Raw genomic sequence first — 57,671 nt, 5'->3', positions numbered from 1 at the left:
AAAATTTATGCATAAAAATATTTTTAAAATTTTTTAAGATGGTAGAAAAAATGAATTTTTCCGAGATAAAGTGCTGCTTGAAACAAAAAAATCCCTTAGACCAGGACGATTGATCCAGCCTAAAGGAATGGATAATTGGGTATTAGATACCGAAATTTTTCATAAAAATTGTGAAGAGTGCCAGTAAGATGAAGCTGATACTATTAAGTAACATATGGACCGAGATAGACATTTCCAAACGTCTGGTACGATAAGCAGTCCAAGTGAGGACGACTGACATCCAACCATAAATCAAGAAGGAAGGGAGATTAGAAGGCATATGTGCAAGGAGGAAGATTAGCCAACCAATGACATAGCCAAACTTTTCGTAGCCTTGGAAGAGTTTGGTAGGAATAATCCCGCGACAAATGATTTCTTCACAAATAGGTGCGATTAAAACGATGAGGAAGAAACTGCTAATCAGAGAGCTTTCAGAAACAAGGTTGTTAATTACTTGTTGATTAGCAGTTGTTGTTTGCTTCACGAGTTGTAACCAGATTCCACCCACAAGATTTCCAACATAAATAACTAGATAGCTTAAGACAATGCGAGGAAGATCGTTAATGGTGAGAAGTTTAGATTTTAAATCCAGCAACTTGTTCTTATGGGCTCCGTATAAAAAGATAGCAAGTACAAGAATCGAAATAAGGGACACAAGAATTGTTGACCAGATTGGATTAAACTGAATTTTAGTTAGTATAGCTAGAGTTAGCATAGGAGTCTGAGATAGAAAGATAGCTACTAACAAAATCCCAAACCAAGCGAGTCGCTTACGAAAATCTTTAAAAAAGTTCATTGATGTATCTCCTAAAATTTTTTTTTAATTATAACATAATTATTGCAAGGATTCTATTTGTTACCATAAGAGGAAGGTACAAACGACAAATAGAATATCCCGAATCAAATGACTGTAGAATGACACCTCTTCTCTTAAGTTTTTTGGAAATAAAAAACTGAGAAATAAAGCGCCAAGGCCAATATAAAAAGCGATGGATAAAATGGTGATTGGATTACGTAGGAAGATTAAAATGGAAATGATAATGATGGAAAATCTCACTTCCTTGCTACTGGAATTTTTTTGCAACCTTCTCCATTTTTTTAAGGGGAGAAAGGTAATAAGATCAACTCCAAAGAGAAAAAAGAAGGAGGGGAGGATGAGTTCTACAGCTTCCTTTTGAAGTAAGTTGACAGTAACGATAGTATCTGATAGAACCAGTCCAACCCCGCAGAGGTTGACCACAATCATCATACTATAAAATAAAAAGATAAAGCGACTCCTATCAATCAGTCTATCTCTTTTCAGGTTATGACTAGATAAATAATGCATAAAGGCACAAGACCCAGATAAGCCCAATAAAGTCAGTAGAAAATAAAAACAGGATTGTTTGAGGGCCAGAGAGGTTCCAGACCAAAAGATACAACTACAAAATGCCAGTTGGATTAAGGCAAAGAACAAGAGTAGTCGAATTGATTTTATGACTTTTTCCATAAAGTATCCCCTATATTTTTTTCTTATTATAGCTAAAAGATAGGAGAGAAAAATCCTTAAATTCCCAATTGTCGATTTTTAGAGCTGTCTTGTCTTTTGAAACTAAAAAATCCCCCTTCAAGGGTTCCTTGAAGAGGAGAGATAGGGTGTAAAGTTGATTGTTCTAACGTTTAGACCAAGTTCGCTTCATAAAGAGCAGTATGATTGGATAGATTTCAAGACGTCCTGCAATCATTGCAAAGGATAGTAGAAGTTTTGAAAATGGACTAAAAATTGAGAAACTTGCAGTTGTTCCTAAAATAGGACCGATATTGTTAAAACAACTGAAAACAGCACTCGTGACAACCATTAAATTATTGGTATCTAAACTGACGATGAAAATCAAACTGAGTAGAATCATGATATAAACCACAAAATACTTCAGGATCTTGTGCTGGGTATCCTTATCAATAACCGTTTGATTAACCTGAAGGGTTAACACACGGTGAGGTGATATGGTAGACAAGACTTGATTTTTAGCAATTTTAGACAGGATGACTCCACGGATGATCTTGAGACCACCAGCGGTAGAACCAGCAGAACCACCGATTGCCATCAGCATTAGCAAGATGTATTGAGAGAACAAAGGCCAGTTCGTGATATCTCCATATCCAAAACCGGTAGTGGTAATGATGTTAGATACTTGGAAGAAGGCCATCTCAAAGCTTTGAGAAACTCCGCTATAGAGGTGGAGCGTGTTGAGTGTGATTAGACCAGTAGATATAGCCACAATCAAGAGATATGCTCGGAGTTCTTCATCAAAAAAGAATTCCTTGATACGACGGAGCATGAGGTAGTAGTAGAGATTGAAATTGACACCAAACATCAAAACCCCGACACTTGTCAGATAGGTAATGAGAGAACTGTGATAGTGGGCAATTCCGTCATTATAAACAGTAAAGCCACCAGTACCAGCAGTACCCATAGCGATAACAAAACTATCGTAGAGTGGCATCCCAGCAAGGTAATAAATAACCACAAAGAGGGCGAACATAGCGAGATATAGGATGTAAAGGATTTGGGCTGTATTTTTTAGTTTAGACACAACCTTGCCAAATACTGGTCCTGGGACCTCAGCCTTCATAACTTCTAAGTGACTATTTTTAGCATTGTCCATTATAGCTAGGGCAAAAACCAGCACCCCCATACCTCCGATGAGGTGGGTAAAACTCCTCCAAAATAGAAGAGAACGACTTAAGACAGAAACATCATTTAAAATGGTTGCTCCCGTTGTTGTGAAGCCAGAACTAATCTCAAAGAAGGCGTCTATCATATTGGGAATTTGCCCTGAAAAGACAAAGGGAAGGGCACCAAAGAATGACCAGAGGATCCAACAGAGGGCTACAATTAAGACCCCTTCTTTTGCATAGATTCGCTGTTTTTTAGGCTTGCTGATGATGCCGAGAAGACCTAGCACAACAAGGATTCCGATGGTAGAGAAAAGTGCTGTAAAAACTTGACTCGATTCTCGATAATAAAGAGCAATGCTAACTGGAACTAAGAGTAGACCAGCCTCGATCAAGAGTAGCTTTGCAAGAAGAAATCGTACCATACTTCTATTCATAGCTTACCTCTCTAACAGATCATAAATCTTGGTGATATTTGATAGTAGTGTGATGACAACTAACTTATCACCGACTTGAAGGCTATCTTCACCTGTTGGGAAGATTGTTTTTCCGTTGCGGATAATAGCAGCAATTAAAATATCTTTTTTGAGTTTCAATTGAGACAAGGGTTTGCCAGTCATTTTATTGGCTTCCTTGATGAGAAATTGAAGAGTCTCAATATGTCCATTTGCAAGGTGGTGCATCGCTTGAAGATCTGAATATTGGGCATTGGCACGACCGTGGATAAAGTGCATGATAGTATCTACAGCGATGGTTTTTGGTGTGATAATACTAGAAAACTCAGGTGCATGGATAATCTCTAAAAGGCTAGTTCGATTGACCTTGGTGATGTTTTTCTGAACACCAACACTATCTAAGAACATAGATGTAATAATGTTTTCTTCGTCAACGCCAGTTAGAGTTGCGACAGCATCGTAGTGTTGGGCGCTTTCTTCTAGGAGGATATCTTTTGCGGTTCCATCACCTTGCACAATATAGAGTTTTGGATATTTTTGACTGAAAAATGCTGCACGATCTGGATTAAGCTCAATGACCTTGGTATCAATACGGCTATCTTTCAAAATACCAACAAGGTAGTAAGCGATTTTTCCAGCTCCAATAATGAGTAAACTTTTAACGACACGAGATTTGACATAGTTATGAAAAAGCATCATGTCTACACGGTTACCTGTAACAAAGATCCGATCCTTATCTTGGAGGACCATATCCCCACTTGGAATCATGAGCTTATGATCGCGCTCAATGGCACAAACGATAACATTACCAAACTTTTTACGGAAATCAGCAATAGACATCTGACAAATATTACTATCAATTCGAACCTTGAATTCCATCAAACTAACCAAACCACCTGCAAAACGCTCAACAGAAAGAGCATTTGGGAAATCGATGATATTAGCGATAGCACGAGCTGCAAGGAGTTCTGGATTGACAATAAGAGAAAATCCGAGAATATTTTTTTCTTTAAAGTAAGGGTTGGAATACTCAGGATTGCGGACACGGACGATGGTTTCTTTAGCCCCCATCTTTTTAGCTAAGACAGCAGAGACCATATTGACCTCATCATACTGAGTCATAGCGATGAAAATATCGCAGTCTTGAACATTGGCAGCTTCTAGCATGGCAAAGTCAGCCCCATTACCAGCAATTCCAATAATATCAAAACGGCTTGTCATATAATTAAGAACCGTTTCGTTCTGTTCAATTAAGACAACATCATGATTGTCAGCGACAAGTGAACGACAAAGGGCAGAACCAACTTTCCCCCCTCCGACAAGAATAATCTTCATATTAAATAACCTACTTTTTCAATATGTATCTATCATACTCTTTTTTAGAATAAAATGCACTCGGCAACCGACTCTTTTCATTATTAGGGTAGAAAATTGTCCCACTGATAATCTTACTTGTTAAAAATTTAAGATATAAATCAGCTATTTTCGTGTAATTCTAATGAATACATAAGCATTTTAAGCTAATGTAAATATGTTTGTAAAAAAATTGAAAAAATCAAGTCATTTCTATTGACATTCAAGCTGAAAGTGATATACTAAAACAGTAGTTTCGCTGATTTACTTCAAACCTGTTGTGAGGTAAGTTAACGATGCCTTAACCACGCTGTTTGCTGAGCTTGACTCCGAGCAGTGTGGCTATTTTTTTGCACTAGTGAGAGGAAACAAGGCATGGCAAATCATATTGTATTATTTGAACCCCAGATTCCACAAAATACGGGTAATATTGCTCGTACTTGCGCAGCAACGAATGCGCCCCTTCATATTATCAAACCGATGGGTTTTCCTATTGATGATCGTAAGATGAAGCGGGCAGGTCTAGATTATTGGGACAAGCTTGAGATTCATTTTTATGATAGCTTGGCTGATTTTATGGAAAAAATGGATGGTCATCTCTACCTGATTTCCAAGTTTGCAGAAAAAGTCTATTCAGATGCAGATTTCACGACAGAAGGAGATCATTATTTTCTCTTTGGGCGTGAAGATAAGGGCTTGCCTGAGGAATTTATGCGTGAGCATCCAGAAAAGTCTCTCAGAATTCCGATGAATGATGAACATGTTCGTAGCCTGAATGTATCTAATACAGTATGTATGATTGTCTATGAGGCTCTCCGACAACAAAACTTTGTGGGCCTCGAACTGGTTCACACTTATGAAACAGATAAATTGAAATAAACACTTAGATAAAATGCTTGCGCTTGCAAGCTTTTTTTGTTATCATAAAGGGGTCTTCAGGGCTGGGTGAGATTCCCGACCGGCGGTGACTTTTACTCGGAAATGTTCTTTTCCTTTTATACTTTGTTGCCAAGCTTTGCCTAACCAAAAGTTATGCCTACAGCTTGTCGCCTAGTCTAAAAGAAAAATCTCCATTTCCTTACTCTAAAAGAAGTCCGCGAGCGCAAGCTGATGTGGTGAGATTCCACAACCGACAGTATAGTCTGGATGGGAGAAGACGAAAGAATGGCTTTGTCTATTCTAATTGATTTTTTATAGGTAAATTGCAACCGCTTGCTTAAACAGAGTGAGGGGAAACTTTTGGAATTTAAAAATAAAAATAGAGGGTAGATAGAGGAATCCTTTCCAACTTCTTCTGATTTTATAGAAAATTGGAGGAACCTGTTATGACAAACACACGTCGACTTTCGACCATTGCAATTCTATCAGCGCTTTCATTTGTGTTGATGTACTTTGACTTTCCGCTTTTGCCAGCGGCATCCTTTTTGAGGATTGAGTTCAGTATTTTACCGGTCCTTGTGGGTTTGGTAGTCTTGGATTTACCAGCAGCTTTTGGAGTGCTTTTCCTTCGGTCCTTGTTGAAAATTCTTTTGAACAATCAAGGGGTTAGTACCTATATTGGTTTACCGATGAATATTGTTGCCTTGGGAGTCTTTGTGCTTGCTTTTGGTTTGATTTGGAAAAAAGAGCGAACAACCATGCGTTTCGTCCTAGCTTCACTAGCTGGTACGCTTGGTTTGACTCTAGCTATGCTAGTTCTGAACTACGTCTATGCTGTTCCTTTGTACGCTAAGTTTGCTAATTTTGATATTGAGAAAATCTTAGGATTGAGCAACTACCTGATGACTATGGTCTTGCCTTTTAATCTGATTGAAGGTATTATCTTTGCCATCTCTTTCTGGTTGTTGTTTGTCCTTTTGAAACCAACTTTAAAATACTATGAAAGATAAACAAACATATTTGATGAAGGGCTCTTTTGCCCTTTTGCTTTTTGTAATTTTAGGTTATATTGTCAAGTTTTACCCTAATATGCTGATTGGCTTTGATCAACCAATCCAGACTGCTATTCGAGGTGACTTACCTGCTTCCTTGACCGTTCTTTTCAGAACAATCACACATTTAATTGATATCCCAGTCATTATCACTTGGGTTCTCATTGTAGCTTTTATTTTTTACCGTAAGCAATGGAAACTGGAAAGTTATCTCATGCTGGGGAATTTGACTTTAGCTGGAATCTTAATCGTAACCTTTAAAAATATCTACCAACGACCTAGACCAGAAATAGTACATCTAGTAGAGGAAAAAGGTTTTTCTTTTCCTAGTGGACATTCTCTGGCAGTAACGATTATGGTTGGAACTTTGATTGTGATTTTGAGCCAACGGATTAAGAATACAACTTGGAGAAAAGTAGTGCAAATCTTGCTAAGTCTATATCTCGTTAGTGTATTGGTATCCAGGGTCTATCTGGGAGTTCACTACCCATCAGATGTGATTGCTAGCCTTTGTGTAGGCCTAGGAGTTTTGTTTATGGAGTTTCCTTTCTACGATAAACTGCGTTTTCAATGGCGCTTCAAAGGAAAGCAGAAGTAGGAATTGCCCCTTCTTGAGGAGATAAAATGGAAGTCAACATAAAAGATCTTCATCCGACTCAACTATACTTATCAGAAAAGAAGTTACAAGATATCCAGATGCTTTATCAGTCGAAAGAAAAGCCCAATATCAATCCAATTAGCGTTCTTGCATTTGGAAATTGCTTCTTGATTACAGATGGCCATCACAGGGCTTATCAGGCTTTGTTGCTAGGTCAGGATACAATTTCTGCTGAGTTTGATAGAGATGGAGGTGACGAACTATATCATCTCTATGCGCAAGCTTGTGAGAAAAGAAAGATATACTCTGTTCTTGATTTAAAAAATCATATCTTACCTCAAGATGATTATGAAGCAAAATGGTATAACTGGTGTGATGGTTTTAATCAAGCAGCGGAGCTAGTATTAGGAGTAGAAAATGATGACAAAAATCATTCAGATAGATGATTCCTTACGTTTAGTTCCCTATTTTTTAGCAGATCATCAGGATGCAGCTTTGGCCTGGTATCAAGATGTGGATTTGGTAGAACTTGTAGACGGCATTAGAATACCCTATAGTTCGGAAAAATTAAATGCTATGTATTCCTATTTAGAAAGACACGGGGATTTGTTCTGGATTGAGTTTCGAGAAAATGGAGAGTGGCTTCCAATTGGGGATGTAACCTTATCTCAGGAGAATCTTCCTATTGTGATTGGCAATCCGACTTATCAACATCAGGGACTTGGACGTAAGGTATTGAAGACTTTGATTGATCTAGCTCGGCAAAAGGAGTGGAAACAATTGAACGTTCAAGAAATTTACACTTTCAATCGGATTTCTAGAAGATGTTTTGAGTCTATTGGATTTGTGGAAAGTGGTGCTACTGAAAAGGGCTTGAGTTTTGTACTGACTTTGAGCGAATGAATTCTTTCCATCATGGTAGAAGATTTTGAAGATTAATTGCACCAAAAAAAGGTGTAACATAAAGAAATATCAAAAATAAAAATTTCTCTTGCAATTTTTTTAAAATAGTGTATAATAGATGGGTATGTGTAAAACATACTTGTGGGAGGTAAAAATCTTAAATTACCGCCAAAACCACAAAGGAGGATTTAAAAATGGCTAAAAAAGTCGAAAAACTTGTAAAATTGCAAATCCCTGCTGGTAAAGCTACACCAGCTCCACCGGTTGGACCTGCTCTTGGTCAAGCTGGTATCAACATCATGGGATTCACAAAAGAGTTCAACGCTCGTACTGCTGACCAAGCTGGTATGATCATTCCAGTTGTTATCTCAGTATACGAAGACAAATCATTTACTTTCGTTACAAAAACACCACCAGCTGCTGTTCTTTTGAAAAAAGCTGCAGGTGTTGAAAAAGGATCAGGTACACCTAACAAAACTAAGGTTGCTACAGTTACTCGTGCACAAGTACAAGAAATTGCAGAAACTAAAATGCCAGATTTGAACGCTGCAAACATTGAGTCTGCAATGCGTATGATCGAAGGTACTGCTCGTTCTATGGGATTCACTGTTGTTGACTAATCAATAACATCCCTATATAACCCGCAAGACTTCATCATTTCGAGAAGTGACGTGGGAGATGAAAATCGATTGAACCACTTACAAGGAGAATAGAAAATGGCTAAAAAAAGCAAACAACTTCGTGCTGCTCTTGAGAAGATCGACAGCACAAAAGCATACAGCGTAGAAGAAGCTGTAGCTCTTGCAAAAGTAACTAACTTTGCAAAATTTGATGCAACTGTAGAAGTTGCTTACAACTTGAACATTGACGTTAAAAAAGCTGACCAACAAATCCGTGGAGCAATGGTATTGCCAAACGGTACTGGTAAAACAGCTCGCGTTCTTGTATTTGCACGTGGTGCAAAAGCTGAAGAAGCAAAAGCTGCTGGTGCAGACTTTGTTGGTGAAGATGACCTTGTTGCTAAAATCAACGACGGTTGGTTGGACTTCGATGTAGTTATCGCTACACCTGACATGATGGCTCTTGTTGGACGTCTTGGACGTGTCCTTGGACCTCGTAACTTGATGCCAAACCCTAAAACTGGTACTGTAACAATGGATGTTGCTAAAGCAGTTGAAGAGTCTAAAGGTGGTAAAATCACTTACCGTGCAGACCGTGCAGGTATCGTACAAGCGATCATCGGTAAAGTTTCATTTGAAGCTGACAAGTTGGTTGAAAACTTCAAAGCATTCAACGAAACAATCCAAAAAGCTAAACCAGCTACTGCTAAAGGAACTTATGTAACAAGCTTGACAATCACAACTACTCAAGGTGTTGGTATCAAGGTTGACGTTAACTCACTTTAATTAGTAATAATTTAACATGAAAGGTTGAAGACAGATCTGTCTCAACCTTTTTTCTGTTAAAAAATATAAATACGTATAAACTTTCTAATTCATTTAATATTGTAAAATATCTAGATAGAAAATTCAGAAAATTTGCTCTTTTCTCTTGAAAATTTTTGAAAAAATGGTATCATAGTAACAAGCTATTTTTAAGAGAAGAGAAAGGGGAACGATGGAGAAAATCATTTTAGACTCACCTAAGTCGGGATCGGATCTTGTTTTGGAAACACTTCGCGACTTAGGAATCGACACGATTTTTGGTTATCCTGGTGGAGCAGTACTTCCTTTATATGATGCTATTTATAATTTTAAGGGAATCCGCCATATTCTAGGTCGCCATGAGCAGGGCTGTCTTCACGAAGCTGAAGGTTATGCTAAGTCAACAGGAAAACTGGGTGTTGCAGTCGTCACAAGCGGACCAGGAGCTACAAATGCCATTACAGGGATCGCAGATGCTATGAGCGATAGTGTTCCCCTTTTGGTCTTCACAGGACAAGTTGCAAGAGCGGGAATCGGTAAGGATGCTTTTCAAGAAGCTGATATCGTTGGTATCACCATGCCAATCACTAAGTACAATTATCAGGTTCGAGAAACTGCGGATATTCCGCGAATTATTACAGAAGCTGTGCATATTGCGACTACAGGTCGTCCAGGGCCAGTCGTCATTGACCTACCAAAAGATGTTTCTGCGCTTGAGACAGACTTCATTTACTCTCCAGAGATAGATTTACCAAGTTATCAGCCAACACTTGAGCCAAATGATATGCAAATCAAGAAGATCTTGAAGCAACTCTCTAAGGCTAAGAAGCCAGTTTTGTTAGCTGGTGGTGGAATTAGCTATGCTGAGGCTGCAGCAGAGTTAAATGAATTTGCAGAGCGTTATCAAATACCAGTTGTGACAAGTCTTTTGGGACAGGGAACAATTGCAACTAGCCATCCACTTTTTTTGGGAATGGGCGGAATGCATGGTTCCTTTGCAGCAAATATTGCCATGACTGAGGCTGATTTTATGATTTCTATTGGTTGTCGCTTTGATGACCGTTTGACTGGAAATCCTAAAACCTTTGCTAAGAATGCAAAAGTAGCGCATATTGATATCGATCCTGCAGAGATTGGTAAGATTATCGCAGTTGATATTCCAGTTGTCGGTGATGCGAAAAAGGCTTTGCAGCAGTTACTAGCTGAGCCAAACGTTCGTAACAATACTGAAAAGTGGATTGAGAAAGTTACCAAAGATAAGAATCGTGTTCGTTCTTATGATAAGAAAGAACGTGTGGTTCAACCTCAAGCAGTTATTGAACGCGTCGGTGAGTTGACCAATGGCGATGCCATTGTCGTAACAGACGTTGGACAACACCAAATGTGGACGGCTCAATATTATCCTTACCAAAACGAGCGTCAATTGGTAACATCAGGTGGTCTAGGAACCATGGGATTCGGAGTCCCAGCAGCTATTGGTGCTAAGATTGCTAATCCAGATAAAGAAGTTGTTCTCTTTGTCGGAGATGGCGGTTTCCAGATGACCAATCAGGAATTGGCAATCTTAAATATTTACAAGATTCCAATCAAGGTCATCATGCTTAATAACCATTCACTCGGGATGGTTCGCCAGTGGCAAGAAGCCTTCTATGATGGTCGAACTTCAGAGTCGGTCTTTGATAGCCTTCCAGATTTCCAATTGATGGCTCAAGCCTATGGAATTAAGAATTATAAGTTTGATAATCCTGAAACTCTTGAGAAGGATTTGGAAGTCATCATGGAAGATGAACCAATGTTTATTGAAGTAGACATTTCTCGGAAAGAACATGTTTTACCGATGGTACCAGCTGGTAAGAGTAATCATGAGATGTTGGGGGTGAAGTTTAATGCGTAGAATGTTAACAGCCAAACTTCAAAACCGTTCAGGTGTTCTCAATCGCTTCACAGGAGTCTTATCGAGACGCCAAGTCAATATCGAAAGCATTTCTGTTGGCGCAACTGAAAATCCAAATGTGTCACGGATTACCATTATCATCGATGTTGCCTCAAATGACGAGGTGGAGCAAATCATCAAACAACTTAATCGTCAGATTGATGTAATTCGTATTCGTGATATTACGGATCAGCCCCACTTAGAACGAGAAGTAATTCTTATAAAGGTTTCAGCGCCTGCTGAAAAACGTGCAGAAATTTTGGCTATTATCCAACCTTTCCGTGCAACAGTAGTCGATGTAGCTCCAAGTTCCATTACCATTCAGATGACTGGGAATGCAGAAAAGAGTGAAGCTTTGATTCGAGTCATTCGACCTTACGGTATAAAGAATATCGCTCGTACGGGTGCAACTGGATTTACCCGCGACTAATACTCTTCGTAAATCTCTTCAAACTACGTTAGCGTTGCTTTGCCGTAGGTATATGTTACTGACTTCGTCAGTCTTATTTACAACCTCAAAGCAGTGCTTTGAGCAACCTACAGCTAGCTTCCTAGTTTGCTCTTTGATTTTCATTGAGTAAAAGAATCCAACTTAAATTTGTTAAACTAGCCTAACAGGCAATAAAAATAGAAAAGAGAGAAAAAACTATGGCAGTTCAAATGGAATACGAAAAAGATGTAAAAGTAGCAGCACTTGACGGTAAAAAAATCGCCGTTATTGGTTATGGTTCACAAGGACATGCGCACGCTCAAAACTTGCGTGATTCAGGTCGCGATGTGATCATCGGTGTACGTCCAGGTAAATCTTTTGATAAAGCAAAAGAAGATGGTTTTGACACTTACACAGTAGCAGAAGCAACTAAATTGGCTGATGTTATCATGATCTTGGCACCAGATGAAATCCAACAAGAATTGTACGAAGCAGAAATTGCTCCAAACTTGGAAGCTGGAAATGCAGTTGGATTTGCTCATGGTTTCAACATTCACTTCGAATTCATCAAAGTTCCTGCAGATGTTGATGTCTTTATGTGTGCTCCTAAAGGACCAGGACACTTGGTACGTCGTACTTACGAAGAAGGATTTGGTGTTCCAGCTCTTTATGCAGTATACCAAGATGCAACAGGAAATGCTAAAAACATCGCTATGGACTGGTGTAAAGGTGTTGGCGCAGCGCGTGTAGGTCTTCTTGAAACAACATACAAAGAAGAAACTGAAGAAGATTTGTTTGGTGAACAAGCAGTTCTTTGTGGTGGTTTGACTGCTCTTATCGAAGCTGGTTTTGAAGTCTTGACTGAAGCTGGTTATGCTCCAGAATTGGCTTACTTTGAAGTTCTTCACGAAATGAAATTGATCGTTGACTTGATCTATGAAGGTGGATTCAAGAAAATGCGTCAATCAATTTCAAACACTGCTGAATATGGTGACTACGTTTCAGGACCACGTGTAATCACTGAACAAGTTAAAGAAAACATGAAAGCAGTTCTTGCGGACATCCAAAATGGTAAATTCGCCAACGACTTTGTAAATGACTACAAAGCTGGACGTCCAAAATTGACTGCCTACCGTGAACAAGCAGCTAACCTTGAAATTGAAAAAGTTGGTGCAGAATTGCGTAAAGCAATGCCATTTGTCGGTAAAAACGACGATGATGCATTCAAAATCTACAACTAATTTTTAAGAATATAAACAGAAGGCGAGTTGGGGGGAACCTAACTCGCTTTTTATCTTGAAAACTCATCTAGGAGGAGATTATGCTAAGTGCAAAAGATGTGGTGAAAGCCCACAAGGTTTTGAGTGGTGTAGTAGCCAATACTCCACTTGACTACGATCATTATTTATCCGAAAAATACGGAGCGAAAATTTATCTTAAGAAGGAAAATGCTCAACGTGTCCGTTCTTTTAAAATTCGTGGAGCTTATTATGCTATCTCGCAATTGACAAAAGAGGAACGTGAACGTGGTGTAGTGTGTGCTTCAGCGGGAAATCACGCTCAAGGAGTTGCCTACACATGTAATGAGATGAAGATTCCTGCAACAATCTTTATGCCAATTACGACACCTCAACAAAAAATTGGTCAGGTTCGTTTTTTTGGTGGTGATTTTGTAACCATTAAATTAGTAGGGGATACTTTTGATGCTTCAGCCAAGGCTGCTCAAGACTTTACCGTAGCTGAAAATCGTACTTTTATTGATCCCTTTGATGATCCCTATGTTCAAGCTGGTCAGGGGACAGTAGCCTATGAAATTTTAGAAGAAGCTCGTAAAGAATCTATTGAATTTGATACTGTCTTGGTACCCGTAGGAGGCGGAGGTCTCATTTCAGGTGTTTCTACTTATATTAAAGAAACAAATCCTCAGATTGAGGTCATTGGAGTAGAGGCTGAAGGTGCTCGTTCTATGAAGGCAGCCTTTGAAGCTGGGGGACCGGTTAAACTTAAAGAAATTGATAAGTTTGCGGATGGGATTGCCGTGCAAAAGGTAGGGCAGTTGACCTATGAAGCAACACGCAAACATGTAGAAACTCTTATCGGAGTGGATGAAGGTTTGATTTCTGAGACCTTAATTGATCTCTACTCTAAACAAGGTATCGTAGCAGAACCTGCGGGTGCTGCTAGTGTTGCAGCTCTAGAAGTATTATCCGATTATATTAAGGGCAAGACCATTTGTTGTATCATCTCTGGAGGGAATAATGACATCAACCGTATGCCAGAGATGGAAGAACGTGCCTTGATTTATGATGGTATCAAGCATTACTTTGTAGTGAATTTCCCACAACGTCCGGGAGCACTTCGAGAGTTTGTAAATGATATCTTAGGACCTCATGATGATATTACTCGTTTTGAATATATCAAACGAGCTAGCAAGGGTACTGGTCCAGTACTAATAGGGATTGCACTTGCTGATAAACATGATTATGCGGGATTGATTCACCGGATGGAAAAATTCGACCCATCTTATATTAACTTAAATGGGAATGAAACCCTATATAATATGCTTGTTTAATATGCTATGAAATTTTTATCATATTATTTGCCTAACCTATTTACTAGTGCTATAATGTAAGTGAAGAAAGGGGGAGATTCCCATGGTTTTAAAAGTTATACTTGTTCTAATTATTCTAATGCTTATTGTAGGAGCTATATTAATGAGTTCAATCTATGTTGTTCGACAACAATCAGTAGCTATCATTGAACGATTTGGTAAGTATCAAAAATTGAGCAATAGTGGTATTCACCTAAGAGCACCATTTGGGATTGATAAAATTGCAGCTCGTGTACAACTGCGTCTCTTGCAAAGTGAAATCGTTGTGGAAACCAAGACTCAAGATAACGTATTTGTGACGATGAATGTTGCGACACAGTACCGAGTAAATGAACAAAATGTTACAGATGCTTACTATAAACTAATGAGACCTGAGGCTCAAATCAAATCTTATATTGAAGACGCATTGCGCTCATCAGTTCCTAAGTTAACTTTGGATGAATTGTTTGAGAAAAAGGATGAAATTGCATTAGAAGTTCAAAAACAAGTAGCGGAAGAAATGTCAACGTATGGGTACATTATCGTCAAAACGCTCATTACCAAAGTAGAGCCGGATGCGGAAGTCAAGCAATCGATGAATGAAATCAATGCTGCTCAACGTAAGAGAGTAGCAGCACAAGAATTGGCCGAAGCAGATAAAATTAAGATCGTAACAGCGGCCGAAGCAGAGGCAGAAAAGGATCGCTTACATGGTGTGGGGATCGCAGAGCAACGAAAAGCAATTGTTGATGGACTTGCTGATTCTATTAAAGAGTTAAAAGGAGCCAATGTTGAATTAACTGAAGAGCAAATCATGTCAATCTTGTTAACTAACCAGTATTTAGATACATTGAATAATTTTGCAGAAAAACAAGGTAATAATACAATTTTCTTACCAGCAAATCCTAACGGAGTTGAAGATATACGAACCCATATATTATCGGCTTTGAAAGCTAAGTAAATGTAATCTTAACGTCTTATTTGATTGGATATATGTTTTTTTATTGACAAATGCCATAAAAACGTATACAATTAAATATCGTAAAGAATAAAATAGGAGAAAAACATGGCTAAGACTAACTTTGAAAAAGTAGAATCAGTTGTTAGCTGGGTTCGTGATAAGAAGATCACTGGTTATCGTATTTCTAAAGAAACGAATGCACGTGAAATGTCTATCATTGCTCTAGCTCAAGGACGTGCAAAAGTTAAAAATATTTCCTTTGAAACAGCCCTTGGATTAATTGATTTCTATGAAAAAAATCATGAAAAATTTGAAGATTAATCTTTGGATACAAGCAGACTCTAATTAGGGTCTGCTTTTATTTATGGAACGGCGAAATAGCCATGCTATGACCTACTAAACAAATCTATCTGTTAGAATGAACTAGGTTGACAGTAGAGGAGTGATCTCACTCACTCATGAAAATCAAATATAAGATTAGGAATAGAGTTACAAGCATTACTTGCTCAGGAAATAGAAGAAGGGATAAAAGTGATTTTAAAGTATATAAAAAGAGGTCGGGATAAAAAACTCCGACCTTGATTTTTATATTCTTATGTTCATGAGCCTTTGACTCAATGTTGATTTGGGATTGAATAGGAAAACAACTCTTGGTTGAAGAGGTTTATTCAACCGCTTTTGTCTTAACCTAAATAGCGTTGTAAAAATTCTCTTGTACGTTCCTCTTTAGGATTTGTAAATAAATCTTCAGGTTTGCCTTCTTCTGCAATAACACCTTTGTCCATAAAGATGACACGGTGTGATACGTCACGAGCAAATTCCATTTCGTGGGTTACAACGATCATTGTCAAGCCTTCTTGAGCTAGTTCTTGCATGATTTTTAGAACTTCACCGACCATTTCAGGATCAAGGGCTGAAGTTGGTTCATCAAAGAGAATGGCATCAGGGTTCATAGAAAGTGCGCGAGCAATGGCGACACGTTGCTTTTGACCACCTGAAAGTTGCTTAGGTTTAGCTTGCAAGTAGCGCTCTCCCATTCCAACTTTTTCAAGGTTTTCTTTAGCAATTTTCTCTGCTTCTGATCGTTCACGTTTGAGGACAGTTGTCTGTGCAACAATCGTATTTTCAAGAACGTTGAGATTTTCAAAGAGGTTAAAGGATTGGAAAACCATGCCTAGTTTTTCACGATAGTGAGTGAGGTTATACCCTTTTTCAAGGACGTTTTCACCGTGATAAAGGATCTCACCTTCAGTTGGTGTTTCGAGAAGGTTGATAGAACGTAGGAAAGTTGATTTACCACTACCGGAACTACCGATGATAGAAATCACTTCTCCTTTATGAATAGTGAGAGAGATGTCTTTTAGGACCTCGTTTTGCCCGTAGGATTTTTTGAGGTGTTTGATTTCAAGGATTGGTTGACTCATTATTTCAAATCCTCCGTTTGCATTTGGTTAGCACCTGTCGTGTAGGTATCCATATCCATACGTTTTTCGATGAAGCGTAGGATACGCGTTACTGTGAAGGTGAGGACAAAGTAGATAACTGCGATGATGGTAAAGGTTTGGAAGTACTGGTAGGTTTGTGTTGCTACTGTGTTTCCTGAGAAGTAAAGTTCTACAACAGAGATAACGTTCAATACAGAAGTATCCTTGATGTTGATGACGAACTCATTACCAGTTGCTGGTAGAATATTTCGAACAACTTGAGGCAAAACAATCTTACGCATGGTCTGGTTATGAGTCATACCAAGTGCAGTTGCCGCTTCAAATTGTCCCTTATCAACAGCCAGAATACCACCACGGACGATTTCAGTCATGTAGGCACCAGTGTTGATCGAAACGATAAAGATAGCAGCTAGCGTACGGTCTAGGTTGATCCCGAAAGCTTGAGCAGTTCCATAGTAGATAACCATAGATTGTACAATCATAGGTGTTCCACGGAAAATTTCAATATAGATATTGAGAATCCAACCGATTAGTTTTTGGATACCAAAGATAAATTGGTTTTCAGATAGAGGTGCTGTACGGAAGACACCGATAGCAAGACCGATAGCGAGACCAACGATGGTACCGATAATTGAAATGAGAAGGGTAATACCAGCACCACGCAAGAGTTGTTGCCAGTTTTCAGTCAGAATTTTAGCGACTTGGCCAAAGAAATTACTGTTGCTTTCTTCAGTCGTTGTAGATTCTGCTGGTTGCTCTTTAATCATACGATCCATGAGCGCAACTTGTTCATCTTTAGAAATGGTTTCGATACTGGCATTGATTTGGCTGATACGGTCATCATCTTTACGAAGTCCAATAGCGATAGAGGTATCTTCTTCACCAGTTTTAAAACCAGGTTCAGGCTGAATCATTTTGAACTTAGCGTTTGCTGATTCGGCGGTGAGAGCTTCTGGTCGTTCAGAAACATAGGCATCAATGACACCAGCTTCAAGAGCTTGACGCATTTGGGCAAAATCTCCCATGGCAGTTTCCTTCTGAGCGCCTGAGATTTGTGAAATTAAGTCATAAAGGTAAACACCTTGTTGAGAAGTGATTTTTGCTCCGCTAAAGTCCTCTAGTGATTTGGCGTTTGCATAGGCAGAATCCTTTTTAACCAAAAGTACTGGTTCGCTAGTATAGTAGCTGCTTGAAAATGCAATTTCTTGTTTGCGTTCAGCAGTTGGGCTCATACCTGCAATGATCATATCAATCTTACCAGAAGTAAGGGCTGGAACAAGTCCTTCCCACTTGGTTTTAACAACCAAGGGCTCTTTGCCTAGGTCCTTAGCAATCTTTTTAGCTATTTGGACGTCGTAACCATTAGCATATTGGTTGGTTCCATCGATTTTTACAGCGCCGTTACTGTCGTCATCTTGAGTCCAGTTAAAGGGTGCGTAGGCTGCCTCCATACCGATGCGTAAATATTCATCGGCTTGGACCTGGCTAACTAGTCCTAAAGTAAGGGCTAGGCTAGCAAGGATAGTTAAGCATAATTTTTTCATGATTTCTCCTATTTCTAGTCTAAAATTGCTTCTCTCTATTGTATCGAAAAAGCGGAACTTTTTCAATCTTAGTAAACCCTTACTTGTGAAAAATGATATAATAGTGAAAAAACTTGAAAGGGAGTATACGATGAAAAAAAGATGGCTATTTACTTTGGTGTTTGCCTGTTTGCTATTGATACCACGCCTGGTCTTTGCTGTAGACTTTGATATCCTATCTTATAAGGGAGATTTGAATATTCATGCAGATAATACAGCAGTTTTCCAACAAACAATCACCTATCGTTTTAAAGACGATTTTAATGGTCAATCGGTCGGACTAGGAAAAGCAGGGAAAATGCCAGAAGGCTTTGAGATTGATGATGATCCAACTGTGCTAGTATCAAAGAATGGGGAAATTATAGAAGATGCCCTTTCCTACACAAAGGAAAATGGGAAAGGCTATCAAGTAATAATTTTAAATCCAGGAAAAGCTGGAGATACTGTACGTGTAACTATTACCTGGCAATTGAAAAATCTTCTTTTCTTATATCAGGATATTGCTGAGCTGAATTGGCAACCACTGACAGATAGTTCAGGAGACATCAAAGACTTAGAATTTCGAGTAACTTCAGATAGTCCGGCAGAGAAAGTCTTTTTTCATACTGGGAAGCTCCTCAATGAGGGTAGTATCGAAAAAGTAAATGATATTTATCGGGTGAAGATGAAAAATCTTCCTAGAAAACGTCAAGTTGAGCTACATGCCTATTGGCCCAGGGAGGCTTTCTCGGTAGCTCCAAGCCAAGGACTGGAAGAAGAGCGTTTAAGAGATTTTAAAAAAATTGAAATAGAAATAAAAGCTAGCAAAGTGCAAGCCAGCCTCATGATAAAGTGGATTTTTCCAATAATCTTTATCGTGTTATTGATGATGACCATCATGTATTATCGAGCATTTCGTAAACATACGGCCCTCAAAAAGGTACATCCCAAGGATCATCGACTCTACGAACCTCCAATGGACCTACCTCCAATGGTTTTGGCGGAGGCTATTTACTCTACCTCCTTGGAGGAAATCAGTCCCTTGAATAAGAAGAAGTTTGGCAAATTCTCTTTTGAACGATTGATTCAGGCGACTTTGCTAGACTTAGTTGATCGGGGGCATTTATCCATTTTTCAGGGTGAGGAGGAACCCTGTTTGAAAATCAATAGTGAAAAAGGCTTGTCGAATTTTGAAAAAGAATGCTTGCGGATGACTCTCTCAACTAATAAAGAACTAGCTCTTTCAGACCTTTTTCCAGAGTATCAAGTTTCTTCAGGACTATTCCATGGAGCTAAGGAAGCTGATGAGCAGCATATTCGAGAATTCGGCTTGCATCTCAAGCGTTCCTTCGAGAGACGGCTTGAACGTATGCAAAGTTGTGTTCGAGACAAGGTAAAAATTCTACGTCTTCCAAGCTATCATCGTCCTTTGACTGATAAAGAAAGTAGTCTTGTGAATGGGATGAAAGTCTGTTCAGCTATAACAGGTTTAATAGGCCTTCTTATCTTCTATTATAGCCTGCGAACACGTGGTTATTTTTCATTTCCTTTACTTTCCCTAGGTTTAATAGGCTTACTTGCCAGTGCCTTAGTTTATTTTGTGACTCGAGGTCCATCTCGTGATGGAGTCTTAAACGAAGAAGGGGCAGAAGCCTATTACCTTTGGACAAGTTTTGAAAATATGCTTCGTGATATTGCTCATCTTGATAAGGCTGAACTAGAGAGCATTGTACTTTGGAATCGTCTTTTGGTTTATGCAACTCTGTATGGATACGCAAAGAAAGTGAATAAGATCATGAAGCTCCACAATATTCAACTTGAAAACGAAACTATGAATCTTTATGTATCTTGTGGATGGGATAAACAGTTTCATACATCTGCTGCTCACATTAATCAATACACTTCGGTCGCAAATACAGCAAGTACCTTTTCTGTATCATCTGGAAGCGGTAGCTCTGGTGGAGGTTTCTCAGGCGGTGGCGGTGGTGGAAGTATCGGCGCTTTCTAAAGAAAACTCAACACAGTCTTTAAAAGTATGATATAATGGAGGATAGAAAAAGGAGTTATCTATGTATCTTATTGAAATTTTAAAATCTATCTTTTTTGGGATTGTTGAAGGAATTACGGAATGGTTGCCGATTTCAAGTACAGGTCACTTGATTTTAGCAGAAGAGTTTATCCAGTATAAAGATCAAAATGAAGCCTTTATGTCTATGTTTAACGTAGTTATTCAACTGGGCGCTATCTTAGCCGTTATGGTTATCTACTTTAACAAACTTAATCCCTTCAAACCAGGTAAGGATAAAGTTCAAGTTCGTAGAACTTGGCAATTATGGTCCAAAGTATTTGTTGCGACTCTCCCTCTTCTTCTAGTCTTTAAGTTTGATGATTGGTTTGATACTCACTTCCCCAATATGGTTTCAGTAGCCATTATGTTGATTGTTTATGGGGTTGCCTTTATCTATCTTGAAAAACGTAACAAAGCGCAAGCGATTGAGCCAACAGTCACAGAGCTAGACAAGTTGCCTTATAAAACGGCCCTCTATATCGGACTTTTCCAAGTCTTGGCTCTTTTACCTGGGACTAGCCGTTCAGGTGCAACTATCGTCGGTGGTTTGTTAAACGGAACCAGTCGTTCGGTGGTAACTGAGTTTACCTTCTATCTAGGAATTCCAGTTATGTTTGGAGCTAGTGCCTTGAAGATTTTTAAATTTATCAAGGCAGGAGAAGTTTTGAGTTTTGGTCAATTCTTCTTGCTCTTAGTAGCCATGGTAGTAGCTTTTGCAGTCAGCATGGTTGCCATTCGTTTCTTGACCAGCTATGTTAAAAAACACGACTTTACGATGTTTGGTAAATACCGCATTGTCCTTGGTAGTGTCTTGCTACTTTATACCTTTGTACGATTATTTGTATAAGAAAAAAACCTTGAGGGAAGATTCCTTCAAGGTTTTTAAAATCCTGTCATAGTGACTCCCAATAAGCGAACACCCTTGTCTTTATCGCTAAGTGTTTCGTAGAGTTGGATAATGCTTTGTGCGATTTCTTCAGAGTCTTGTGTTTGTTGGCTCAGTGTTTTTCGTTTTGTCAAAGTAGAAAAGTCAGCATAGCGGATTTTCAAAATGACGATTTTACCACTTTTTTCATGTTTTTGAAGACTAAGGGCCACTTTTTCCGAAAGGAGAGTTAGCTCTTTTTTTATATCTTCATCTAGACTTAGAATCTTACTGTAAGTTTTTTCTTTACCAATAGACTTACGGATACGATTTGATTTAACGGGAGAGTTATCTATACCTCGAGCTTTGCGATAAAGGTCAAAACCGAGTCTTCCGAAACGATCAATGAGAGTGATTTCAGAAATCTCTAAAAGGTCAGTACCCGTATATACACCCATTTGATGGAGTTTTTCAACTGTTTTCTTGCCAACACCGTGAAATTTAGCGATATCCATTTGTTGGAGAAAATCTACGGCTTCATCAGGAAGAATGACCGTCAAACCACGAGGTTTTTGATAGTCACTAGCCATTTTAGCTAAAAACTTATTATAAGATACACCGGCAGAAGCGGTCAGATGGAGTTCTTGCCAAATATCCTGCTGAATTAAGCGAGCAATCTTGACAGCAGACTTGATACCGAGCTTATTTTCAGTCACATCTAGATAGGCTTCGTCGATACTCATAGGTTCAATCCTATCCGTATAACGTTTAAAAATAGCTCGAATCTGTTGACCAACAGCAGTATATTTTTCGTAGTTTCCGGAAATGAAAACGGCTTGTGGACAACGTTCATAGGCCTCTTTGGAACTCATAGCTGAGTGGATGCCAAAGGTTCTCGCTTCATAACTACAAGTCGAAACAACTCCGCGACCTCCTGTTTTTCTTGGGTCACTACCGATAACAACGGGTTTCCCTTTTAGTTTGGGATTGTCTCGAATTTCTACCGCAGCAAAAAAGGCATCCATGTCAATATGGATGATTTTACGAGATAAATCATTCATTAGTGGAAAAATCAACATGGAGAAACCTCTCAGTGCTAGTTTGTTTAATTTTATTATACTCTTTTTCTGAAAAAATGAAAATCAAATAATCTCTTTCAAAAATATAATACAGTTTGCGGTATATTTTTAACTGTATTAGAAAAGAAAGTGTTAAAAAAGTGAGTTTTTAGTTGTTGAAATCGTTTACTGTGTGTTATACTGAATACATGAATGTAACAGATGACTGTTACTAGAAAGAAAAAAGAGGACATTAACATGGTTGTTAAGACAGTTGTTGAAGCACAAGATATTTTTGACAAAGCCTGGGAAGGCTTTAAAGGTGTTGACTGGAAAGAAAAAGCAAGTGTATCACGCTTTGTACAAGCTAACTACACACCTTACGATGGAGACGAAAGCTTCCTTGCAGGACCAACAGAACGTTCACTCCACATCAAAAAAATCGTAGAAGAAACTAAAGCACACTACGAAGAAACTCGTTTCCCAATGGACACTCGTCCAACTTCTATTGCTGATATTCCTGCTGGATTTATCGACAAAGAAAACGAAGTGATCTTTGGTATCCAAAACGATGAACTCTTCAAATTGAACTTCATGCCAAAAGGTGGTATCCGTATGGCTGAAACTACTTTGAAAGAAAATGGATATGAACCAGATCCAGCTGTTCACGAAATTTTCACTAAATACGTAACAACTGTTAACGATGGTATCTTCCGTGCTTACACTTCAAACATTCGTCGTGCTCGTCACGCTCACACTGTAACTGGTCTTCCAGATGCATACTCACGTGGACGTATCATCGGTGTTTATGCACGTCTTGCTCTTTACGGTGCAGACTACTTGATGCAAGAAAAAGTTAACGACTGGAACGCAATCGAAGAAATCGATGAAGAAACAATCCGTCTTCGTGAAGAAATCAACCTTCAATATCAAGCATTGCAACAAGTTGTACGCTTAGGTGACCTTTACGGAGTTGATGTTCGTAAACCAGCGATGAACGTTAAAGAAGCTATCCAATGGGTAAACATTGCCTTTATGGCTGTCTGCCGTGTTATCAACGGTGCGGCTACATCTCTTGGACGTGTGCCAATCGTATTGGATATCTTTGCAGAACGTGACCTTGCTCGTGGTACATTTACTGAATCAGAAATCCAAGAATTTGTTGATGATTTCGTTATGAAACTTCGTACAGTTAAATTTGCTCGTACAAAAGCTTATGACCAATTGTACTCAGGTGACCCAACCTTCATCACAACTTCAATGGCTGGTATGGGTAACGATGGTCGTCACCGTGTTACTAAGATGGACTACCGTTTCTTGAACACTCTTGACAACATCGGTAACTCTCCAGAACCAAACTTGACAGTTCTTTGGACTGACAAATTGCCATACAACTTCCGTCGCTACTGTATGCACATGAGCCACAAACACTCTTCTATCCAATACGAAGGTGTTACAACAATGGCTAAAGATGGATATGGTGAAATGAGCTGTATCTCATGTTGTGTATCTCCACTTGACCCAGAAAACGAAGAACAACGTCACAACATCCAGTACTTCGGTGCTCGCGTTAACGTTCTTAAAGCTCTTCTTACTGGTTTGAACGGTGGTTACGATGATGTTCATAAAGACTACAAAGTATTTGATATCGAACCAATCCGTGACGAAGTTCTTGAATTCGAATCAGTTAAAGCTAACTTTGAAAAATCTCTTGACTGGTTGACTGACACTTACGTAGATGCTTTGAACATCATCCACTACATGACTGATAAGTACAACTACGAAGCTGTTCAAATGGCCTTCTTGCCAACTAAACAACGTGCTAACATGGGATTCGGTATCTGTGGATTCGCTAACACTGTTGACACATTGTCAGCTATCAAATACGCTACAGTTAAACCAATCCGTGATGAAAATGGCTACATCTACGATTACGAAACAATCGGTGAATACCCACGTTGGGGTGAAGATGACCCACGTTCAAACGAATTGGCAGAATGGTTGATCGAAGCTTACACAACTCGTCTACGTAGCCACAAACTTTACAAGAATGCAGAAGCTACAGTTTCACTTTTGACAATCACATCTAACGTTGCTTACTCTAAACAAACTGGTAACTCACCAGTCCACAAAGGTGTATACCTCAACGAAGATGGTTCAGTGAACTTGTCTAAACTTGAATTCTTCTCACCAGGTGCTAACCCATCTAACAAAGCTAAAGGTGGATGGTTGCAAAACTTGAACTCACTTGCTAGCCTTGACTTTGGTTATGCAGCTGATGGTATCTCATTGACAACTCAAGTATCACCACGTGCTCTTGGTAAAACTCGTGACGAACAAGTTGATAACTTGGTAACAATTCTTGATGGTTACTTCGAAAATGGTGGACAACACGTTAACTTGAACGTTATGGACTTGAACGATGTTTACGAAAAGATCATGTCAGGTGAAGACGTAATCGTACGTATCTCAGGATACTGTGTAAATACTAAGTACCTCACTCCAGAACAAAAAACTGAATTGACACAACGTGTCTTCCACGAAGTTCTTTCAATGGATGATGCATTGAGCTAAGATTCATAAATAGTAAATAAAAACCAGTCATTTTGACTGGTTTTTTGCTATAAAAAAATATTTAAAAAAAGTTGGTCAAATTTGGTCAAATCTCTTGACTATTACTGACCAAAGTGATAAACTAAGAACATAAGGATAAGGAAATCCTTAGAAAACCTTGATTTTAAGGTAGTTGTGTATTCTATCTTAAGATCAAAGTATGGGTAAAACCTAGAAAAGAGGTGCAACCTATGTTTAACATTAGCATTTTTAGAAGTCCAATGACAAAATTTGTATCGGATAAAGAAAAACCTGAAATTATACGTAGAGTAGCAAATAGCTAGTCTAAATTTTTTAAAACAAAGGTCAGGGAAAGTCAAAGTGATTTGACTAACTAATTTTGAAAACAAACGAGGTATGAAATATGAATAACAACTTTAATAACTTTAACAACATGGATGATTTATTTAACCAATTGATGGGTGGTATGCGTGGATACAGTTCAGAAAACCGTCGTTACTTGATTAACGGCCGTGAAGTAACGCCTGAAGAATTCGCTATTTACCGTCAAACAGGTCAACTGCCAAGTGAAGGAAGTGACCAAGCTCAGTATGTTCAAGGTAAAGTCATGAAACAAGATGGTATTCTTGCAAAACTTGGACGCAACTTAACAGCTGAAGCTCGTGAAGGTAAGTTAGATCCGGTTATTGGACGTAATAAGGAAATTCAAGAAACATCTGAAATTCTTTCTCGTCGTACTAAGAACAACCCAGTCCTTGTAGGTGATGCTGGTGTCGGTAAAACAGCAGTAGTTGAAGGTTTGGCTCAAGCTATCGTGAATGGTGATGTTCCAGCAGCAATCAAGAATAAAGAAATTATCTCTATTGATATTTCAGGTCTTGAAGCTGGTACTCAATATCGTGGTAGCTTTGAAGAAAATATTCAAAACTTGGTAAAAGAAGTTAAAGAAGCTGGAAATATTATCCTCTTCTTCGACGAAATCCATCAAATCCTGGGTGCAGGTAGCACAGGTGATGGTCAAGGATCTAAAGGTCTTGCTGATATCTTGAAACCAGCTCTTTCACGTGGTGAATTGACAGTGATTGGTGCAACAACTCAAGACGAATACCGCAACACTATTTTGAAAAATGCTGCCCTTGCTCGTCGTTTCAATGAAGTGAAGGTCAATGCTCCATCTGCTGAAGATACCTTCAAGATTCTCCAAGGGATTCGTGATCTATATCAACAGCATCATAATGTTATCTTGCCAGATGAAGTTTTGAAAGCTGCCGTTGATTACTCAGTACAATATATTCCTCAACGTAGCTTGCCTGATAAGGCTATTGACCTTGTGGATGTAACAGCTGCTCACTTGGCAGCACAACACCCAGTGACAGATGTACATGCTGTAGAGCATGAAATTGAAGAAGAAAAAGCTAAACAAGAAGCTGCAGCTGCTAAAGAGGATTATGAAGCGGCATTAAATGCAAAAATTCGTATTGAAGAACTTGAAAAGAAAATTGCCAACCATACAGAAGATCACAAGGTTACAGCGACTGTTAATGACGTAGCTGAGTCTGTAGAACGTATGACAGGTATTCCTGTTTCACAAATGGGTGCTACTGATATCGAACGTTTGAAAGATATGGGTCACCGTTTGCAAACTAAGGTAATCGGCCAAGATAAGGCTGTTGAAGCAGTAGCACGTGCTATCCGTCGTAACCGTGCAGGATTTGACGAAGGGAACCGTCCAATCGGTAGCTTCCTCTTTGTAGGTCCTACTGGTGTTGGGAAGACTGAGTTGGCTAAACAATTGGCTCTTGATATGTTCGGTACTAAAGATGCCATTATCCGTTTGGACATGTCAGAATACAGCGACCGCACAGCCGTTTCTAAATTGATTGGTACAACAGCCGGTTATGTTGGTTACGATGATAACAACAACACTTTGACTGAACGTGTTCGTCGGAATCCATACTCAATCGTCCTTCTTGATGAAATTGAAAAGGCTGATCCTCAAGTCATCACCCTTCTCCTCCAAGTCTTGGATGATGGTCGTTTGACAGATGGTCAAGGTAACACTGTAAACTTCAAGAATACGGTGATTATCGCAACTTCAAACGCAGGCTTTGGTTATGAAGCTAACTTGACAGAAGATGCTGATAAACCAGAACTCATGGATCGTTTGAAACCATACTTCCGTCCAGAATTCTTGAACCGTTTCAACGCTGTGATTGAATTCTCACACTTGAGCAAGGAAGACCTTTCTAAGATTGTTGACTTGATGTTGGTTGATGTCAATAAGACACTTGCTAAGAAAGAGATCGACTTGGCAGTGAGTGACGCAGCCAAAGAATATATGACCGAAGAAGGTTATGATGAAGTCATGGGTGTTCGTCCACTCCGTCGTGTAGTTGAACAACAAATTCGTGACAAAGTCACAGACTTCCACTTGGATAATCTTGATGCTAAACACCTTGAAGCCGATATGGAAGATGGTGTCTTGGTCATTCGTGAGAAAGCCTAAATTAAAATTTTGAGTGTAAAAAAAGGACCAGTTGAAAAAACTGGTTCTTTTGTGTTAAATGACATGGCGTTCAAAGGCATCATCAGAGATTCCTTGTTGGAGAATCAATTTAGCCCATTCCTTAGCTGAAAATAGGCTGTGGTCCTTGTAGTTCCCGCAAGATTCAATGGTAGTTCCTGGGACATCTTCCCAAGTTGTTGTTTCTGCGATTTCCTTTAGCGAATCCTTGATGACAGCAGCGATTTCTGCGCTAGTATGACGTCCCCACATAATCATATGGAAACCTGTACGACAACCAAATGGTGAACAATCAATCATACCGTCAATGCGAGTACGAATGAGTTTAGCCAAGAGGTGTTCAATCGTATGAAGTCCAGCAGTAGGGATAGAGTCCTCATTTGGTTGAACCAAGCGGATATCAAAATTAGAAATGATATCTCCCTTAGGACCTGTTTCTTCTCCGATTAAACGGACATAAGGGGCTTTTACAATCGTATGGTCAAGTTCAAAACTTTCAACAATAACTTCTTTTGACATGGTATTTCCTTTCAATTTTCTCTTTTCATTATATCATAAAGATTTGCTTGAAAACTGCTAATCAAGAGATTTTTCAAATATGAATGCCATAAAAGAGTCTGACTGTAAAAAATAATTTTAAAATGGCAATTGTTTTCAATTCAATTGGAAAAATTCTGAAAATTGTATTGACACTTGGCTGAAAAGGGACTATAATGTATAAAAAGTCAAAAAGGAGTTTATTATGAAATTTTCAAAAGTAATGGCCCTAGCAGGAGTGACTCTGTTAGCATCAGGTGTTTTGGTAGCTTGTTCAGGCTCAGGCTCTAGTGCAAAAGGTGAGAAAACTTTTTCTTATGTTTATGAAACAGATCCAGACAGCCTCAACTATCTGACAACTGGTAAGGCTTCGGTTGCTAATATCACAAGTAATGTCGTTGATGGTTTGATGGAGAATGACCGCTACGGTAACTTCGTGCCATCTTTGGCAGAAGATTGGTCAGTTTCTAAAGACGGGTTGACTTACACTTACACAATCCGTAAAGATGCTAAATGGTACACTTCTGAAGGCGAAGAGTATGCACCAGTTAAAGCGCAAGACTTTGTAACAGGTCTTAAGTATGCGGCTGACAATAAGTCAGAAGCCCTTTATCTTGTTCAAGAATCTATTAAAGGTTTGGATGCTTATGTAAAAGGTGAAGTTAAAGATTTCTCAGAAGTTGGAATTAAGGCTGTAGATGATCAAACAGTTCAATACACTTTGAACAAACCAGAAAGCTTCTGGAACTCTAAGACAACCATGGGAATTCTTGCACCAGTCAATGAAGAATTCCTTACTTCTAAAGGAAGTGACTTTGCTAAAGCAACAGATCCAAGCAGTATTCTTTACAACGGTCCTTTCTTGTTGAAATCATTGGTAGCAAAATCTTCAGTAGAATTTGAAAAGAATCCAAACTACTGGGATAAGGACAATGTTCATATTGATAAAGTAAAACTTTCATTCTGGGATGGTCAAGACAATAACAAACTTGCAGAAACCTTTAAAGATGGTGGTTTCTCAATGGCTCGTCTCTTCCCAACAAGTGGAAGCTACTCTGAACTTGAAAAAGAGTTTAAAGATAATATCGTTTATACACCACAAGATTCTTCAACCTTCTTAGTTGGTACAAATATTGACCGTCAGTCTTACAAATATACTTCTAAGACTACAGACGAGCAAAAGACTTCAACTAAGAAAGCTCTTCTTAACAAAGACTTCCGTCAAGCCATCGCCTTTGGTTTTGATAGAACAGCCTATGCTTCTCAAGTTAATGGAGCAAGCGGAGCAACAAAACTCCTTCGTAACTTGTTCGTACCACCAACATTTGTTCAAGCAGATGGTAAAAACTTTGGTGAATTAGTTAAAGAAAAATTGGTAACCTATGGTGATGAGTGGAAAGATGTCAATCTAGATGACGCTCAAGATGGTCTTTACAATCCTGAAAAAGCGAAAGCAGAATTTGCTAAGGCTAAGACAGCTCTCCAAGCAGAGGGTGTTCAATTCCCAATCCACTTGGATATGCCAGTTGACCAAACGAATACTACAAAAGTTCAACGTGTTCAATCATTGAAACAATCACTTGAAGCAACATTAGGAACTGACAATGTCGTTATTGATATCCAACAACTTCAAAAAGATGAAGTCCTCAATGTTACTTACTTTGCTGAAACGGCTGCCGGTGAAGATTGGGACCTTTCAGATAACGTTGGTTGGTCTCCAGACTACATCGACCCATCTACTTACCTTGATATCATCAAACCATCAGTAGGTGAAAATACTAAGACTTACCTAGGATTTGATTCAGGCACAAACAATGCAGCTGCTAAACAAGTTGGTTTAGAAGATTACGAAAAGATGGTTGTTGAAGCTGGAAATGAAGACACAGATATTTCAAAACGCTATGATAAATATGCTGCGGCCCAAGCTTGGTTGACAGACAGTGCTTTGATTATTCCAACAACTTCTCAAACTGGACGACCAATGTTGTCTAAGATGGTGCCATTCACACTTCCATTTGCTTACTCAGGTAACAAGGGAACAAGTGAAGCACTCTTGTACAAATACCTTGAACTTCAAGATAAGCCAGTAACTGCTGATGAATATCAAAAAGCTCAAGATAAATGGAAGAAAGAAAAAGAAGAATCTAATAAAAAAGCGCAAGAAGACCTTGCAAATCATGTTAAATAATAAAAAAGAGGCCGGACAAAAAGTCTGGCCTTTTGATACCCTTCCTGAGACTTTAGTTTAGCATGTTGATTATTGGTTTAATCCCGGCATTGAAGTAGTAGATTAGAATTTCTAAGTCATGCCCCTGTTCATAGATAATCTACGTAAACATAAGGTATCTTTTATCTATAATATTAAACAGTTTTCCCGACTATTTATCATGTGTTTGGGATAAGGTTGCGATTGAGGTATTTAACCTGTTCAGTTGTTTCTCTACATATTTTTAAAAAGTTTGATAGAAACTATATAGAAAAAACTGAGGTGTTATTCTCAGTTTTTTCTATATTTTATTGCTGTCTTCGTGGATTTTGTTGGGGTTGGTTTTGTTGTTGAGAATTTGCAGATGAGTTTGGTTGCGTTGCATTTGGATTAGTAGTACCATTCGTATTTTCGTTTGAAGAGCTTTCACTTTCAGTTGTTGAAGTTGAACTTGAGCTAGAGCTCTCTGTTGTCGAACTTGCTTGAGTTGATTGTGGAACCCAGCTATTACGAGCACCGTTTTTAAAGACGTATTCACCATTGCGATACAAACCTTCAGGCATTGTCCAATCACCTGGGTTATCATCCTCTGAGAGATATGCCATCATTGAGCGGTAGATGTTTGCAGCTACTCTAAATCCATCTCCTACGATTGGAGTGAGACGGTTTGAATAACCGGTCCAAACGGCCATTGAATATTTACGGGTATATCCTACAAAATTTTCATCAGGTGTGACATAATCGTATCTCTTAATGTAATTTTCAATTTCATCATCTGTATAGTTTGATGTACCTGTCTTACCTGCTTGAGGAAGCCATGAAATATAAGCATCTCGACCTATACCAGAGTATAATACTGTTTTCATCATTTCTGTCATCATATAGGCAGTTGTTTCTTTCATAGCGCGAGTACCTTGATCAGAGAACTCTTTTGAACTACCGTCACTGAAGACAATTTTATTGATATACATTGGTTTGTGGTACATACCACCGTTGGCAAAGGCAGCAAAGGCAGCAGCCATTTTTTCGCTACTTGCACCATATTTTCTATTTGATTCAGTTGTATTACTTGAGATAGCATTAGCATAGACCATAGTTGGGTAGTCAATTCCAAGACCGCTTAAGAAAGATTTTGCTTTATCTAATCCAACTTTGTCAAGAGTTTCAACTGCTGGTACGTTCCGTGATTGTTGGATAGCTGTTTGTAGGGTGATATTGCCCAAATAGCCTCTATCCCAGTTGTAAAGAGGAGTGTTAGTACCAGGATAGTTGTAGGGAACATCTTTAAGCATATAAGCAGTTGAGTCATAGATATCATACTCTAGTGCGGGAGCGTAGTCCGTGATTGGTTTCATAGTTGAACCCCAGTCACGGTTTGTTTCCACTGCCTGGTTGGTACCAAAGGATACGTTGCTAGCTTGGTGGCGAGATCCGAGTTGGGCAATAACTTTACCGTTTGATACATCAACGATAGTAGAAGCCGCTTGGATATCATCATCAGGATAGTTTACGTATTGGTCAGTGTTATAGACGTCCCAAAGGTGTTTTTGTACCTCTTGGTCAACGTTGGTATAGACTTCCATACCTGTTGTTAATAGATTATAGCCTGTCTCTTGCTGAACTTGGTCAATAACCTCTTTAAGATAGTTATCCATGTACTGTGGATAGCTATTAACAGATTTTAGACTTTGAAGACCATCTGTGATTGGAGTATTGATGGCTGTTTCATATTGCTCGGCTGTAAGGTAACCTTGTTTTTGCATTTCTGACAAAACGAGGTTTCGTCTTTCAAGAGCTGCTTCAGGGTGAGAATAAGGATCGTATTGGTTTGGAGCCTGTGGCATACCTGCTAAGAGTGCTAACTGTGGAATGGACAAATCTTCGAGATCCTTACCATAGTAGTTCTCTGCAGCAGTTTGCATACCATAGTTACCATTTGACATGTAGACCTTATTGACGTAATAGGTCAATATTTCTTGTTTAGTTGCAGTTCGCTCTAGTTGGATAGCTAACCAAGCCTCTTGAACTTTACGGGATAGGGTTTGATCGGCTGTTGATGTTGAGAAGTAGGTCAATTTTATCAACTGCTGAGTCAAAGTCGATCCACCTTGAAGACCACTATTGCTTCGAAGGTTACGAAGGAAAGCTCCTGCTATACGAATGCTATCAATTCCTCTATGGTTAAAGAAACGGTGATCCTCGATAGAGACAATCGCATTGACAAGATTAGTAGGAATGTCACTACTTTGAGCATTGACACGACGTTCAGCACCTAAATCTGCGATGAGTTCATTTTTGCTATCATAAATTTTACTTGATGTCGTTGCAACAAGTTTACTCTCGGAAAGTTCAGGAGCCTTGTTTGCATAGTAAAGAAATACACCACCACCAAATAGGAAAGCTGCGATAAATAAGCTAATTACACCAATGCCAAGGTATTTAGCGATGCGTAAGATAGTTTGTTTGTTCATATTGTTTTACCACCTAGTAAATGTTGTTTGACTGTATCAAGGTAAGGAATTTGTGGAAAGGCAGACTGCTCAATCACATAACCGAATTCTTTGATATAGTCAAGCGGCATTGACTTTTTACCCATATCCTGATGATAAAAACGGATGAGGTCAAGTGCCGGCAATAAATACGTTTCTTGATAAGAAGAAAAATGAAGAAGGACAAAGCAAATCCCTTTTTGATCAAGGACTTGTTCCATATGCCGAATCTGATGAGGATGGAAGTTCTTCATCGGAATCGCATGTTTTTGCTTGGTTTCCTTGGCTTCGAAATCGATGTAAAACCCTTCATAAACTCCAGAATAATCGGTAGTTGATGCTTGTCTAAAATAAGCTTCAACAATCTTTGCACGACTACGCTGAGGATAGTCTACGCGGACAATCTGAACAGGAGTTGGTTTTTTATGGATAACAGCCAAACCGTGTGTCAGATAATACTCGTTTGTAGCATTGATCATCTTTTCAAAGGTCATCCCACGATTTGCGAAATTTTTAGTTTGTGAGGTGACTTGTTGTTTTTTTTTTGATGAAAGTTTATGAGGATAGTTGACCATAATTCTCCTTATTGGTACAATAACATCACTCTATTATACCATAAAGGTGCACAGAAAGGGTGAAAAAATGCATACAGCCTTGATTTTAGGCTATTCTAGCTTTGATTTAGGATTGTTTAATGAAAAAGATATTCGTTTAAAAATTATTAAAAAAGCCATTCGTAGAGATTTGGAAAAAATGGCAGACGAAGGATTGAAATGGTTGGTATTTACGGGAACTCTGGGATTTGAACACTGGGTTTTAGAGGTGGCCAGAGATATGAAAGATGACTTTGGTTTCCAACTTGCAACTATCTTTGATTTTGAGACTCATGGGGAAAACTGGAATGAGGGAAATCAGGTTAAACTTAGTGAATTTAAACAAGTTGATTTTGTAAAATACGCCTATCCGAACTATGAACACAAGGGTCAATTACGAGACTATCAACTTTTCTTACTTGAAAATACAGATGGAGCTTATCTTTTTTATGATGAAGAAAATGAAACAAAACTGAAGTATTTTTACGAACTGATGAAAAAGAAAGACAACTATATTACAAAAAGATTAACATTTGAGGAATTAAACGAAGTAGCTGAAAATTTTTCCGAAAATTGAGCCTTTGACCTTGCTTTTTGTTTGCCTTTTTTTATATAATAATACTAGCAACTGAGAATGGAGAGAGACATGGCAAGTATTATTTTTACAGCAAAAGATATTTTTGAGCAGGATTTTGGAAGAGAAGTACGTGGATATAGTAAAGCAGAGGTTGATGAATTCTTGGATGATGTCATCAAGGATTATGAAACTTATGCAGCATTAGTAAAGTCACTCCGTTTAGAAATTGCAGAGTTGAAAGAGGAATTGGCGAAAAAACCTCAAGTGACTCCAGTAGCTTCTGAACCAGCAGAGCTTGGAAGTACAACTTCTATGACAAACTTTGATATTTTGAAACGTTTGAATCGTCTTGAAAAAGAAGTATTTGGCAAACAAATCATGGATAATTCTGATTTCTAAGAATACTTCTGTTGTGCAATTTTTGGATAATCGCGTGAAGAGAGTTTCTTTTCATGAGGAAAGTCCATGCTAGCACAGGCTGTGATGCCTGTAGTGTTTGTGCTAGGCGAAACCATAAGCCTAGGGACGAGAAATCGTTACGGCAGTTGAAATGGCTAAGTCTTAGGATATGTCAGAGTAGACTTGAAAGTGCCACAGTGACGGAGTCTCTCTGGAAACAGAGAGAGTGGAACGCGGTAAACCCCTCAAGCTAGCAACCCAAATTTTGGTCGGGGCATGGAGTGCGCGGAAACGAACGTAGTACTCTGACTGCTAGCAGCTAGAGCTGCTAGTGGTAGACAGATGATTATCGAAGGAAGTGGTCCTAGTCACTTCTGGAACAAAACATGGCTTATAGAAAATTGCATATAGGTTGGGGCTGAGATATATTCTCAACCTCATTTTTTAAAGTGAATAAAGAAAGGTCTATAAAAGACTGAAATGAAAACAACATTTAATTTAATTGCGACTGCTGCTGCGGGTTTGGAAGCTGTAGTTGGACGTGAAGTGAGAGATTTGGGTTATGATTGTCAAGTTGAAAATGGGCGAGTTCGTTTTCAAGGTGATGTTAAAGCGATTATCCAAACGAACCTGTGGCTAAGAGCTGCGGATAGAATCAAAATTGTTGTGGGAACTTTTCCTGCAAAAACATTTGAAGAGCTCTTCCAAGGTGTTTTTGCTCAAGATTGGGAGAACTATCTCCCACTGGGAGCCCGTTTCCCAATTGCCAAGGCTAAGTGTGTCAAGTCAAAATTACACAATGAGCCAAGTGTGCAGGCAATTTCTAAGAAGGCAGTTGTTAAGAAACTACAAAAACACTATGCACGACCAGAAGGTGTTCCCCTGATGGAGAATGGCCCTGAGTTCAAGATTGAAGTTTCCATTTTGAAAGATGTAGCGACTGTTATGATTGATACGACCGGATCAAGTCTCTTTAAACGTGGTTACCGTACTGAAAAAGGTGGAGCTCCGATCAAAGAAAATATGGCAGCTGCGATTTTGCAACTGTCAAACTGGTACCCTGATAAGCCTTTGATTGATCCAACCTGTGGTTCGGGAACCTTCTGTATTGAGGCGGCTATGATTGCACGTAAGATGGCACCAGGTTTGCGCCGTTCCTTTTCCTTTGAAGAATGGAACTGGGTTAGTGACCGCTTGATTCAAGAAGTCAGAACGGAAGCCAGTAAGCAAATAGATCGAGAGATTGAACTGGACATCATGGGCTGTGATATCGATGGACGTATGGTGGAAATTGCTAAAGCAAATGCCCAGGCTGCAGGAGTATCTGATGATATTCTCTTTAAGCAGATGCGCGTACAGGATTTGCGTACGGATAAGATTAATGGAGTCATTATCTCTAACCCACCTTATGGGGAACGTTTGTCAGATGATGCAGGAGTAACTAAACTTTATGCTGAAATGGGTGAGGTTTTTGAACCTCTCAAAACTTGGAGTAAGTTTATCCTGACAAGTGATGAAGCTTTTGAAAGCAAATATGGTAGTCAAGCGGACAAAAAACGAAAACTCTACAACGGTACTTTGAAAGTTGATCTATATCAATATTTTGGTCAACGTGTCAAAAGAAATTTGACAGATTAGAAAGGAGCTGCCATGGATCAGAAGGATAAAAAAGAAGAAATGTTAGAACCGGAGAAAACCTCCCAAGAACCTCAGTTTGATTTTGAGGAAGCTAAGGATCTGACAGTTGGACAAGTTATTCGAAAAAATGAAGAAATTGAAGCGGGAGTAACTCCTGATGATACGATTTTAGACAAATACATCAAACAACACCGTGAAGAAATCGAAGCTGATAAATTTACGAACATTCAGGCGAAGAAAGAGGAACTTCAAAGTCTCGATGATTTGATCCAAGAAGCTAAAGAAACGATTGATGAAGAGACAGAACCAGTAGAAGAAGTCTCTGAATCAGAAAAGTTTGCTGAAGAAGAGGGAGTAGCAACTGAAGAAGTTCTCCTTTCGCCACTAGAAGAAACTTTAGTTATGGATAAAAATCTTCTAGAGGAAGTATTTGAACCAGAACAGGTAGAAAATGAGGAAACTTTACAAGAAGAAACCCCAATTCTAGCTCGCTCTCTTCAAGAAGAGGATGAACCACGACGCAAAAAACTGTGGGTCATCTTGTCAGCTATTTTAGCGATTATTGTCTTGATTATGGGGGGTAGCTACTACGTTTATCGTCAAATTACTCGTTCTTCTCAAGAAATTCAGTCTCAGTCATCTGATGCAGGTTTGGTAAGCAATCAAGCAATTCTCGATCAATTTAACAGTCTCTATGACACTTTTTATACTGATGAGAATAAAACTGCCCTAAAAAATAGTCAGTTTAGTCAATTGAGTCAGCTCAAAGAGCTATTAGATAAACTTGAGGGTGCTAAAGAACATACTCTTGCAAAATCAAAATATGATAGCCTTGAAACACAAATCAAGGCAGTACAAGATGTTAATGCTCAGTTTGAAACACCAGCTATTACAGATGGTGTTCTAGATACAAATGCTACAGTAAAGGCAGATGCTAAATTTACCGAAGTTAAGACTGGGAATACTGAAATTGATAAACTGCTAGATAAGGCTATTAGTCTCGGTAAGAGTCAACTTTCAAGTTCTACAAGCTCTAGCAGTAGTCAATCAAGTTCATCAAGCCAAACAGAATCAAACTCAGCAACTGAAAGCAATGCTAGCAGCTCTGCTAATGCATCAACTTCAGCGGGTGAAACAGCCTCAGCAAATAATATCCTTAATAGTGGATTAGCAAGCAATGGTGTGAACCTACAAAGAAGTGTCAGTCGAGTACCGTACAATCAAGCTGCTGTTAGTGATAGTAGTAATCCTGCTTGGACTTTTGCAGATGGTGTCCTTGAACGAATTCTTGAGACTTCGCGTGCGCGTGGCTACATTACAGGCAACCAATATATTTTGGAACCTGTGAATATTGTAAATGGTAATGGCTACTATAATCTTTATAAACCAGATGGTACCTATCTCTTTACCCTTAATTGTAAGACAGGTTACTTTGTAGGGAATGGTTCTGGACATGCGGATGATTTAGACTACTAGTCAAATTGTTACAAAATTCTTTCTTTTCACAGATAAACATGATAAAATAAAACATATTAAACAAGAGGAGTGTCACATGACAAAAGCTAACTTTGGTGTTGTTGGTATGGCCGTAATGGGTCGTAACCTTGCCCTTAATATTGAATCCCGTGGTTATACAGTTGCTATTTATAACCGTAGTAAAGAAAAAACTGAAGATGTGATTGCTTGCCATCCTGATAAAAACTTCGTGCCAAGCTATGATATCGAAAGCTTCGTAAATTCAATTGAAAAACCACGTCGTATCATGCTTATGGTTCAAGCAGGACCTGGTACAGATGCGACGATTCAAGCCCTTCTTCCACACTTGGATAAAGGTGATATTTTGATCGACGGAGGAAACACTTTCTATAAAGATACCATCCGTCGTAATGAAGAATTGGCGAACTCAGGTATCAACTTTATCGGTACTGGTGTATCTGGTGGTGAAAAAGGTGCCCTTGAAGGTCCTTCTATCATGCCTGGTGGACAAAAAGAAGCTTACGACTTGGTGGCTGATGTTCTTGAAGAAATCTCAGCTAAAGCACCAGAAGATGGAAAACCATGTGTGACATACATCGGTCCTGATGGAGCTGGTCACTATGTGAAAATGGTCCACAATGGTATCGAGTACGGTGATATGCAATTGATCGCAGAAAGCTACGATCTTATGCAACACTTACTTGGTCTTTCTGCAGAAGATATGGCTGAAATCTTTACTGAGTGGAACAAGGGTGAATTGGACAGCTACTTGATTGAAATTACAGCTGATATCCTTGGACGCAAAGACGATGAAGGTCAAGATGGACCAATCGTAGACTACATTCTTGATGCTGCAGGTAACAAAGGAACTGGTAAATGGACTAGCCAATCAGCGCTTGACCTTGGTGTGCCATTGTCACTCATTACTGAGTCAGTATTTGCGCGTTACATCTCTACTTACAAAGAAGAGCGTGTACATGCTAGCAAGGTGCTTCCAAAACCAGCTGCTTTCAAATTTGAAGGAGATAAGGCTGAGTTGATTGAAAAAATCCGCCAAGCCCTTTACTTCTCAAAAATCATCTCATACGCACAAGGCTTTGCTCAATTGCGTGTAGCTTCTAAAGAAAATAACTGGAACTTGCCATTTGCGGACATCGCATCTATTTGGCGTGATGGATGTATCATCCGTTCACGTTTCTTGCAAAAGATCACAGATGCTTACAACCGTGATGCAGACCTTGCTAACCTTCTTTTGGATGAATACTTCTTGGACGTAACTGCTAAGTACCAACAATCTGTTCGTGATATTGTAGCTCTTGCTGTTCAAGCTGGAGTACCAGTACCAACATTCTCAGCAGCTATTACTTACTTTGATAGCTACCGTTCAGCTGATCTTCCAGCTAATTTAATCCAAGCACAACGTGACTACTTTGGTGCCCACACTTACCAACGTAAAGACAAAGAAGGAACTTTCCACTACTCTTGGTATGACGAAAAATAAGTAGGTCAGCCATGGGGAAACGGATTTTATTACTTGAGAAAGAAAGAAATCTAGCTCATTTTTTAAGTCTGGAACTCCAAAAAGAGCAATACCGAGTTGATCAGGTAGAAGAGGGACAAAAAGCCCTCTCCATGGCTCTTCAGACAGACTATGACTTGATTTTACTGAATGCTCATCTAGGGGATATGACAGCCCAGGATTTTGCAGATAAGTTGAGTCGAACCAAGCCAGCTGCGGTGATCATGGTCTTGGACCATCGAGAAGAATTGCAAGACCAACTTGAAACAATCCAGCGTTTCGCTGTTTCATACATCTATAAACCAATCATTATCGATGATTTGGTCAGTCGTATTTCAGCTATCTTCCGAGGTAGAGATTTCATCGACCAACACTGTAGTCAGATGAAAGTTCCGACAGCTTATCGCAATCTGCGTATGGACGTAGAACATCATACCGTCTATCGTGGCGATGAAATGATTGCTCTCACTCGTCGTGAATATGACCTCTTAGCTACCCTTATGGGAAGCAAGAAGGTTTTGACTCGTGAACAATTGCTGGAAAGTGTTTGGAAGTATGAAAGTGCGACCGAAACCAATATAGTGGACGTTTATATCCGTTATCTACGTAGCAAACTTGACGTAAAAGGTCAAAAGAGCTATATTAAAACCGTGCGTGGTGTTGGTTACACCATGCAAGAATAGAAAAGCAGTTGCAGTTTTGTAACTGCTTTTTTTGAGTCGTTGAAATGTTGACATATGATTTGATTTTTGCTACAATCATTTTGGAGGAAACAAGAATGAAATTTTTGAAAAAAATGATACAAGTTGGGCTTGCAGTATTTTTCGTAAGTCTGTTAGCAACAAGTACAGTATTTGCGGATGATTCGAATTCTGAAGGCTGGAAATTTGTTCAAGAAAATGGTAGAACTTACTACAAGAAGGGGGACCTCAAAGAAACCCACTGGCGAGTGATTGATGGCAAGTACTATTATTTTGACTATAATGGTGAAATGGTTATTGGATGGCAGTATATTCCCATGCCAGATAAAGGTAGTACAATTGGTCCTTACCCAAATGGTATCAGATTAGAATATATGCCAATGTCAAAATGGTATTACTTTAACCAAGATGGCGTACTACAAGAATTTGTTGGCTGGCAACAATTAGAGTTAAAAGATTCCTTAACCGTTGGGAAAAAACATGGTGAAGGCTGGGAAGGTCCAGAAGTTCTTAAATTAGCATACTACTACTTTGATCAAGATCATTCTTTAAAGACAGGTTGGCTTTATGATCAATCTAACTGGTATTACCTAGCAAAAACAGGAAATTCTGGGAATAAGAATCTTGGTGGTGAGAAAAGTTCTGGTTGGATTCAAGATGCTTCCACTTGGTACTATTTAGATCCAACAACTGGCATTATGCAAACTGGTTGGCAGTATCTTGGTAACAAGTGGTACTATCTCCGTTCATCAGGTGCTATGGCGACAGGCTGGTATCTAGATGGTTCAACTTGGTATTACCTAGATGCTCAAAATGGTGACATGAAAACAGGCTGGATTTATGTCGATAATACTTGGTATTACCTCCGTTCGTCAGGAGCTATGGTGACAGGTTGGTTCCAAGCTAATGGTAAATGGTACTATGCTTATAGTTCAGGTGCCCTAGCTGTAAATACCACAGTAGGTGGCTACCAGGTCAACTATAATGGCGAGTGGGTACAGTAATGAAAACAAGCGATTGTGAAAGGAAACAATCGCTTTTTTTGTGAAAATATAATAAAATAGAAAGGAATAAAGTTCTAAAATTTTATCTAGAAACAGATGATTTTCATCTGATAGTAGGATTAAATGACAAAAGAAGTTGGTGTCGGTCAGGCACATAGTAAAATTATTTTAATAGGAGAGCATGCAGTGGTTTATGGCTACCCAGCCATCTCTTTACCTCTTTTAGAGGTAGAGGTGACTTGTCGGGTGGTTCCAGCAGATACACCATGGCGTCTTTTTGAAGAGGATACCTTGTCCATGGCAGTTTATGCTTCTCTCGAGTATTTAAATATCCAGGATGCTTGCATCCGTTGTCAAATTGACTCGGCTATTCCTGAAAAACGGGGGATGGGTTCTTCAGCAGCTATCAGTATTGCGGCCATTCGAGCGGTATTTGATTATTACCAAGCAGAACTTCCACATGATGTGTTAGAAATTTTGGTCAATCGGGCGGAGATGATTGCCCATATGAATCCTAGTGGTTTAGATGCTAAAACTTGCCTAAGTGACCAGCCTATTCGTTTTATCAAGAATGTTGGTTTTGAAGAATTAACCATGGATTTGTCAGCTTATCTGGTCATTGCAGATACTGGAGTTTATGGACATACTCGTGAAGCTATCCAAGTCGTACAGAGCAAGGGCAAGGATGCCTTACCTTTCTTGCATGCACTAGGAGAGTTGACCCAGCAAGCAGAAGAAGCAATAAAAACAAAAGATGCCGTGAAGCTGGGAGAAATTCTAACCAAAGCCCATGGAAATCTAAAGGAAATTGGAGTTGGTAGCCCGGAGGCGGATGCCTTGGTTGAAACTGCTCTTGAACATGGAGCCCTAGGAGCCAAGATGAGTGGTGGTGGTCTAGGAGGCTGTATTATCGCCCTGGTTGCTAATGTAAGCCAAGCGCAAGAACTAGCAGAAAGATTAGAAGAGAAAGGAGCTGTTCAGACATGGATCGAAAGCCTGTAACAGTACGTTCCTATGCCAATATTGCTATTATCAAATATTGGGGTAAGAAAGCAGAAAAAGAGATGGTTCCTGCGACTAGCAGTATCTCTCTAACCTTAGAAAATATGTATACGGAGACGACACTTTCTCCTTTACCAGCAGATGCAAGCTCGGATGCCTTTTATATCAATGACCAGTTGCAAAACGAATTTGAGCATGCCAAGATGAGTAAAATCATTGACCGCTACCGTCCTGAAGGAGCAGGTTTTGTTCGTATCGATACTAAGAACAATATGCCAACAGCAGCAGGTCTTTCTTCAAGTTCCAGTGGCTTATCTGCCTTGGTCAAAGCCTGCAACGCCTATTTCCAACTTGGGCTGAATCGCAGAGAATTGGCCTTGGAAGCTAAGTTTGCATCGGGTTCTTCATCTCGTAGTTTTTATGGCCCTTTGGCAGCCTGGGACAAGGATAGTGGAGAAATTTATCCAGTTGAAACGGACTTGAAACTAGCTATGATTATGTTGGTCTTGGAAGACCAGAAAAAACCAATTTCCAGTCGAGATGGCATGAAGCTCTGTGTCGAAACTTCTACGACTTTTGATGAGTGGATTCGTCAATCTGAACAAGATTACAAGGATATGTTAGTCCATCTCAAGGAGAATGACTTTAAGAAAGTTGGTGAATTGACAGAGAAGAACGCCTTGGCTATGCATGCTACGACAAAAACTGCAACTCCATCTTTCTCTTATCTGACAGATGCTAGTTATGAGGCTATGGATTTCGTCCGTCAGCTTAGAGAACAAGGAGAAGCTTGCTACTTTACTATGGATGCGGGGCCTAATGTCAAGGTTCTTTGTCTAGAAGAGGACTTAGAACACCTATCAGAACTCTTAGGTCAGCGCTATCGCTTGATTGTATCAAAGACAAAGGATTTGAGCCAAGATGACGCTTGTTAGGACTTGTGGAAAGCTCTATTGGGCTGGTGAATATGCTATTTTAGAGCCGGGGCAGTTAGCCTTACTGAAGGCCATTCCCATCTATATGACTGCTGAAATTAATGCATCTGATGTTTATAGACTCTACTCAGATATGTTTACCTATAGTGTAGACATGCGACCAGATTCTTCCTATGCTTTGATTCAAGAAACAGTTGCCTTGGTGGAGGAGTATCTAACTGCCCAAGGAGTTGTACTGCAGCCTTTTTCTTTAGACATTCGTGGGAAAATGGAGCATGAGGGCAAGAAGTTTGGACTGGGTTCTAGTGGTAGCGTCATTGTCCTGGTCATCAAGGCCATGCTTGCTTTCTATGACAGACCGGCTGAAAGAGAACTCTTGTTTAAACTGGCTAGTGCAGTTCTTCTCAAACGTGGAGATAATGGTTCCATGGGGGACATTGCCTGTATCGTTTCAGAAGATTTAGTACTCTATCAGTCGTTTAATAGAGAAACAGTTGCACAATGGCTAGAAAAAGAAGACTTGCAGGCTGTATTAGACCGTGATTGGGGCTTTTCTATTAGGAGTGTTGAACCAGCGTTGAAATTTGATTTTCTGGTTGGTTGGACCAAGGAAGTAGCTGTATCTAGTCACATGGTCAAGCAAATCAAGAATAATATGAACGCTAACTTTTTGCAGGCTTCAAAAGAAATTGTAGCTAACTTGGTGAATGCTTTGCAGGTAGGTCAAGAAGAAACCGTTATTGACTTGCTAGAACAAGCTAGCCAACTCTTAGAAGGCTTGAGTTCAGATATTTACACACCTTCGCTCAGACAATTAAAAGATGCCAGTAGAGACTTAAAAGCCGTCGCTAAAAGTAGTGGTGCTGGTGGTGGAGACTGTGGGATTGCACTTAGCTTTGACCAAGATTCGACCACATTACTGAAAAAACGCTGGGCTGATTTAGGAATTGAGCTCTTGTATCAAGAAAGGATGGGACATGACGACAAATCGGAAGGATGAACACATCCGCTATGCCCTTGAACAAAACAGTACTTATAATAGTTTTGATGAAGTGGAGTTGATCCACTCCTCGCTACCCTTATACGACATAGATGAGATTGATCTTTCGACAGAATTTGCAGGGCGGAAATGGGACTTTCCTTTTTATATCAATGCCATGACAGGTGGAAGTGACAAGGGGAGAGAAATCAATCAAAAATTGGCCCAGGTGGCCGAGACCTGTGGAATTTTATTTGTGACGGGTTCTTACAGTGCGGCACTCAAGGATCCATCAGATGATTCTTTTGCCGTGAAGTCAAATCGTCCTGACCTACTTCTTGGAACCAATATTGGCTTGGATAAGCCTGTTGAACTAGGTCTGCAAACGGTCAAGGAGATGAATCCTCTACTCTTGCAAGTTCATGTTAATGTCATGCAGGAATTACTTATGCCAGAAGGTGAACGTCAATTTAGATTGTGGCAAAATAATCTGGCAGACTATGCTGAGCAAATCTCTGTGCCACTTATTTTAAAAGAAGTCGGCTTTGGTATGGATGTGAAGACCATTGCTAAAGCATACGATATGGGAATACGAACCGTTGATTTGTCTGGTCGTGGGGGGACTAGCTTTGCCTATATCGAAAATCGTCGTAGCGATCAACGGGACTACCTCAATGATTGGGGTCAATCAACTATGCAAGCACTTCTGAATGCCCAAGACTGGAAAGATAAGATGGAGCTTTTGGTAAGTGGAGGAGTGCGCAATCCACTAGACATCATCAAATGCATGGTCTTTGGAGCCAAGGCAGTTGGTCTATCACGCACTATGTTAGAGCTGGTAGAAAATTACTCTGTTGATGTCGTTATTTCCATTGTTGAAAGCTGGAAGGAAGACCTACGCTTGATTATGTGTGCCCTTAATTGCGCAAGGATTGAGGATTTGCAGCAGGTCGACTATCTCCTTTATGGAAAATTAAAAGAAGCAGAAGACCAAATGTGAGGAGGTCGGGATTTTTATCCCGATCTTTTTATCATTCCTCAGACTGATGTGACTTTTTGGTTTTGTGATACAATAAAATAGAGAGGACGGATACATGCGAAAATTCCAAATTTTTCTATTTATTGAAGCTTGTTTATTAACAGGAGCTCTGATTATGATGGTATCAGAGCATTTTTCCCGTTTTCTGTTGATCTTGCTCTTGTTTTTACTGCTGATTCGATACTATACTGGAAGACAGGGGAACAATTTTATTTTAGCAGCAGTGAGCATCCTATTTTTCTTTATCATCATGCTCAATCCCTTTGTCATCATGGCTATCTTTGTGGCTTTGATTTATAGTCTGTTCTTGATTTATCCTATGATGAATCAGGAAAGAGAAGACACCAACCTAGTCTTTGAAGAAGTAGTGACGGTGAAGAAGGAGAAAAATCGCTGGTTTGGAAATCTCCATCACTTCTCAAGTTATCAGACCTGTCGTTTTGATGATATCAATCTCTTTCGCCTTATGGGGAAAGATACCATTCATCTAGAACATGTCATTTTAAGCAATCATGATAATGTTATCATCTTGAGAAAACTGGTCGGTACGACTAGAATTATTGTACCAGTGGATGTAGAAGTCAGCCTTAGTGTTAATTCTCTGTACGGAGATTTAACCTTTTTTGACCAGCCTAAACGTGCTTTGCGCAATGAGCAATTTCACCAAGAAACCAGAGATTATCTCAAGAGTCCTAAGAGTATAAAGATTTTCTTAACAACCATGGTTGGAGATGTTGAGGTGGTGAGAGGATGAAAAAACAACCTTATATTTTAATTGGTCTCACCTCATTTCTCTTTGTTGCTTTTCTATTTCGAAACATTTTTAAGATTTTGGATTTGGAGTGGACTTCTCTTTTTCAGGATCTAGAAAAGGCAGAAAAAGTCCTTTTTCTAGCCCTGATGTTTAGTCTTGCCCTAGCCTTTTTATTAGTCCTATTCTGGACAATGGTTGATGAAATTTCGAGAAGAAGAATCCAAGCAAATCTCAAACGTCTCCTAGCTGGCAAAGATATAGAAAGTCTGGGAGATGCTGACTTAGACGCAAGTTTTAGAAATTTATCAGGTAAGCTCGGTTTGTTGACAGAAGCTATTCAAAAAGCGGACAATCAGGCCTTGGTCAAAGAAGAAGAAATTGTTGAAAAGGAGCGAAAGCGAATCGCGCGTGACTTACATGATACAGTTAGCCAAGAAATTTTTGCTGCCCATATGATTTTATCAGGGCTCAGTCAACAAGCTTCCAAATTAGACAGAGAGAAGATGCAAACACAACTCCAAAGTGTGACTGCCATTTTAGAGACAGCTCAAAGAGACTTGCGCATTCTTCTTTTGCATTTACGACCAATTGAACTGGAACAAAAAAGCTTGGTGGAGGGTATTCAGCTACTCCTCAAAGAGCTAGAAGAAAAAAGTGAACTGAAGGTAAGCTTTAAATATCAGGTAATTGCACTACCTAAAAAGATTGAAGAACATATTTTTCGGATTGTACAAGAATTGATTAGTAATACACTCCGTCATGCCCAAGCTTCATGTCTAGATGTTTACCTTTATCAAACGGAAACGGAATTACAGTTGAAGGTTGCAGACAATGGTCGCGGTTTTCAGCTAGATGATGTTGATGAACTAAGCTATGGTCTACGCAATGTCAAAGAACGAGTGGAAGATATGGCTGGGACAGTACAATTGATGACGGCTCCTAAGCAGGGTTTGGCAGTGGATATCCGCATTCCCTTGCTTGAGTGACTAACAAAAGGAAATGAAATGAAACTATTATTAGTAGATGACCACCAAATGGTGCGTCTTGGTTTAAAAAGTTATTTTGAATTACAAGATGATGTAGAGATTGTAGGAGAAGCAACCAATGGTGCGGAAGGAATTTCCATGGCCTTGGAGCTTCGTCCAGATGTGATTGTCATGGATATTGTCATGCCTGAAGTCAATGGGATTGATGCAACCCTTGCTATTCTCAAAGAATGGCCAGAAGCTAAAATATTAATCGTGACCTCTTACCTAGACAATGAAAAAATCATGCCAGTCTTAAATGCTGGGGCTAAAGGCTATATGCTCAAGACATCAAGTGCCGATGAATTGTTCCATGCTGTTCAAAAGGTGGCAGCTGGAGAGCTAGCTATCGAACAAGAGGTGAGTAAGAAGGTAGAATATAACCGCAATCATATTGAACTACATGAAGATCTGACAGCTCGTGAACGAGATGTCCTTCAACTAATCGCTAAGGGCTATGAAAATCAGCGCATTGCTGATGAGCTTTTTATCTCTCTCAAGACAGTCAAGACCCACGTATCCAATATTTTAGCAAAGCTTCAGGTTAGTGACCGCACCCAGGCAGCAGTATATGCCTTTCAGCATCACTTAGTAGGGCATGAGGATTTCTAGATAAATCTTTTGGAGTGAAATCGTATTTCTCTGTTCCAAAGGTAATTTTTTCTTTGAAATTAGTTTTTAATACTTTTTCTTGATAAATCGGATACATTTAGCCATAAAACAGTGATTTAGAATTAGCAAGTATCTCAAGCAGTTCTGAAAACTCGGTTCTGACTTGAAAAAAGTTACCAGTATATGATATAATAGACTGTATTTAAAAAAATTTTAAGGAGAAATGACAGAATGTCTGTATCATTTGAAAACAAAGAAACAAACCGTGGTGTCTTGACTTTCACTATCTCTCAAGACCAAATCAAACCAGAATTGGATCGTGTATTTAACTCAGTAAAGAAATCTCTTAATGTTCCAGGTTTCCGTAAAGGTCACCTTCCACGTCCTATCTTTGACCAAAAATTTGGTGAAGAATCACTTTACCAAGACGTTATGAACGCTCTTTTGCCAAACGCTTATGAAGCAGCTGTAAAAGAAGCTGGTCTTGAAGTCGTTGCGCAACCAAAAATTGACGTGACTTCAATGGAAAAAGGTCAAGACTGGGTTATCACTGCTGAAGTTGTTACAAAACCTGAAGTAAAATTGGGTGACTACAAAAACCTTGAAGTATCAGTTGATGTAGAAAAAGAAGTAACAGATGCTGACGTTGAAGAGCGTATCGAACGCGAACGCAACAACTTGGCTGAATTGGTGATCAAAGAAGCTGCTGCTGAAAACGGCGACACTGTTGTTATCGACTTTGTTGGTTCTATTGACGGTGTTGAATTTGACGGTGGAAAAGGTGAAAACTTCTCACTTGGACTTGGTTCAGGTCAATTCATCCCTGGTTTCGAAGACCAATTGGTAGGTCACTCAGCTGGTGAAACTGTTGACGTTATCGTAACATTCCCAGAAGACTATCAAGCAGAAGACCTTGCTGGTAAAGAAGCTAAATTCGTGACAACTATCCACGAAGTAAAAGCTAAAGAAGTTCCAGCTCTTGACGATGAGCTTGCAAAAGATATTGATGAAGAAGTTGAAACACTTGCTGAATTGAAAGAAAAATACCGCAACGAATTGGCTGCTGCTAAAGAAGAAGCATACAAGGATGCAGTTGAAGGTGCAGCAATCGATAAAGCAGTTGAAAATGCTGAAATCGTAGAACTTCCAGAAGAAATGATCCACGAAGAAGTTCACCGTTCAGTAAATGAATTCCTTGGAAACTTGCAACGTCAAGGTATCAACCCTGACATGTACTTCCAAATCACTGGAACTACTCAAGAAGACCTTCACAAACAATACGAGGGAGAAGCTGAGTCACGTACGAAGACTAACCTTGTTATCGAAGCAGTTGCCAAAGCTGAAGGATTTGACGCTTCAGAAGAAGAAATCCAAAAAGAAATCGAGCAGTTGGCTGCAGATTACAACATGGAAGTTGCACAAGTACAAAGCTTGCTTTCAGCTGAAATGTTGAAACACGATATCGCAGTGAAAAAAGCTGTTGAATTGATCACAAGCACTGCAACAGTAAAATAATCTATACAAGATAAAAGGCTGGGACAAAAGTCCTAGCCTTTTAATTGTCTTTGGATTGTCGAGCAAGACGCAGTGGTTGAGTGGGCTCTACTACGCTGATTTCATCAGCTTTTACAGCCCTACTCAACTGTGCGGAGGTGGGACGACGAAATCGAATTCTAACGAATTACCGATTTCTGTCCCACACTCTCTTGTGCTTTATTCTCCGAAAAATTCCTGCAGGTCTTCTTCAGTAATCCCAATCATGGCTGGAATATTAGACCAGTTGTCTTCGGTTAGAATGTAGGATTGTTCAGTGTCTGTTGAGATGGCAGTATCGGTTGCAAGTTGGTTTGTTTCATCGGCATCCTCCATTAGGTCAGCGAAACGTTCAATTAGATAGGTCTTACGAGCTGTTCCGATATGTTGAGTTGCATAGTCAAAGGCCTGTATTTCGCCTAGTAAAATCAGTTTACTTTTGGCCCGAGTGATAGCAGTGTAGATGAGATTACGCTCTAACATGCGCTTGCTTGCACTGGTGATAGGTAGAATAACGACGGGAAACTCGCTACCCTGTGACTTGTGGATACTCATAGCATAGGCTAAACGAATCTTGTACCATTCATTTCGAGGATAGGAAACCTCGTTACCATCAAAATCGATGACAATCTCATCCTGCTTGGACTCGGTGTATTTTCCTGGAATCAAGTCTGTGATATAGCCTAAGTCTCCGTTAAAGACATTGACCTCTGCATCGTTAACTAGGTGGATAACCTTATCTCCTGTTCGATAGTGACACTGAGGAGCTTCAAAGCTAAGCTGGTCTTTTTGTGGAGGATTAAGGAGGTCTTGCATGAGCTGGTTGATGGCATCAATACCTGCAGTTCCACGGTACATAGGGGCAAGAACCTGAATGTCGCGAGCAGGAATGCCACTTCTGATAGCAGCACCTAGGATTTTTTCAATGCTAGCAGGGATATGGTTACTAGCGATTTCAAAGTAGGAGCGGTCTGCTTTTTTCTGGGTAAAATCTGCAGGTAATATTCCCTGGCGAATCTGACTTGCAAGAGTGACGATGGTTGATTCTTCGCTCTGACGGTAGATTCTTTCCAAACGTGTTTGAGGGATGGTTGGTATCTGGAGTAAATCTGCTAGGACTTGTCCAGGACTGACAGAAGGCAGCTGGTCGCTATCACCCACGATGAGAATTTTACTGTTTGAAGAGATGTTGGAGAAGAGCTGGTTGGCCAGCCAAGTATCTACCATCGAAAACTCGTCAACAATGATAAAGTCAGCATCCAGATAATCTTCCAAATGGCTAGTATCGTCATCTCCAGTCATGCCCAGGTGGCGGTGAATGGTAGCGCTTGGTAGACCTGTCAATTCGTTCATACGACGGGCTGCGCGACCAGTTGGAGCAGCTAGGAGAATGGGTAAATTGCTCTTTTTCTTGAGGTCCAGTCCTTTCAAAAGAGCATAGACAGCGATAATGCCATTGATAACAGTTGTCTTACCAGTACCAGGTCCACCTGTAAGTATAAAGACCTTGTTTTGGATAGCATCACAGATGGCCTGTTTTTGAATACTATCATACTCAATCCCCAGTTCTTCCTCAACAGTTGCGATATGGTCTTGAATAGTCTCTAGATCCTGTTTTTTACTTTGATCTTTTTCGAGGATTCTGATGAGATGACTGCGAATCCCTTCTTCTGCAAAAAAGAGGCTATTATCAAAGATTTTGGTATCAATCTGCTGGACCTTATCTTCTTCAATCAGATAAGCAAGTTCTTGGGCAACTTGACTCGGATCTAGTTCGACTGGACGGGAGGATTCAAGAAGGTTGAGGGTTTGCTCCAACAAGTCCCTAGCTTCCAGATAGGTATCTCCTGTCTCCATGCAACCTTGAAAGAGACTATGGACAAGACCCGCACGGAAGCGCTCAGGAGCCTGGCTTTCAATTCCCAGTTCTTGGGCCAATTGGTCAGCGATGGTAAATCCCAAACCCTTGATATCCTCGACCAGTTGATAGGGATAGTTCTCGACAATCTCTAGCGTTTCTTCCTTGTAAAAGTCTTGGATCTGAAAGGCTAGCTTATTTGGGATGCCGTAATTAGCCAGTTTGGCTAAGACCATCTCTGTTCCGTAATTAAGACGAAGAGTTGAGACGAAGGCTTCACGATTTTTAGCAGAGAGTCCGGAGATAGACTGGAGTTTGTCTGGATTTTCTAAGATTTTGTCAATAGTGTTATCTCCGTAAATATCCACAATTTTCTGAGCTGTTTTGAGTCCAATTCCCTTAAAATGGCTGCTGGAGAAATACTTGACCAAGCCCTTACTAGTCGGCTTGGCTCTCTCATAGCGAGTCATTTGTAGCTGTTCCCCATACTTGGAGTGTTGGACAATTTGTCCCCAAAAGGTGTATTCCTCTCCTTCAATGATATCAGCCATGGTACCTGTGACAATGATTTCATAATCATCAAAGTCTTCAGCATTGGTATCCTCAATATCTAGAAGTAAAATACGGAAAAAATTGCTGACATTTTCAAAAATAATGCGTTCAATGGTGCCTGAAAAATAAACTTCCATAAAATTCCTTACATTAATTTCTGAGAAAATTTATCCCAGATTTAGTCAAAATAGAATGAGAAGAGGCTGAGATGGGAAATTCTCGGCCTCTTCCTAGTTTTTAAAATGTTCCGATACGTTTGAGTGGCCAGAAGCGGAATTTGGCTTCACCGATGATATCTTTTGCCTTAAAGGTACCAACATGTCGACTGTCGCTAGATACCAGACGGTCATCACCTAGGAGGAGATATTCTCCTTCCGGAACAGTGAAGGTAAAGCTAGTGTTGTAATTAACATCTAGGGTAAAGGCCTGAGCCTTTTGAGCTAAACTTCTAAAGTATTCGCCCTTTTTGCCGTCCCAACCAGTTCCAGTATAAGTGCTTTGGAGTTTATCTTCCTTGAAACTCTTAAGGTATTCTGCTAAATAGGGCTCATCAGTTTCTTGACCATTGATATAGAGCTTGTCGCTTTCATAACGGATAGTATCTCCTGGCATACCAATGACCCGTTTAACGATATCCTTGTTCCCATCGTCTTCATGAGCAACCACAATATCAAAACGATTGATTGGGAGATGTTTAACCACAAAGAGGATTTCTCCATCTGCCAGGGTAGGATCCATAGAATGTCCTTCTACGCGGACATTGCTCCAGAGAAAGAGACGGCTAAGACCTACTAGTGTAATAAGTAGGAAGATAACTCCCCACTCTTTTAAAAATGATTTTAAATATTTCATAATTTACCTTTCTAGCATTTTTTTTGCTTTTTCAGTATTTTTAAAGTGTAGTTTGGCGCAGAAGTTGAGTCCCTGCATACCATAGGCACGAAGGATTTGGCTAGCTACCTTATCAGAAGCCGTTCCAGCCCCACTTGGAAGTTGATAACCAAGTTCTCTACCCAGATTTTCGAGATTTTCTAGAAAGAGATCACGTGCAATGATAGAACTTACTGCGACAGCTAAGTACTTACCTTCAGCTTTTTCCTCTAGGCTGACTGGATTAGAAAAATGATTAGCTTCATTTTTTAAGTACTTCTCATAGTTTTGAGTACTAGTAAAGGCATCAATCACAATCTTTTCTGGCTGGACTCCCTTTTGGAGAAGGAGAAAAATGGCTTGATTGTGCAGGGCTACCTTGACAGAAACGGCATTGTAGCGCTCACCGATGACTTCATTATACTTGATTGGAGAAAGCAGTAGAGCTTGGTGCTGAATTTTTTCCTTAAGCAGAGGAGCAAGCTGACGAATCTTTTGGTCTGTCAGAGTCTTAGAATCCCCTACACCTAATTTTCGTAGGAAGTCATGCTGGTCAGGAGTCACAAAGGATGCTACTACAGCCAGACCACCAAAGTAGGAACCATTTCCTACTTCGTCAGTTCCAATCATCGGAAAGTTTTGTCCACTAGCTACTGGGCTGACCTGATAACCAAAAAAGCTGGCGTAACGTTCAGCAGCTTCTCCTTGCAAGAGCACTTTTCCTGATGTGTAGATGGAAACACTTGTCTGCGGAAGCTTCAAAAAATAGCGAATATAAGGATTTTTACTAGGAGTCAGTGCTTGTTCATATTTCTGAACAAAGGCTTGGATTTCCTTTTCGCTCGGAGTTAATGTAATACTTGCCATAACTCTTATTGTACCATAAAAGCCGTAGAATTGGTAAAAACTGACAAACTAAGTGAAATTTGGTATAATATCGTGAGGTGAATTTTATGGCAAATTTAAATCGATACAAGTTTACATTCGGAAAAAAAACATTGACCCTAACAACTGAGCATGACAACCTCTTTATGGAGGAAATTGCCAAGGTCGCAACAGAAAAATATGAAGCAATTAAAGAGCAAATGCCTGGGGCGGATGATGAGACAATCGCTATTTTATTAGCAGTCAATAGCTTGTCAACTCAACTCAGCCGTGAGATTGAATTTGATGATAAGGAACAAGAATTAGACGCCCTCCGTCATCAAGTTGTAGCGACTAAACAAGAACAGAGCAAGATTGAGGATTCCCTATGATTTCCGTCCTTCTCTTATTGGTTCTTGCATGGAGCTTTTATATCGGTTATCGTAGAGGTTTGGTTCTACAGATTTACTATTTTGTAGCAACTGTGATTTCAGCTCTTCTTGCAGGAAATTTTTATCAATCTTTAGGGAAAAAATTTGATTTGTTGATCCCATATGCAAGTCCACAGGAAGGACAGGGAACCTTCTTTTTCCCATCCGATCAACTTTTCCAACTGGACAAGGTCTTTTATGCAGGGATTGGTTACCTCTTAGCCTTTACTGTATTTTATTGCATTGGTCGTTTGGTGGGTCTCTTTCTTAATCTTCTACCGACTAAAAAGCTAGAGGGCCAATATTTCCGTATAGGTGCAGGTGTTTTATCTCTGGCTGTGACCTTATTTGTCCTCCAGATGATACTGACCATTCTTGCGACTGTTCCTTTACAAATTGTTCAAAATTCACTTGAAAACAGTTTTGTAGCTAAACATATCATCCAGAGTGTTCCCATCACTAGTCATGTGATTAAACAACTTTGGGTAACCAAAATAATCGGATAAAAGGGCGGGAACTATTCCTAGCCTTTTGTTTACAATTTCAATAGTTTAGGAGCCTTTTTGAAAAGAGTGAGAATTTTAAAAATTGTTCGCTCATTATGAAGGAAAATAAAATGAATAAAAAGATACTAGAAACATTAGAATTTAATAAGGTCAAGGCTTTATTTGAGCCTCATCTTTTGACCGAGCAAGGACTAGAGCAGTTGAAAGAACTTGCTCCGACTGATAAAGGAGACAAGATTAAGCAAGCTTTTGCAGAGATGAAGGAAATGCAAGAACTCTTTGTCGAGCATCCTCATTTCAGCATTTCTGCAACAAAAGATATTGCAGCGACCTCCAAACGTTTGGAGATGGGTGCTGACCTCAATATCGAGGAATTTCTCCTTCTCAAACGTGTCATCTTTGCCAGTCGTGAATTGCAGAATTTTTATGACAATCTTGAAAATGTACGTTTAGACCACCTAGCTAACTGGTTTGAGAAACTTCATGACTTCCCACATTTACAGGGAAATCTACAAGCCATCAACGAAGCTGGATTTATTGAGAACTTTGCTAGTGAGGATTTGGCACGAATCCGTCGAAAAATCCATGATAGTGAAAGTCAAGTCCGTGATGTCCTGCAAGACCTTCTCAAACAAAAAGCTCAGATGCTGACAGAAGGTATCATCGCAAGTAGAAATGGTCGTCAAGTTCTTCCTGTCAAAAATACCTATCGTAACAAGATTGCTGGTGTGGTTCATGATATCTCTGCCAGTGGGAACACTGTTTATATCGAACCACGTGAAGTGGTCAAGCTAAGTGAGGAGATTGCAAGTCTTCGTGCAGACGAACGCTATGAGATGATGCGTATCCTCCAAGAACTCTCTGAAAGAGTAAGACCTCATGCAGCTGAAATCGCCAATGATGCATGGATTATTGGACATTTGGACCTGATTCGTGCTAAGGTTCGCTTTATCCAAGAGACGGAGGCAGTAGTACCTCGAGTGTCTGAGGGACAGGAGATTCAACTGCTTCACGTTCGTCATCCTCTTGTAAAAAATGCAGTCGCAAATGATGTGCACTTTGGCAAAGAATTAACAGCTATCGTCATCACGGGTCCTAATACAGGTGGTAAGACCATTATGCTCAAGACCTTAGGTTTGACGCAGTTGATGGCCCAGTCTGGTCTGCCAATTCTAGCCGATAAGGGCAGTCGAGTAGGGATTTTCGAGGAGATTTTCGCAGATATCGGAGACGAACAATCCATTGAGCAAAGTCTGTCAACCTTCTCTAGTCATATGACCAATATCGTAGATATTCTTGGTAAGGTCAATCAAAACTCGCTCTTACTACTTGATGAGCTTGGAGCAGGTACAGATCCTCAGGAAGGTGCAGCCCTTGCCATGTCAATCCTAGAAGACTTGCGCTTGCGACAGGTTAAGACCATGGCAACCACTCACTATCCTGAACTCAAGGCCTATGGGATTGAAACGGCCTATGTTCAAAATGCAAGTATGGAATTTGATACAGCTAGCCTACGACCAACCTATCGCTTTATGCAGGGAGTTCCAGGACGAAGCAATGCCTTTGAGATTGCTAAACGTTTAGGATTGTCGGATGTTATTGTAGGTGACGCTAGCAAGCAGATTAACCAAGACAATGATGTCAATCGTATTATTGAGCAATTGGAAGAGCAGACGCTTGAAAGCCGTAAACGTCTTGAGAATATTCGTAAAGTCGAGCAAGAAAACCTCAAGATGAACCGTGCGCTTAAAAAACTCTACAATGAGCTCAATCGTGAAAAGGAAACAGAACTCAATAAAGCGCGTGAACAAGCTGCTGAGATTGTTGACTTGGCTCTGGCTGAAAGTGACGATATTTTAAAAAAACTTCACAGTAAATCTCAACTAAAACCGCACGAGATTATCGAAGCCAAGGCTAAACTCAAAAAATTAGCCCCTGAAAAAGTTGACCTTTCTAAAAATAAGGTCCTCCAAAAGGCCAAGAAAAAACGAGCTCCAAAAGTTGGGGATGATATCATCGTTCTAAGCTATGGTCAACGTGGTACCTTGACCAATCAACTCAAGGATGGTCGTTGGGAAGCTCAAGTTGGCTTAATCAAGATGACGCTTGAGGAAAAAGAGTTTGACTTGGTTCAGGCTCAGCAAGAAGCACCAGTCAAGAAGAAACAAGTCAACGTCGTCAAACGTGCAGCAGGCAAAGGCCCACAGGCCAGACTAGACCTTCGTGGCAAACGCTACGAGGAAGCTATGGAAGCCTTGGATGCCTTTATAGACCAAGCTCTACTCAACAATATGGCCCAAGTTGATATCATCCATGGTATCGGTACAGGAGTCATCCGTGAAGGAGTAACCAAATACTTACAAAGAAACAAGCAAGTCAAGAGCTTTGGCTATGCACCACAAAATGCTGGTGGATCTGGAGCGACTATCGTTACCTTTAAGGGATAATGCGAAACGAATGAAAATTTAATAATTTTTTCTGAAAATAATTGACAAGTTCTGCTTTTTCTTGTAAAATAAGAAAAAATTAAATACAACACCGAATGAAGTTTAATAGAAGTGGAAAATCCTTCGATTTTTCATGACTGTAAATGGACGGAACTCTGGAGAGACCGTAAAGGCACCGAAGGGGCAAGGCAGGCAACTGCTCAAACTCTCAGGTAAAAGGACAGAGCAATGATAGAGCGCTTTTTGGCATTTATCGATGCATTCCAGAGTACATGTTTCTAGCATGTGCTCTTTCTTTTGGGGTTGATTAGATAGGAGAAATGCATGTTAAATTTGCTAAAAGAAATAGACGCTTTTGTATGGGGACCACCCCTTTTGATCTTATTGGTTGGTACAGGGATTTACTTGACCCTTCGTTTAGGACTTTTACAAATTTTGCGTCTCCCTAAGGCCTTCCAGCTTATTTTTACCAAAGACAAGGGACATGGTGATGTTTCGAGCTTTGCTGCCTTGTGTACAGCCCTAGCAGCAACTGTTGGTACAGGAAATATCATCGGGGTTGCAACGGCTATCAAGGTTGGTGGACCAGGTGCTCTTTTTTGGATGTGGGTGGCTGCTTTCTTTGGAATGGCAACCAAGTATGCAGAAGGACTACTTGCTATCAAATATCGAACCAAGGATGATCATGGTGCGGTAGCAGGAGGACCGATGCACTATATCCTTCTAGGGATGGGCGAAAAATGGCGCCCTCTTGCAATCTTCTTTGCTGTAGCTGGAGTACTAGTTGCACTTTTAGGGATTGGTACTTTTACCCAGGTGAATTCCATTACAGAATCCGTGCAAAATACGGCTAGTATTGATCCGACAATTACTGCACTTGTTTTATCTATTTTCGTAGGGATCGCAGTCTTTGGTGGGCTTAAGTCCATTTCAAAGGTGTCAACTACAGTTGTTCCCTTTATGGCTATTATCTATATTTTGGGAACATTGACAGTCATTTTCTTTAATATCGATAAAGTACCGGCAACACTTTCACTGGTTCTCACATCAGCTTTTAGTCCCATAGCTGCAGTGGGAGGATTTGCAGGAGCTAGTGTTCGGATGGCTATTCAAAATGGTGTGGCGCGTGGTGTCTTCTCAAATGAGTCGGGATTGGGTTCGGCTCCCATTGCGGCTGCGGCAGCTAAGACCAACGAACCGGTGGAGCAAGGTTTGATTTCTATGACAGGAACCTTTATTGATACCTTGATCATCTGTACCTTGACTGGTTTGACAATCTTAGTGACTGGGGTTTGGAATGGTAATTTAGATGGTGTTGCTCTCACTCAGTCAGCTTTTTCTACAGTATTTTCTTTCTTTGGACCTGCTCTTTTAACGGTCTTCTTGGTACTCTTTGCCTTTACCACGATTTTGGGATGGAACTATTACGGAGAGCGTTGTTTTGAATTTCTCTTTGGCGTTCGCTTTATCTGGCTTTATCGTGTGGTCTTTGTACTCATGGTCTTGCTGGGAGGATTTATCGAGTTGGATATGGTCTGGGTCATTGCGGATATTGTTAATGCCCTCATGGCTCTACCAAACTTGATTGCGCTCTTAGCCTTATCACCAGTCGTTATCGCTGAGACTAAGAAGTATTTTGAAAAATAATGTAAGATTGATATTACCATTTATAGATAAGACTAGCATCTGTTTGTGAGATGCTAGTTTTTTCACTACTAGGGCTAGTCTTTTATTTTATACTCAATGAAAATCAAAGA

General features: G+C 39.7%; 49 protein-coding genes, 1 other RNA gene and 2 riboswitches. Of the genes, 38 read left to right on the top strand and 12 right to left on the bottom strand.

The window, feature by feature from the left end; genetic code table 11:
- Positions 1 to 142: 142 nt before the first annotated feature.
- The 3 genes from HMPREF2619_RS06315 to trkA all read right to left on the bottom strand — a co-directional run bounded on the left by HMPREF2619_RS06315 (position 143) and on the right by trkA (position 4,484).
- The gene (locus HMPREF2619_RS06315; RefSeq protein ID WP_070460117.1) at positions 143 to 835 is read right to left on the bottom strand and encodes a CPBP family intramembrane glutamic endopeptidase; all 693 of its coding nucleotides are present in this window, start codon (positions 833 to 835) and stop codon (positions 143 to 145) included.
- An 856-nt stretch (positions 836 to 1,691) separates the two neighbouring features.
- Positions 1,692 to 3,131: a TrkH family potassium uptake protein gene (locus HMPREF2619_RS06305; RefSeq protein ID WP_060955348.1), complete on the bottom strand. Its 1,440-nt coding sequence runs from the start codon at positions 3,129 to 3,131 to the stop codon at positions 1,692 to 1,694.
- A 3-nt stretch (positions 3,132 to 3,134) separates the two neighbouring features.
- Positions 3,135 to 4,484 carry a Trk system potassium transporter TrkA gene (gene trkA, locus HMPREF2619_RS06300; RefSeq protein ID WP_000691699.1) on the bottom strand — a complete coding sequence of 450 codons (1,350 nt, stop codon included), beginning with the start codon at positions 4,482 to 4,484 and terminating at the stop codon, positions 3,135 to 3,137.
- Positions 4,485 to 4,877: 393 nt separating this feature from the next.
- Here trkA and HMPREF2619_RS06295 point away from each other — a divergent pair, with 393 nt between their 5' ends.
- From HMPREF2619_RS06295 to HMPREF2619_RS06230, 13 genes are all read left to right on the top strand, one after another.
- Positions 4,878 to 5,381 carry a tRNA (cytidine(34)-2'-O)-methyltransferase gene (locus HMPREF2619_RS06295; RefSeq protein WP_061862723.1) on the top strand — a complete coding sequence of 168 codons (504 nt, stop codon included), beginning with the start codon at positions 4,878 to 4,880 and terminating at the stop codon, positions 5,379 to 5,381.
- 48 nt (positions 5,382 to 5,429) lie between these two features.
- A riboswitch (FMN riboswitch) is annotated at positions 5,430 to 5,664 on the top strand.
- 163 nt (positions 5,665 to 5,827) lie between these two features.
- Positions 5,828 to 6,391 (top strand): ECF transporter S component, encoded by a 564-nt coding sequence (locus tag HMPREF2619_RS06290; RefSeq protein ID WP_000185852.1) that lies wholly within the window; start codon positions 5,828 to 5,830, stop codon positions 6,389 to 6,391.
- Positions 6,381 to 7,031 (top strand): phosphatase PAP2 family protein, encoded by a 651-nt coding sequence (locus HMPREF2619_RS06285; RefSeq protein WP_070460114.1) that lies wholly within the window; start codon positions 6,381 to 6,383, stop codon positions 7,029 to 7,031. The genes HMPREF2619_RS06290 and HMPREF2619_RS06285 overlap by 11 nt, the downstream gene beginning before the upstream one ends.
- Positions 7,032 to 7,057: 26 nt before the next feature.
- On the top strand, positions 7,058 to 7,477 hold the full coding sequence (locus HMPREF2619_RS06280) for a ParB/RepB/Spo0J family partition protein (protein WP_070460111.1): 420 nt from the start codon (positions 7,058 to 7,060) through the stop codon (positions 7,475 to 7,477).
- Positions 7,452 to 7,934 carry a GNAT family N-acetyltransferase gene (locus HMPREF2619_RS06275; RefSeq protein ID WP_070460274.1) on the top strand — a complete coding sequence of 161 codons (483 nt, stop codon included), beginning with the start codon at positions 7,452 to 7,454 and terminating at the stop codon, positions 7,932 to 7,934. Before HMPREF2619_RS06280 ends, HMPREF2619_RS06275 begins: the two co-directional genes overlap by 26 nt.
- A 194-nt stretch (positions 7,935 to 8,128) precedes the next feature.
- The gene (rplK, locus tag HMPREF2619_RS06270; RefSeq protein WP_001085808.1) at positions 8,129 to 8,554 is read left to right on the top strand and encodes a 50S ribosomal protein L11; all 426 of its coding nucleotides are present in this window, start codon (positions 8,129 to 8,131) and stop codon (positions 8,552 to 8,554) included.
- Positions 8,555 to 8,650: 96 nt separating this feature from the next.
- Positions 8,651 to 9,340 carry a 50S ribosomal protein L1 gene (gene rplA, locus HMPREF2619_RS06265; protein WP_070460108.1) on the top strand — a complete coding sequence of 230 codons (690 nt, stop codon included), beginning with the start codon at positions 8,651 to 8,653 and terminating at the stop codon, positions 9,338 to 9,340.
- Between the two features lie 211 nt (positions 9,341 to 9,551).
- On the top strand, positions 9,552 to 11,252 hold the full coding sequence (locus tag HMPREF2619_RS06260; RefSeq protein ID WP_070460105.1) for an acetolactate synthase large subunit: 1,701 nt from the start codon (positions 9,552 to 9,554) through the stop codon (positions 11,250 to 11,252).
- On the top strand, positions 11,245 to 11,721 hold the full coding sequence (gene ilvN, locus HMPREF2619_RS06255; RefSeq protein ID WP_070460102.1) for an acetolactate synthase small subunit: 477 nt from the start codon (positions 11,245 to 11,247) through the stop codon (positions 11,719 to 11,721). Before HMPREF2619_RS06260 ends, ilvN begins: the two co-directional genes overlap by 8 nt.
- Positions 11,722 to 11,939: 218 nt before the next feature.
- Positions 11,940 to 12,962, top strand: a complete 1,023-nt coding sequence (ilvC, locus tag HMPREF2619_RS06245; RefSeq protein ID WP_000290683.1) for a ketol-acid reductoisomerase — start codon at positions 11,940 to 11,942, stop codon at positions 12,960 to 12,962.
- A gap of 80 nt (positions 12,963 to 13,042) precedes the next feature.
- The gene (gene ilvA / locus HMPREF2619_RS06240; protein WP_045763620.1) at positions 13,043 to 14,293 is read left to right on the top strand and encodes a threonine ammonia-lyase IlvA; all 1,251 of its coding nucleotides are present in this window, start codon (positions 13,043 to 13,045) and stop codon (positions 14,291 to 14,293) included.
- Positions 14,294 to 14,375: 82 nt separating this feature from the next.
- Positions 14,376 to 15,272, top strand: coding sequence for an SPFH domain-containing protein (locus tag HMPREF2619_RS06235; protein WP_000243418.1), 897 nt, complete (start codon positions 14,376 to 14,378; stop codon positions 15,270 to 15,272).
- 105 nt (positions 15,273 to 15,377) lie between these two features.
- Positions 15,378 to 15,593, top strand: coding sequence for a capsule biosynthesis transcriptional regulator (locus tag HMPREF2619_RS06230; protein WP_001140700.1), 216 nt, complete (start codon positions 15,378 to 15,380; stop codon positions 15,591 to 15,593).
- Between the two features lie 362 nt (positions 15,594 to 15,955).
- On the opposite strand, the gene HMPREF2619_RS06225 is transcribed toward HMPREF2619_RS06230, so the two are convergent.
- Together HMPREF2619_RS06225 and HMPREF2619_RS06220 are read right to left on the bottom strand one after the other, a co-directional pair.
- Positions 15,956 to 16,696 (bottom strand): amino acid ABC transporter ATP-binding protein, encoded by a 741-nt coding sequence (locus HMPREF2619_RS06225; RefSeq protein WP_070460098.1) that lies wholly within the window; start codon positions 16,694 to 16,696, stop codon positions 15,956 to 15,958.
- A complete protein-coding gene (locus HMPREF2619_RS06220) occupies positions 16,696 to 18,261 on the bottom strand; it encodes an ABC transporter substrate-binding protein/permease (protein ID WP_045763619.1) in 1,566 nt (521 codons plus the stop codon). Before HMPREF2619_RS06220 ends, HMPREF2619_RS06225 begins: the two co-directional genes overlap by 1 nt.
- 130 nt (positions 18,262 to 18,391) lie before the next feature.
- On the opposite strand from HMPREF2619_RS06220, the gene HMPREF2619_RS06215 reads away from it, so the two are divergent.
- Together HMPREF2619_RS06215 and HMPREF2619_RS06210 are read left to right on the top strand one after the other, a co-directional pair.
- Positions 18,392 to 20,287 (top strand): DUF2207 domain-containing protein, encoded by a 1,896-nt coding sequence (locus HMPREF2619_RS06215; protein WP_070460094.1) that lies wholly within the window; start codon positions 18,392 to 18,394, stop codon positions 20,285 to 20,287.
- 61 nt (positions 20,288 to 20,348) lie between these two features.
- Positions 20,349 to 21,194 (top strand): undecaprenyl-diphosphate phosphatase, encoded by an 846-nt coding sequence (locus HMPREF2619_RS06210; protein ID WP_070460091.1) that lies wholly within the window; start codon positions 20,349 to 20,351, stop codon positions 21,192 to 21,194.
- Positions 21,195 to 21,229: 35 nt separating this feature from the next.
- Here HMPREF2619_RS06210 and dinB read toward each other — a convergent pair whose 3' ends face one another.
- On the bottom strand, positions 21,230 to 22,291 hold the full coding sequence (gene dinB, locus HMPREF2619_RS06205) for a DNA polymerase IV (RefSeq protein ID WP_070460088.1): 1,062 nt from the start codon (positions 22,289 to 22,291) through the stop codon (positions 21,230 to 21,232).
- A gap of 237 nt (positions 22,292 to 22,528) precedes the next feature.
- Here dinB and pflB point away from each other — a divergent pair, with 237 nt between their 5' ends.
- A complete protein-coding gene (gene pflB, locus HMPREF2619_RS06200; protein WP_049549018.1) occupies positions 22,529 to 24,844 on the top strand; it encodes a formate C-acetyltransferase in 2,316 nt (771 codons plus the stop codon).
- A gap of 403 nt (positions 24,845 to 25,247) precedes the next feature.
- Entirely contained in the window at positions 25,248 to 27,350 is a 2,103-nt protein-coding gene (locus HMPREF2619_RS06195; RefSeq protein ID WP_070460085.1) for an AAA family ATPase, read from the top strand.
- 54 nt (positions 27,351 to 27,404) lie between these two features.
- Here HMPREF2619_RS06195 and HMPREF2619_RS06190 read toward each other — a convergent pair whose 3' ends face one another.
- On the bottom strand, positions 27,405 to 27,887 hold the full coding sequence (locus tag HMPREF2619_RS06190; protein ID WP_006151868.1) for an S-ribosylhomocysteine lyase: 483 nt from the start codon (positions 27,885 to 27,887) through the stop codon (positions 27,405 to 27,407).
- Positions 27,888 to 28,110: 223 nt separating this feature from the next.
- On the opposite strand from HMPREF2619_RS06190, the gene HMPREF2619_RS06185 reads away from it, so the two are divergent.
- The gene (locus HMPREF2619_RS06185; RefSeq protein WP_070460082.1) at positions 28,111 to 30,093 is read left to right on the top strand and encodes a peptide ABC transporter substrate-binding protein; all 1,983 of its coding nucleotides are present in this window, start codon (positions 28,111 to 28,113) and stop codon (positions 30,091 to 30,093) included.
- Positions 30,094 to 30,419: 326 nt separating this feature from the next.
- Here the strand turns inward: HMPREF2619_RS06185 and pbp1a are convergent, their stop codons facing one another.
- Together pbp1a and recU are read right to left on the bottom strand one after the other, a co-directional pair.
- The gene (gene pbp1a / locus HMPREF2619_RS06180) at positions 30,420 to 32,582 is read right to left on the bottom strand and encodes a penicillin-binding protein PBP1A (protein ID WP_070460079.1); all 2,163 of its coding nucleotides are present in this window, start codon (positions 32,580 to 32,582) and stop codon (positions 30,420 to 30,422) included.
- Positions 32,579 to 33,175 carry a Holliday junction resolvase RecU gene (gene recU, locus HMPREF2619_RS06175; RefSeq protein ID WP_049503036.1) on the bottom strand — a complete coding sequence of 199 codons (597 nt, stop codon included), beginning with the start codon at positions 33,173 to 33,175 and terminating at the stop codon, positions 32,579 to 32,581. Before recU ends, pbp1a begins: the two co-directional genes overlap by 4 nt.
- Positions 33,176 to 33,242: 67 nt before the next feature.
- Here recU and HMPREF2619_RS06170 point away from each other — a divergent pair, with 67 nt between their 5' ends.
- The 16 genes from HMPREF2619_RS06170 (at position 33,243) to tig (ending at position 48,368) form a co-directional block, all read left to right on the top strand.
- The gene (locus HMPREF2619_RS06170) at positions 33,243 to 33,770 is read left to right on the top strand and encodes an SLOG family protein (protein ID WP_045763609.1); all 528 of its coding nucleotides are present in this window, start codon (positions 33,243 to 33,245) and stop codon (positions 33,768 to 33,770) included.
- Between the two features lie 69 nt (positions 33,771 to 33,839).
- The gene (gene gpsB / locus HMPREF2619_RS06165; protein WP_000146538.1) at positions 33,840 to 34,169 is read left to right on the top strand and encodes a cell division regulator GpsB; all 330 of its coding nucleotides are present in this window, start codon (positions 33,840 to 33,842) and stop codon (positions 34,167 to 34,169) included.
- Positions 34,170 to 34,187: 18 nt separating this feature from the next.
- Positions 34,188 to 34,568, top strand: an RNA gene (rnpB, locus tag HMPREF2619_RS06160) — RNase P RNA component class B.
- Between the two features lie 81 nt (positions 34,569 to 34,649).
- On the top strand, positions 34,650 to 35,807 hold the full coding sequence (locus HMPREF2619_RS06155; RefSeq protein ID WP_070460076.1) for a THUMP domain-containing class I SAM-dependent RNA methyltransferase: 1,158 nt from the start codon (positions 34,650 to 34,652) through the stop codon (positions 35,805 to 35,807).
- A gap of 12 nt (positions 35,808 to 35,819) precedes the next feature.
- Complete coding sequence (locus HMPREF2619_RS06150) at positions 35,820 to 37,283, top strand: cell division site-positioning protein MapZ (RefSeq protein WP_083279606.1); 1,464 nt, start codon at positions 35,820 to 35,822, stop codon at positions 37,281 to 37,283.
- Between the two features lie 76 nt (positions 37,284 to 37,359).
- Entirely contained in the window at positions 37,360 to 38,784 is a 1,425-nt protein-coding gene (gndA, locus tag HMPREF2619_RS06145; RefSeq protein WP_003017375.1) for an NADP-dependent phosphogluconate dehydrogenase, read from the top strand.
- Between the two features lie 11 nt (positions 38,785 to 38,795).
- Positions 38,796 to 39,485, top strand: a complete 690-nt coding sequence (locus HMPREF2619_RS06140; protein ID WP_070460073.1) for a response regulator transcription factor — start codon at positions 38,796 to 38,798, stop codon at positions 39,483 to 39,485.
- 95 nt (positions 39,486 to 39,580) lie between these two features.
- The gene (locus HMPREF2619_RS06135) at positions 39,581 to 40,507 is read left to right on the top strand and encodes a PspC-like choline-binding domain-containing protein (RefSeq protein ID WP_049549533.1); all 927 of its coding nucleotides are present in this window, start codon (positions 39,581 to 39,583) and stop codon (positions 40,505 to 40,507) included.
- Positions 40,508 to 40,630: 123 nt separating this feature from the next.
- On the top strand, positions 40,631 to 41,509 hold the full coding sequence (gene mvk / locus HMPREF2619_RS06130; protein WP_070460070.1) for a mevalonate kinase: 879 nt from the start codon (positions 40,631 to 40,633) through the stop codon (positions 41,507 to 41,509).
- The gene (mvaD, locus tag HMPREF2619_RS06125) at positions 41,491 to 42,444 is read left to right on the top strand and encodes a diphosphomevalonate decarboxylase (RefSeq protein ID WP_070460067.1); all 954 of its coding nucleotides are present in this window, start codon (positions 41,491 to 41,493) and stop codon (positions 42,442 to 42,444) included. The genes mvk and mvaD overlap by 19 nt, the downstream gene beginning before the upstream one ends.
- Positions 42,431 to 43,444, top strand: a complete 1,014-nt coding sequence (locus tag HMPREF2619_RS06120; protein WP_070460064.1) for a phosphomevalonate kinase — start codon at positions 42,431 to 42,433, stop codon at positions 43,442 to 43,444. Before mvaD ends, HMPREF2619_RS06120 begins: the two co-directional genes overlap by 14 nt.
- Positions 43,422 to 44,423, top strand: a complete 1,002-nt coding sequence (gene fni, locus HMPREF2619_RS06115; RefSeq protein ID WP_070460062.1) for a type 2 isopentenyl-diphosphate Delta-isomerase — start codon at positions 43,422 to 43,424, stop codon at positions 44,421 to 44,423. Before HMPREF2619_RS06120 ends, fni begins: the two co-directional genes overlap by 23 nt.
- 94 nt (positions 44,424 to 44,517) lie before the next feature.
- Complete coding sequence (liaF, locus tag HMPREF2619_RS06110) at positions 44,518 to 45,216, top strand: cell wall-active antibiotics response protein LiaF (RefSeq protein ID WP_070460059.1); 699 nt, start codon at positions 44,518 to 44,520, stop codon at positions 45,214 to 45,216.
- Complete coding sequence (locus HMPREF2619_RS06105) at positions 45,213 to 46,202, top strand: envelope stress sensor histidine kinase LiaS (RefSeq protein WP_070460056.1); 990 nt, start codon at positions 45,213 to 45,215, stop codon at positions 46,200 to 46,202. Before liaF ends, HMPREF2619_RS06105 begins: the two co-directional genes overlap by 4 nt.
- A gap of 18 nt (positions 46,203 to 46,220) precedes the next feature.
- Positions 46,221 to 46,853, top strand: a complete 633-nt coding sequence (locus tag HMPREF2619_RS06100; protein WP_070460053.1) for a response regulator — start codon at positions 46,221 to 46,223, stop codon at positions 46,851 to 46,853.
- A 231-nt stretch (positions 46,854 to 47,084) separates the two neighbouring features.
- Positions 47,085 to 48,368, top strand: a complete 1,284-nt coding sequence (tig, locus tag HMPREF2619_RS06095; RefSeq protein WP_070460051.1) for a trigger factor — start codon at positions 47,085 to 47,087, stop codon at positions 48,366 to 48,368.
- Between the two features lie 198 nt (positions 48,369 to 48,566).
- Here tig and HMPREF2619_RS06090 read toward each other — a convergent pair whose 3' ends face one another.
- The 3 genes from HMPREF2619_RS06090 to rnhC all read right to left on the bottom strand — a co-directional run bounded on the left by HMPREF2619_RS06090 (position 48,567) and on the right by rnhC (position 52,533).
- A complete protein-coding gene (locus tag HMPREF2619_RS06090) occupies positions 48,567 to 50,933 on the bottom strand; it encodes an SF1B family DNA helicase RecD2 (protein WP_070460048.1) in 2,367 nt (788 codons plus the stop codon).
- Between the two features lie 100 nt (positions 50,934 to 51,033).
- A complete protein-coding gene (gene lepB / locus HMPREF2619_RS06085; protein ID WP_070460045.1) occupies positions 51,034 to 51,648 on the bottom strand; it encodes a signal peptidase I in 615 nt (204 codons plus the stop codon).
- A gap of 3 nt (positions 51,649 to 51,651) precedes the next feature.
- Complete coding sequence (gene rnhC / locus HMPREF2619_RS06080) at positions 51,652 to 52,533, bottom strand: ribonuclease HIII (protein ID WP_070460042.1); 882 nt, start codon at positions 52,531 to 52,533, stop codon at positions 51,652 to 51,654.
- 86 nt (positions 52,534 to 52,619) lie between these two features.
- Here rnhC and zapA point away from each other — a divergent pair, with 86 nt between their 5' ends.
- The 4 genes from zapA (at position 52,620) to HMPREF2619_RS06060 (ending at position 57,561) form a co-directional block, all read left to right on the top strand.
- Entirely contained in the window at positions 52,620 to 52,922 is a 303-nt protein-coding gene (gene zapA, locus HMPREF2619_RS06075) for a cell division protein ZapA (RefSeq protein ID WP_049503020.1), read from the top strand.
- The gene (locus HMPREF2619_RS06070; protein WP_070460040.1) at positions 52,919 to 53,467 is read left to right on the top strand and encodes a CvpA family protein; all 549 of its coding nucleotides are present in this window, start codon (positions 52,919 to 52,921) and stop codon (positions 53,465 to 53,467) included. Before zapA ends, HMPREF2619_RS06070 begins: the two co-directional genes overlap by 4 nt.
- Positions 53,468 to 53,577: 110 nt before the next feature.
- A complete protein-coding gene (locus tag HMPREF2619_RS06065; RefSeq protein ID WP_070460038.1) occupies positions 53,578 to 55,914 on the top strand; it encodes an endonuclease MutS2 in 2,337 nt (778 codons plus the stop codon).
- A gap of 145 nt (positions 55,915 to 56,059) precedes the next feature.
- Positions 56,060 to 56,148: riboswitch (glycine riboswitch) on the top strand.
- Between the two features lie 90 nt (positions 56,149 to 56,238).
- A complete protein-coding gene (locus HMPREF2619_RS06060; RefSeq protein WP_070460035.1) occupies positions 56,239 to 57,561 on the top strand; it encodes an alanine/glycine:cation symporter family protein in 1,323 nt (440 codons plus the stop codon).
- The last annotated feature ends 110 nt before the right edge of the window (positions 57,562 to 57,671 follow it).

It is taken from the genome of Streptococcus sp. HMSC074B11 (genome assembly GCF_001808705.1).
GTDB lineage: Bacteria > Bacillota > Bacilli > Lactobacillales > Streptococcaceae > Streptococcus.
The sequence above is the reverse complement of the archived record's forward strand: the minus strand, read 5'-3'. Positions and strand labels throughout refer to the sequence as shown.

Coding starts and splice junctions, on each gene's coding strand:
- HMPREF2619_RS06315 (WP_070460117.1), bottom strand. CDS start 835: ATGAACTTTTTTAAAGATTTTCGTAAGCGACTCGCTTGGTTTGGGATT.
- HMPREF2619_RS06305 (WP_060955348.1), bottom strand. CDS start 3,131: ATGAATAGAAGTATGGTACGATTTCTTCTTGCAAAGCTACTCTTGATC.
- trkA (WP_000691699.1), bottom strand. CDS start 4,484: ATGAAGATTATTCTTGTCGGAGGGGGGAAAGTTGGTTCTGCCCTTTGT.
- HMPREF2619_RS06295 (WP_061862723.1), top strand. CDS start 4,878: ATGGCAAATCATATTGTATTATTTGAACCCCAGATTCCACAAAATACG.
- HMPREF2619_RS06290 (WP_000185852.1), top strand. CDS start 5,828: ATGACAAACACACGTCGACTTTCGACCATTGCAATTCTATCAGCGCTT.
- HMPREF2619_RS06285 (WP_070460114.1), top strand. CDS start 6,381: ATGAAAGATAAACAAACATATTTGATGAAGGGCTCTTTTGCCCTTTTG.
- HMPREF2619_RS06280 (WP_070460111.1), top strand. CDS start 7,058: ATGGAAGTCAACATAAAAGATCTTCATCCGACTCAACTATACTTATCA.
- HMPREF2619_RS06275 (WP_070460274.1), top strand. CDS start 7,452: ATGACAAAAATCATTCAGATAGATGATTCCTTACGTTTAGTTCCCTAT.
- rplK (WP_001085808.1), top strand. CDS start 8,129: ATGGCTAAAAAAGTCGAAAAACTTGTAAAATTGCAAATCCCTGCTGGT.
- rplA (WP_070460108.1), top strand. CDS start 8,651: ATGGCTAAAAAAAGCAAACAACTTCGTGCTGCTCTTGAGAAGATCGAC.
- HMPREF2619_RS06260 (WP_070460105.1), top strand. CDS start 9,552: ATGGAGAAAATCATTTTAGACTCACCTAAGTCGGGATCGGATCTTGTT.
- ilvN (WP_070460102.1), top strand. CDS start 11,245: ATGCGTAGAATGTTAACAGCCAAACTTCAAAACCGTTCAGGTGTTCTC.
- ilvC (WP_000290683.1), top strand. CDS start 11,940: ATGGCAGTTCAAATGGAATACGAAAAAGATGTAAAAGTAGCAGCACTT.
- ilvA (WP_045763620.1), top strand. CDS start 13,043: ATGCTAAGTGCAAAAGATGTGGTGAAAGCCCACAAGGTTTTGAGTGGT.
- HMPREF2619_RS06235 (WP_000243418.1), top strand. CDS start 14,376: ATGGTTTTAAAAGTTATACTTGTTCTAATTATTCTAATGCTTATTGTA.
- HMPREF2619_RS06230 (WP_001140700.1), top strand. CDS start 15,378: ATGGCTAAGACTAACTTTGAAAAAGTAGAATCAGTTGTTAGCTGGGTT.
- HMPREF2619_RS06225 (WP_070460098.1), bottom strand. CDS start 16,696: ATGAGTCAACCAATCCTTGAAATCAAACACCTCAAAAAATCCTACGGG.
- HMPREF2619_RS06220 (WP_045763619.1), bottom strand. CDS start 18,261: ATGAAAAAATTATGCTTAACTATCCTTGCTAGCCTAGCCCTTACTTTA.
- HMPREF2619_RS06215 (WP_070460094.1), top strand. CDS start 18,392: ATGAAAAAAAGATGGCTATTTACTTTGGTGTTTGCCTGTTTGCTATTG.
- HMPREF2619_RS06210 (WP_070460091.1), top strand. CDS start 20,349: ATGTATCTTATTGAAATTTTAAAATCTATCTTTTTTGGGATTGTTGAA.
- dinB (WP_070460088.1), bottom strand. CDS start 22,291: ATGTTGATTTTTCCACTAATGAATGATTTATCTCGTAAAATCATCCAT.
- pflB (WP_049549018.1), top strand. CDS start 22,529: ATGGTTGTTAAGACAGTTGTTGAAGCACAAGATATTTTTGACAAAGCC.
- HMPREF2619_RS06195 (WP_070460085.1), top strand. CDS start 25,248: ATGAATAACAACTTTAATAACTTTAACAACATGGATGATTTATTTAAC.
- HMPREF2619_RS06190 (WP_006151868.1), bottom strand. CDS start 27,887: ATGTCAAAAGAAGTTATTGTTGAAAGTTTTGAACTTGACCATACGATT.
- HMPREF2619_RS06185 (WP_070460082.1), top strand. CDS start 28,111: ATGAAATTTTCAAAAGTAATGGCCCTAGCAGGAGTGACTCTGTTAGCA.
- pbp1a (WP_070460079.1), bottom strand. CDS start 32,582: ATGAACAAACAAACTATCTTACGCATCGCTAAATACCTTGGCATTGGT.
- recU (WP_049503036.1), bottom strand. CDS start 33,175: ATGGTCAACTATCCTCATAAACTTTCATCAAAAAAAAAACAACAAGTC.
- HMPREF2619_RS06170 (WP_045763609.1), top strand. CDS start 33,243: ATGCATACAGCCTTGATTTTAGGCTATTCTAGCTTTGATTTAGGATTG.
- gpsB (WP_000146538.1), top strand. CDS start 33,840: ATGGCAAGTATTATTTTTACAGCAAAAGATATTTTTGAGCAGGATTTT.
- HMPREF2619_RS06155 (WP_070460076.1), top strand. CDS start 34,650: ATGAAAACAACATTTAATTTAATTGCGACTGCTGCTGCGGGTTTGGAA.
- HMPREF2619_RS06150 (WP_083279606.1), top strand. CDS start 35,820: ATGGATCAGAAGGATAAAAAAGAAGAAATGTTAGAACCGGAGAAAACC.
- gndA (WP_003017375.1), top strand. CDS start 37,360: ATGACAAAAGCTAACTTTGGTGTTGTTGGTATGGCCGTAATGGGTCGT.
- HMPREF2619_RS06140 (WP_070460073.1), top strand. CDS start 38,796: ATGGGGAAACGGATTTTATTACTTGAGAAAGAAAGAAATCTAGCTCAT.
- HMPREF2619_RS06135 (WP_049549533.1), top strand. CDS start 39,581: ATGAAATTTTTGAAAAAAATGATACAAGTTGGGCTTGCAGTATTTTTC.
- mvk (WP_070460070.1), top strand. CDS start 40,631: ATGACAAAAGAAGTTGGTGTCGGTCAGGCACATAGTAAAATTATTTTA.
- mvaD (WP_070460067.1), top strand. CDS start 41,491: ATGGATCGAAAGCCTGTAACAGTACGTTCCTATGCCAATATTGCTATT.
- HMPREF2619_RS06120 (WP_070460064.1), top strand. CDS start 42,431: ATGACGCTTGTTAGGACTTGTGGAAAGCTCTATTGGGCTGGTGAATAT.
- fni (WP_070460062.1), top strand. CDS start 43,422: ATGACGACAAATCGGAAGGATGAACACATCCGCTATGCCCTTGAACAA.
- liaF (WP_070460059.1), top strand. CDS start 44,518: ATGCGAAAATTCCAAATTTTTCTATTTATTGAAGCTTGTTTATTAACA.
- HMPREF2619_RS06105 (WP_070460056.1), top strand. CDS start 45,213: ATGAAAAAACAACCTTATATTTTAATTGGTCTCACCTCATTTCTCTTT.
- HMPREF2619_RS06100 (WP_070460053.1), top strand. CDS start 46,221: ATGAAACTATTATTAGTAGATGACCACCAAATGGTGCGTCTTGGTTTA.
- tig (WP_070460051.1), top strand. CDS start 47,085: ATGTCTGTATCATTTGAAAACAAAGAAACAAACCGTGGTGTCTTGACT.
- HMPREF2619_RS06090 (WP_070460048.1), bottom strand. CDS start 50,933: ATGGAAGTTTATTTTTCAGGCACCATTGAACGCATTATTTTTGAAAAT.
- lepB (WP_070460045.1), bottom strand. CDS start 51,648: ATGAAATATTTAAAATCATTTTTAAAAGAGTGGGGAGTTATCTTCCTA.
- rnhC (WP_070460042.1), bottom strand. CDS start 52,533: ATGGCAAGTATTACATTAACTCCGAGCGAAAAGGAAATCCAAGCCTTT.
- zapA (WP_049503020.1), top strand. CDS start 52,620: ATGGCAAATTTAAATCGATACAAGTTTACATTCGGAAAAAAAACATTG.
- HMPREF2619_RS06070 (WP_070460040.1), top strand. CDS start 52,919: ATGATTTCCGTCCTTCTCTTATTGGTTCTTGCATGGAGCTTTTATATC.
- HMPREF2619_RS06065 (WP_070460038.1), top strand. CDS start 53,578: ATGAATAAAAAGATACTAGAAACATTAGAATTTAATAAGGTCAAGGCT.
- HMPREF2619_RS06060 (WP_070460035.1), top strand. CDS start 56,239: ATGTTAAATTTGCTAAAAGAAATAGACGCTTTTGTATGGGGACCACCC.